The 57,083-nt window shown below is 70.8% G+C and carries 51 protein-coding genes and 2 pseudogenes (2 of these 53 running past the window's edge); 31 read left to right on the top strand and 22 right to left on the bottom strand.

Annotated features, from left to right (window positions below; genetic code table 11):
- From ACIOKD_RS01205 to ACIOKD_RS01175, 7 genes are all read left to right on the top strand, one after another.
- Nucleotides 1-132: the 3' portion of a hypothetical protein gene (locus ACIOKD_RS01205; protein ID WP_402076596.1), read on the top strand. Its footprint begins 120 nt before the window's first position; only the last 132 of its 252 coding nucleotides appear in the window; the start codon falls outside the window, past its left edge; the stop codon is at nt 130-132.
- A 53-nt stretch (nt 133-185) separates the two neighbouring features.
- Nucleotides 186-497, top strand: coding sequence for a helix-turn-helix domain-containing protein (locus tag ACIOKD_RS01200; RefSeq protein ID WP_402077659.1), 312 nt, complete (start codon nt 186-188; stop codon nt 495-497).
- 136 nt (nt 498-633) lie between these two features.
- On the top strand, nt 634-1,155 hold the full coding sequence (gene uraD / locus ACIOKD_RS01195) for a 2-oxo-4-hydroxy-4-carboxy-5-ureidoimidazoline decarboxylase (protein ID WP_402076595.1): 522 nt from the start codon (nt 634-636) through the stop codon (nt 1,153-1,155).
- Nucleotides 1,152-1,580 (top strand): hydroxyisourate hydrolase, encoded by a 429-nt coding sequence (gene uraH, locus ACIOKD_RS01190; protein ID WP_402076594.1) that lies wholly within the window; start codon nt 1,152-1,154, stop codon nt 1,578-1,580. The genes uraD and uraH overlap by 4 nt, the downstream gene beginning before the upstream one ends.
- 5 nt (nt 1,581-1,585) lie before the next feature.
- On the top strand, nt 1,586-2,578 hold the full coding sequence (gene pucL / locus ACIOKD_RS01185; protein WP_402076593.1) for a factor-independent urate hydroxylase: 993 nt from the start codon (nt 1,586-1,588) through the stop codon (nt 2,576-2,578).
- A gap of 66 nt (nt 2,579-2,644) precedes the next feature.
- Nucleotides 2,645-4,024, top strand: coding sequence for an 8-oxoguanine deaminase (locus ACIOKD_RS01180; RefSeq protein WP_402076592.1), 1,380 nt, complete (start codon nt 2,645-2,647; stop codon nt 4,022-4,024).
- A gap of 243 nt (nt 4,025-4,267) precedes the next feature.
- Nucleotides 4,268-5,707, top strand: coding sequence for a nucleobase:cation symporter-2 family protein (locus tag ACIOKD_RS01175; protein WP_402076591.1), 1,440 nt, complete (start codon nt 4,268-4,270; stop codon nt 5,705-5,707).
- A gap of 92 nt (nt 5,708-5,799) precedes the next feature.
- Here ACIOKD_RS01175 and ACIOKD_RS01170 read toward each other — a convergent pair whose 3' ends face one another.
- Both ACIOKD_RS01170 and ACIOKD_RS01165 read right to left on the bottom strand, forming a co-directional pair.
- Nucleotides 5,800-6,570: a chitosanase gene (locus tag ACIOKD_RS01170; RefSeq protein ID WP_402076590.1), complete on the bottom strand. Its 771-nt coding sequence runs from the start codon at nt 6,568-6,570 to the stop codon at nt 5,800-5,802.
- Nucleotides 6,571-6,819: 249 nt separating this feature from the next.
- The gene (locus tag ACIOKD_RS01165) at nt 6,820-8,352 is read right to left on the bottom strand and encodes an MFS transporter (RefSeq protein ID WP_402076589.1); all 1,533 of its coding nucleotides are present in this window, start codon (nt 8,350-8,352) and stop codon (nt 6,820-6,822) included.
- A gap of 72 nt (nt 8,353-8,424) precedes the next feature.
- Between ACIOKD_RS01165 and ACIOKD_RS01160 the strand changes: the two genes are divergently transcribed.
- Nucleotides 8,425-8,814: a winged helix-turn-helix transcriptional regulator gene (locus ACIOKD_RS01160; protein ID WP_402076588.1), complete on the top strand. Its 390-nt coding sequence runs from the start codon at nt 8,425-8,427 to the stop codon at nt 8,812-8,814.
- Between the two features lie 47 nt (nt 8,815-8,861).
- Here the strand turns inward: ACIOKD_RS01160 and ACIOKD_RS01155 are convergent, their stop codons facing one another.
- From ACIOKD_RS01155 to ACIOKD_RS01145, 3 genes are all read right to left on the bottom strand, one after another.
- Nucleotides 8,862-9,284, bottom strand: coding sequence for an acyl-CoA thioesterase (locus ACIOKD_RS01155; RefSeq protein WP_402076587.1), 423 nt, complete (start codon nt 9,282-9,284; stop codon nt 8,862-8,864).
- A gap of 97 nt (nt 9,285-9,381) precedes the next feature.
- Nucleotides 9,382-10,038, bottom strand: coding sequence for a hypothetical protein (locus tag ACIOKD_RS01150; RefSeq protein ID WP_402076586.1), 657 nt, complete (start codon nt 10,036-10,038; stop codon nt 9,382-9,384).
- Between the two features lie 154 nt (nt 10,039-10,192).
- Nucleotides 10,193-11,401 carry a pyridoxal phosphate-dependent aminotransferase gene (locus tag ACIOKD_RS01145; protein ID WP_402076585.1) on the bottom strand — a complete coding sequence of 403 codons (1,209 nt, stop codon included), beginning with the start codon at nt 11,399-11,401 and terminating at the stop codon, nt 10,193-10,195.
- An 86-nt stretch (nt 11,402-11,487) separates the two neighbouring features.
- Between ACIOKD_RS01145 and ACIOKD_RS01140 the strand changes: the two genes are divergently transcribed.
- Nucleotides 11,488-12,120 carry a winged helix-turn-helix transcriptional regulator gene (locus ACIOKD_RS01140; protein ID WP_402076584.1) on the top strand — a complete coding sequence of 211 codons (633 nt, stop codon included), beginning with the start codon at nt 11,488-11,490 and terminating at the stop codon, nt 12,118-12,120.
- A 385-nt stretch (nt 12,121-12,505) separates the two neighbouring features.
- Here the strand turns inward: ACIOKD_RS01140 and ACIOKD_RS01135 are convergent, their stop codons facing one another.
- From ACIOKD_RS01135 to ACIOKD_RS01125, 3 genes are all read right to left on the bottom strand, one after another.
- Complete coding sequence (locus ACIOKD_RS01135; protein WP_402076583.1) at nt 12,506-13,318, bottom strand: hypothetical protein; 813 nt, start codon at nt 13,316-13,318, stop codon at nt 12,506-12,508.
- Nucleotides 13,318-14,595: a VWA domain-containing protein gene (locus tag ACIOKD_RS01130; protein WP_402076582.1), complete on the bottom strand. Its 1,278-nt coding sequence runs from the start codon at nt 14,593-14,595 to the stop codon at nt 13,318-13,320. Before ACIOKD_RS01130 ends, ACIOKD_RS01135 begins: the two co-directional genes overlap by 1 nt.
- A 160-nt stretch (nt 14,596-14,755) precedes the next feature.
- Entirely contained in the window at nt 14,756-16,333 is a 1,578-nt protein-coding gene (locus ACIOKD_RS01125; RefSeq protein ID WP_402076581.1) for an IucA/IucC family protein, read from the bottom strand.
- 47 nt (nt 16,334-16,380) lie between these two features.
- Here ACIOKD_RS01125 and ACIOKD_RS01120 point away from each other — a divergent pair, with 47 nt between their 5' ends.
- Together ACIOKD_RS01120 and ACIOKD_RS01115 are read left to right on the top strand one after the other, a co-directional pair.
- Entirely contained in the window at nt 16,381-18,096 is a 1,716-nt protein-coding gene (locus tag ACIOKD_RS01120) for an IucA/IucC family protein (protein WP_402076580.1), read from the top strand.
- A gap of 157 nt (nt 18,097-18,253) precedes the next feature.
- On the top strand, nt 18,254-18,385 hold the full coding sequence (locus ACIOKD_RS01115; RefSeq protein ID WP_402076579.1) for a hypothetical protein: 132 nt from the start codon (nt 18,254-18,256) through the stop codon (nt 18,383-18,385).
- Nucleotides 18,386-18,561: 176 nt separating this feature from the next.
- Here the strand turns inward: ACIOKD_RS01115 and ACIOKD_RS01110 are convergent, their stop codons facing one another.
- The 3 genes and pseudogenes from ACIOKD_RS01110 to ACIOKD_RS01100 all read right to left on the bottom strand — a co-directional run bounded on the left by ACIOKD_RS01110 (nt 18,562) and on the right by ACIOKD_RS01100 (nt 20,845).
- Entirely contained in the window at nt 18,562-19,053 is a 492-nt protein-coding gene (locus tag ACIOKD_RS01110; protein ID WP_402076578.1) for a GNAT family N-acetyltransferase, read from the bottom strand.
- Nucleotides 19,054-19,279: 226 nt separating this feature from the next.
- Nucleotides 19,280-20,044, bottom strand: coding sequence for a DeoR/GlpR family DNA-binding transcription regulator (locus ACIOKD_RS01105; RefSeq protein WP_402076577.1), 765 nt, complete (start codon nt 20,042-20,044; stop codon nt 19,280-19,282).
- A pseudogene (locus ACIOKD_RS01100) lies at nt 20,041-20,845 on the bottom strand (alpha/beta hydrolase). The gene ACIOKD_RS01105 and the pseudogene ACIOKD_RS01100 overlap by 4 nt, the downstream one beginning before the upstream one ends.
- Nucleotides 20,846-21,243: 398 nt before the next feature.
- On the opposite strand from ACIOKD_RS01100, the gene ACIOKD_RS01095 reads away from it, so the two are divergent.
- A complete protein-coding gene (locus ACIOKD_RS01095; RefSeq protein ID WP_402076576.1) occupies nt 21,244-23,763 on the top strand; it encodes an NB-ARC domain-containing protein in 2,520 nt (839 codons plus the stop codon).
- Nucleotides 23,764-23,770: 7 nt separating this feature from the next.
- On the opposite strand, the gene ACIOKD_RS01090 is transcribed toward ACIOKD_RS01095, so the two are convergent.
- From ACIOKD_RS01090 to ACIOKD_RS01075, 4 genes are all read right to left on the bottom strand, one after another.
- The gene (locus tag ACIOKD_RS01090) at nt 23,771-25,474 is read right to left on the bottom strand and encodes a hypothetical protein (protein WP_402076575.1); all 1,704 of its coding nucleotides are present in this window, start codon (nt 25,472-25,474) and stop codon (nt 23,771-23,773) included.
- A 627-nt stretch (nt 25,475-26,101) separates the two neighbouring features.
- Nucleotides 26,102-26,260, bottom strand: coding sequence for a hypothetical protein (locus ACIOKD_RS01085; protein WP_402076574.1), 159 nt, complete (start codon nt 26,258-26,260; stop codon nt 26,102-26,104).
- Nucleotides 26,248-26,427, bottom strand: coding sequence for a hypothetical protein (locus ACIOKD_RS01080; protein WP_402076573.1), 180 nt, complete (start codon nt 26,425-26,427; stop codon nt 26,248-26,250). The genes ACIOKD_RS01085 and ACIOKD_RS01080 overlap by 13 nt, the downstream gene beginning before the upstream one ends.
- 198 nt (nt 26,428-26,625) lie before the next feature.
- Nucleotides 26,626-28,215, bottom strand: coding sequence for a GMC family oxidoreductase (locus ACIOKD_RS01075; protein ID WP_402076572.1), 1,590 nt, complete (start codon nt 28,213-28,215; stop codon nt 26,626-26,628).
- 118 nt (nt 28,216-28,333) lie between these two features.
- Here ACIOKD_RS01075 and ACIOKD_RS01070 point away from each other — a divergent pair, with 118 nt between their 5' ends.
- The 3 genes from ACIOKD_RS01070 (at nt 28,334) to ACIOKD_RS01060 (ending at nt 32,059) form a co-directional block, all read left to right on the top strand.
- Nucleotides 28,334-28,942: a TetR/AcrR family transcriptional regulator gene (locus tag ACIOKD_RS01070; RefSeq protein ID WP_402076571.1), complete on the top strand. Its 609-nt coding sequence runs from the start codon at nt 28,334-28,336 to the stop codon at nt 28,940-28,942.
- Between the two features lie 82 nt (nt 28,943-29,024).
- Nucleotides 29,025-31,880 (top strand): RHS repeat-associated core domain-containing protein, encoded by a 2,856-nt coding sequence (locus ACIOKD_RS01065; RefSeq protein ID WP_402076570.1) that lies wholly within the window; start codon nt 29,025-29,027, stop codon nt 31,878-31,880.
- The gene (locus ACIOKD_RS01060; protein WP_402076569.1) at nt 31,880-32,059 is read left to right on the top strand and encodes a hypothetical protein; all 180 of its coding nucleotides are present in this window, start codon (nt 31,880-31,882) and stop codon (nt 32,057-32,059) included. The genes ACIOKD_RS01065 and ACIOKD_RS01060 overlap by 1 nt, the downstream gene beginning before the upstream one ends.
- Nucleotides 32,060-32,263: 204 nt before the next feature.
- Here the strand turns inward: ACIOKD_RS01060 and ACIOKD_RS01055 are convergent.
- Nucleotides 32,264-33,159, bottom strand: a pseudogene (locus tag ACIOKD_RS01055) (IS3 family transposase).
- 65 nt (nt 33,160-33,224) lie between these two features.
- Here ACIOKD_RS01055 and ACIOKD_RS01050 point away from each other — a divergent pair.
- The 3 genes from ACIOKD_RS01050 (at nt 33,225) to ACIOKD_RS01040 (ending at nt 34,883) form a co-directional block, all read left to right on the top strand.
- Entirely contained in the window at nt 33,225-33,563 is a 339-nt protein-coding gene (locus tag ACIOKD_RS01050) for a hypothetical protein (protein WP_402076568.1), read from the top strand.
- 76 nt (nt 33,564-33,639) lie between these two features.
- Complete coding sequence (locus ACIOKD_RS01045; protein ID WP_402076567.1) at nt 33,640-34,569, top strand: HipA family kinase; 930 nt, start codon at nt 33,640-33,642, stop codon at nt 34,567-34,569.
- Entirely contained in the window at nt 34,566-34,883 is a 318-nt protein-coding gene (locus tag ACIOKD_RS01040) for a SelT/SelW/SelH family protein (protein WP_402076566.1), read from the top strand. Before ACIOKD_RS01045 ends, ACIOKD_RS01040 begins: the two co-directional genes overlap by 4 nt.
- Before the next feature lie 19 nt (nt 34,884-34,902).
- Here the strand turns inward: ACIOKD_RS01040 and aceB are convergent, their stop codons facing one another.
- Nucleotides 34,903-36,537, bottom strand: coding sequence for a malate synthase A (gene aceB / locus ACIOKD_RS01035; protein WP_402076565.1), 1,635 nt, complete (start codon nt 36,535-36,537; stop codon nt 34,903-34,905).
- A gap of 185 nt (nt 36,538-36,722) precedes the next feature.
- Nucleotides 36,723-37,325: an NTP transferase domain-containing protein gene (locus ACIOKD_RS01030; protein ID WP_402076564.1), complete on the bottom strand. Its 603-nt coding sequence runs from the start codon at nt 37,323-37,325 to the stop codon at nt 36,723-36,725.
- Nucleotides 37,326-37,547: 222 nt separating this feature from the next.
- Here ACIOKD_RS01030 and ACIOKD_RS01025 point away from each other — a divergent pair, with 222 nt between their 5' ends.
- A complete protein-coding gene (locus ACIOKD_RS01025) occupies nt 37,548-37,835 on the top strand; it encodes a DUF5955 family protein (RefSeq protein WP_402076563.1) in 288 nt (95 codons plus the stop codon).
- Nucleotides 37,836-38,029: 194 nt separating this feature from the next.
- Here ACIOKD_RS01025 and ACIOKD_RS01020 read toward each other — a convergent pair whose 3' ends face one another.
- Nucleotides 38,030-38,842, bottom strand: a complete 813-nt coding sequence (locus tag ACIOKD_RS01020) for an IclR family transcriptional regulator (protein WP_402076562.1) — start codon at nt 38,840-38,842, stop codon at nt 38,030-38,032.
- A gap of 265 nt (nt 38,843-39,107) precedes the next feature.
- Here ACIOKD_RS01020 and allB point away from each other — a divergent pair, with 265 nt between their 5' ends.
- Nucleotides 39,108-40,457, top strand: a complete 1,350-nt coding sequence (gene allB / locus ACIOKD_RS01015; RefSeq protein ID WP_402076561.1) for an allantoinase AllB — start codon at nt 39,108-39,110, stop codon at nt 40,455-40,457.
- 68 nt (nt 40,458-40,525) lie between these two features.
- Nucleotides 40,526-41,653 (top strand): allantoicase, encoded by a 1,128-nt coding sequence (alc, locus tag ACIOKD_RS01010; protein ID WP_402076560.1) that lies wholly within the window; start codon nt 40,526-40,528, stop codon nt 41,651-41,653.
- Between the two features lie 544 nt (nt 41,654-42,197).
- Here the strand turns inward: alc and ACIOKD_RS01005 are convergent.
- Together ACIOKD_RS01005 and ACIOKD_RS01000 are read right to left on the bottom strand one after the other, a co-directional pair.
- Nucleotides 42,198-43,019, bottom strand: a complete 822-nt coding sequence (locus ACIOKD_RS01005) for an SDR family oxidoreductase (RefSeq protein ID WP_402076559.1) — start codon at nt 43,017-43,019, stop codon at nt 42,198-42,200.
- A 95-nt stretch (nt 43,020-43,114) separates the two neighbouring features.
- Nucleotides 43,115-43,321: a hypothetical protein gene (locus tag ACIOKD_RS01000; protein WP_402076558.1), complete on the bottom strand. Its 207-nt coding sequence runs from the start codon at nt 43,319-43,321 to the stop codon at nt 43,115-43,117.
- A gap of 178 nt (nt 43,322-43,499) precedes the next feature.
- On the opposite strand from ACIOKD_RS01000, the gene ACIOKD_RS00995 reads away from it, so the two are divergent.
- Complete coding sequence (locus ACIOKD_RS00995) at nt 43,500-44,756, top strand: sensor histidine kinase (RefSeq protein WP_402076557.1); 1,257 nt, start codon at nt 43,500-43,502, stop codon at nt 44,754-44,756.
- 76 nt (nt 44,757-44,832) lie between these two features.
- Complete coding sequence (locus tag ACIOKD_RS00990; RefSeq protein ID WP_402076556.1) at nt 44,833-45,504, top strand: response regulator; 672 nt, start codon at nt 44,833-44,835, stop codon at nt 45,502-45,504.
- A gap of 167 nt (nt 45,505-45,671) precedes the next feature.
- Here the strand turns inward: ACIOKD_RS00990 and ACIOKD_RS00985 are convergent, their stop codons facing one another.
- Nucleotides 45,672-46,685, bottom strand: a complete 1,014-nt coding sequence (locus ACIOKD_RS00985; RefSeq protein WP_402076555.1) for a Gfo/Idh/MocA family oxidoreductase — start codon at nt 46,683-46,685, stop codon at nt 45,672-45,674.
- Between the two features lie 117 nt (nt 46,686-46,802).
- Between ACIOKD_RS00985 and ACIOKD_RS00980 the strand changes: the two genes are divergently transcribed.
- The 8 genes from ACIOKD_RS00980 to ACIOKD_RS00945 form a co-directional block, all read left to right on the top strand.
- Nucleotides 46,803-47,552 carry a GntR family transcriptional regulator gene (locus tag ACIOKD_RS00980; RefSeq protein WP_402077656.1) on the top strand — a complete coding sequence of 250 codons (750 nt, stop codon included), beginning with the start codon at nt 46,803-46,805 and terminating at the stop codon, nt 47,550-47,552.
- A gap of 196 nt (nt 47,553-47,748) precedes the next feature.
- Nucleotides 47,749-48,753 (top strand): sugar ABC transporter substrate-binding protein, encoded by a 1,005-nt coding sequence (locus ACIOKD_RS00975; RefSeq protein WP_402076554.1) that lies wholly within the window; start codon nt 47,749-47,751, stop codon nt 48,751-48,753.
- Nucleotides 48,750-49,823, top strand: coding sequence for an ABC transporter permease (locus tag ACIOKD_RS00970; protein WP_402076553.1), 1,074 nt, complete (start codon nt 48,750-48,752; stop codon nt 49,821-49,823). The genes ACIOKD_RS00975 and ACIOKD_RS00970 overlap by 4 nt, the downstream gene beginning before the upstream one ends.
- A complete protein-coding gene (locus ACIOKD_RS00965) occupies nt 49,820-50,632 on the top strand; it encodes an ATP-binding cassette domain-containing protein (protein ID WP_402076552.1) in 813 nt (270 codons plus the stop codon). Before ACIOKD_RS00970 ends, ACIOKD_RS00965 begins: the two co-directional genes overlap by 4 nt.
- A gap of 266 nt (nt 50,633-50,898) precedes the next feature.
- Complete coding sequence (locus ACIOKD_RS00960; RefSeq protein WP_402076551.1) at nt 50,899-52,083, top strand: ROK family glucokinase; 1,185 nt, start codon at nt 50,899-50,901, stop codon at nt 52,081-52,083.
- Nucleotides 52,080-52,661: a sugar kinase gene (locus tag ACIOKD_RS00955; protein ID WP_402076550.1), complete on the top strand. Its 582-nt coding sequence runs from the start codon at nt 52,080-52,082 to the stop codon at nt 52,659-52,661. The genes ACIOKD_RS00960 and ACIOKD_RS00955 overlap by 4 nt, the downstream gene beginning before the upstream one ends.
- Before the next feature lie 107 nt (nt 52,662-52,768).
- Nucleotides 52,769-55,615 (top strand): DEAD/DEAH box helicase, encoded by a 2,847-nt coding sequence (locus ACIOKD_RS00950; RefSeq protein ID WP_402076549.1) that lies wholly within the window; start codon nt 52,769-52,771, stop codon nt 55,613-55,615.
- 584 nt (nt 55,616-56,199) lie between these two features.
- Nucleotides 56,200-57,083, top strand: partial view of an SWIM zinc finger family protein gene (locus ACIOKD_RS00945; RefSeq protein WP_402076548.1) — the beginning only. The gene runs 1,177 nt beyond the window's last position; only the first 884 of its 2,061 coding nucleotides appear in the window; it begins with the start codon at nt 56,200-56,202; the stop codon falls past the right edge of the window.

Raw genomic sequence — 57,083 nt, 5'->3', positions numbered from 1 at the left:
TTCGGCAACACCGCCGAGGGCGCGGCGGATCCGGTGCTCACGGCGGTCGACGCGCTGCTGCGCAAGGCCCTGGACGCGGGCGCCACCCGGGTCTCGTTGCAGCTCAACGTGATCGAGGAGGAGGGCCGGTGACCCGGTCCGCGGACGACCCCTTCGTGTCGGCCGTCAAGCCGCTCGTCGACGCCATGGGTGCCGAGATGCTGCCTGCCGACCAGGCCGGACCCGACGACGTGGTGCTCTCCTGGGAGGGCGTGGACGTCGTGGCCGTCCGTCTGCCGCAGCTCGCCGACTCGTTGGACCACATCCTGGCCGCCCTGGAGCGCAAGCGCGGCAAGCCCCTCGCGGAGCTGGACCGCAAGGCCAAGCAGGAGGTCGTACGGATACTGGAGGCGCGCGGGGCCTTCTCCGTACGGCATGGAGTGGAGACCGTGGCGGGCGCGCTCGGCGTCTCGCGGTTCACCGTCTACAACTACCTGAACCGCGAGAAGGGCGCCTGAGCCCGATCGCGGCCCCCGGGCGGAGGGCGCGGAGGGCGCCTTCGTTACCTGGATTTTTCAACAAAGTGTTGACGTGGTGTTTTCGAGGGCGTTAGCTGACCGCAGCCCGTCCAGCACAAGGCCACGGAGGCTTCCCGTGACTTCGAGTACGACGACACCCGGCGGCCTCGCCCGGTTCAACACCCTGGAGGAACCCGCGGCCCGCGCCGCCCTCCATGAGCTCTGCGCCTCGGCGACCTGGGCGCACAGGCTGCTCGCCGGCCGCCCGTACGCCACCGAGGACGACCTCTTCGCGCGGAGCGACGCCGCCACGGCCGACCTGACCGACGCCGACCTGGCGGAGGCGATGGCCGGCCACCCGCCGATCGGACGCCCGAAGCCGGGCGACCCGACCTCCTCCCGCGAACAGCGCGGAATGACCGGCGCCTCCGACGAACTCAAGGCGGAGATGCTGGAACTGAACCTGGCGTACCAGGAGAGGTTCGGCCATGTCTTCCTGATCTGCGCGACCGGCCTCACCGGCGAACAGATGCGTGACGCGCTCAAGGAGCGCATCGACAACACGCCCGCACAGGAGCGCGAGATCGTGCGCGCCGAACTGGGCAGGATCAACCGCATCCGGCTCGCCCCACTCGTCGAAGAGGACGCACCCGCATGACCACCGAGACCACCGCTTCCGTCACCGCCGTCGCTTCCGTGTCCACGCACATCCTGGACACCAGCGTCGGCCGCCCCGCCGCGGGAGTCGCCGTCCTGCTCGCGGCCCGTGGCGGCCGTGACGCGAAGTGGCAGGCGCTCGGCGGCTCCGCGACCGACGCGGACGGCCGGTGCAAGGACCTGCCGGCCCTGCCGGAGGGCACCACACACGTACGGCTCGACTTCGCCGTCGAGGCGTACTTCGAGAAGAAGCCCGTGAAAGAACAGGCCGAGGCGCAGCAGGACGCCCCCGCGAACCGGGACAGCGGTGCCGCACAGGTGTTCTTCCCCGAGGTGGCGATCACGTTCGCCGTCGACCCGGGGGAGCACTATCACGTACCGCTGCTGCTCAACCCGTTCGGCTACTCCGTTTACCGAGGGAGCTAGCAGACATGACCACCCAGCCCCGTTCTGCCCGTCCGGCGGTCCTGGCCCAGAACCAGTACGGCAAGGCCGAGAACCGCGTCGTCAGGATCACCCGGGACGGCGCCACCCACCACATCAAGGACCTGAACGTCTCCGTCGCCCTCAGCGGTGACATGGAGGAGGTCCACTACTCGGGCTCCAACGCGAACGTCCTGCCGACGGACACCACCAAGAACACGGTGTACGCCTTCGCCAAGGAGTACGGCATCGAGTCCGCCGAGCAGTTCGGCATCCACCTCGCCCGGCACTTCGTGACCTCGCAGGAGCCGATCCGCACCGCCCGGATCCGCATAGAGGAGTACTCCTGGGAGCGGATCGGGACTCCGGACATCGGGACTCCGGACATCGGGACCTCGGACATCGGGACCTCGGAGGCGGACACCCCGTCCGCCGGCGCCGCAGAGAGAGGACACTCCTTCGCCCGCAAGGGCCAGGAGACCCGCGTCACGCAGATCACGTACGACGGTTCCTCGTGGGAGGTCGTCTCCGGCCTCAAGGACCTGGTCGTACTGAACTCCACGAACTCCGAGTTCTGGGGCTACGTCAAGGACGAGTACACGACGCTGAAAGAGGCGTACGACCGCATCCTCGCCACCGAGGTGTCCGGGCGCTGGCGGTTCAACTGGACCGACGACGAGCAGCCGATGCCCGACTGGGAGGAGTCCTACGCGCAGGTGCGCGGACACATGCTCCAGGCCTTCGCGCAGACGTACTCGCTGTCGCTGCAGCAGACCCTGTACCAGATGGGCGCGCGGATCATCGAGAACCGCGACGAGGTGGCCGAGGTCCGCTTCTCGCTGCCGAACAAGCACCACTTCCTCGTCGACCTGGAGCCGTTCGGCCTCAAGAACGACAACGAGGTGTACTTCGCCGCCGACCGGCCGTACGGCCTGATCGAGGCGACGATCCTGCGGGACGGCTGCGAGGCGCTCATCCCGGTGGACCTCAGCAACCTCTGACGCACCTGCCTTGGTGAGCAACTCCCCTCAGCAGCAACCCTTTTCGGCACGGCAGAAGGACGAACCATGGCAGCAGACCGGCGGATCGTCATCGAGAACTGCTCGATCGCGACCGTGGACGCCGACGACACCGAGTACACGTCGGGCCACCTGGTCCTGGCGGGCGACCGCATCGAGTCGCTGGGCGCGGGCAGGGCCCCCGAGGGGCTGGAGAACGTCGTACGCCGGATCGACGCGACCGGCCACCTCGTCACCCCGGGCCTGGTCAACACCCATCACCACTTCTACCAGTGGATAACCCGCGGCCTCGCCACGGACCACAACCTCTTCGACTGGCTCGTCGCCCTGTACCCGACCTGGGCGCGCATAGACGAGAGCATGACCTACGCGGCGGCCCAGGGCTCCCTCGGCATGATGGTCCGCGGCGGAGTCACCACCGCCATGGACCACCACTATGTGTTCCCCAAGGGGTCCGGCGACCTGTCGGGTTCGATCATCCGTGCCGCACGCGAGATGGGCGTCCGCTTCACCCTGGCCCGCGGCTCCATGGACCGCAGCGAGAAGGACGGCGGGCTGCCGCCGGACTTCGCCGTCGAAACACTCGAAGACGCCCTCGCCGCCACCGAGGCGACCGTCGACGAACACCACGACGCCTCCTTCGGCGCCATGACCCAGGTGGCGGTCGCGCCCTGCTCGCCCTTCTCCGTGTCCACCGAACTCATGCGGCAGGGCGCTGAGTTGGCCCGGCGCAAGGGAGTAAGGCTGCACACCCACGGGTCGGAGACGGTCGAGGAGGAGCAGTTCTGCAAGGAGCTGTTCGGCATGGGCCCGACCGACTACTTCGAGTCGACCGGCTGGCTCGGCGAGGACGTGTGGATGGCGCACTGCGTCCACATGAACGACTCCGACATCGCCGCCTTCGCCCGTACGAGGACGGGGGTGGCCCACTGTCCCTCCTCCAACGCCCGCCTGGCGGCCGGGATCGCGCGGGTCCCCGACATGCTCGCGGCCGGCGTCCCGGTCGGCCTCGGTGTCGACGGCACGGCGTCCAACGAGTCCGGCGAACTGCACACCGAACTGCGCAACGCGCTGCTCATCAACCGCCTCGGTGCCTACCGCGAGGCGGCCCTGAACGCCCGTCAGGCGCTGCGGCTGGGCACGTACGGCGGAGCCCAGGTCCTGGGGCGTGCACCGGAGACAGGTTCCCTTGAGCCGGGCAAGCTCGCCGATCTGGTGCTGTGGAAGCTGGACACCCTGGCCCACGCGTCGATCGCCGACCCGGTCACCGCACTCGTCCTCGGCGCCGCGGCGCCGGTCACCGCCTCCTTCGTGGGCGGTGAGCAGATCGTCGAGAACGGCCGGCTGCTGCACGTCGACGAGGACGCCGTCGCCCGCTCCACGCGGGACGAGGCCCGGCGTCTCGTGCGGATCGCCGCGCGGGCCTGACCTGGTTTCCGCCCAGATCTCCGGCCGAGGGGGACGGCCCTCGGCCGGTGGCCGTGGACCCGAACGGGGTCCGCGGTGACCGTCTCCGGGGCGCGCGCACGAACTGCCCGCGCCCCGGAACGGTCCCCCACCGTCCTGCTGCCCCCGGCACGCCCCCTCCGTGACGGGCACCGTCCCACCAGGAAAAAAGACCTCCCTGACACCCACGTCAATGCCGACGTGTACCCGACCGGAGGAGCCGCCGTGGCTGCCCAGCACGTGCCCAGCAGTACGGACGTAAGCGCGACTGGCCCGGGAAAACACCCGGTTGACGAAAAACTTCCTGCCCTGAAGATGGCGACCAGCGGTCTGCAGCATGTGGCCGCCATGTACGCGGGAGTGGTCGCCCCACCCCTGATCGTCGGCGCGGCCGTGGGCCTGAGCGCGACCGAACTGACCTTCCTCACCGGCGCCTGCCTGTTCACCGCGGGGCTCGCCACCTTCCTGCAGACCCTCGGCATCTGGAAGATCGGTGCCCGCCTGCCCTTCGTCAACGGCGTCACCTTCGCCGGAGTCGCCCCGATGATCGCGGTCGTCAACTCCACGGACGACAAGCGCGACGCCCTGCCGGTCATCTTCGGCGCGGTCATCGTGGCGGGTCTGCTGGGCTTCCTCGCCGCCCCGTTCTTCAGCAAGGCGGTCCGCTTCTTCCCGCCCGTGGTCACCGGCACGGTCATCACCCTCATCGGCATATCCCTGATGCCGGTCGCCTTCGGCTGGGCCCAGGGCCCCGACCCGGCGGCGCACGACTACGGCTCGACCACCAACCTGGGCCTGGCGGGCGCGACCCTTCTCATCGTCCTGCTGCTGCGCCGCTTCACCCGTGGCTTCGTGAAGCAGATCGCCGTACTGCTGGGCCTGGTCGCCGGCACGCTCGTCGCGATCCCGTTCGGCGTCACCGACTTCGCGCCGGTGGCCGACGCGGCGGTCGTCGGCTTCCCCACGCCGTTCCACTTCGGAGCACCGCAGTTCCAGCTCGCGGCGATCGTCTCGCTGTGCGTGGTGATGGTCGTCTCGATGACCGAATCGACCGCGGACATGCTGGCGTTGGGGGAGATCGTCGGCCGGCCGGCCGACGAGAAGACCATCGCGGCGGGCCTGCGCGCCGACACCCTGGGCTCGGCCGTCAGCCCGCTCTTCAACGGTTTCATGTGCAGCGCCTTCGCCCAGAACATCGGCCTGGTCGCGATGACCCGGATCCGCAGCCGGTACGTCGTGGCCACGGGCGGCGGTTTCCTCGTCCTGATGGGCCTGTGTCCCATGGCCGCGTCGCTGATAGCCGTGGTACCGCGTCCCGTGCTCGGCGGGGCGGGCGTGGTGCTGTTCGGTTCTGTGGCCGCGAGCGGTATCCAGACCCTCGTCAAGGCGGGCCTGGAGAAGGACAACAACGTTTTGATCGTGGCGGTCTCGCTGGCCGTCGGCATCATCCCGATCACCGCGCCGGAGTTCTACCACGCGTTCCCGGAGACGGCGAAGATCATCCTGGACTCGGGGATCTCGACCGGGTGCGTCGCGGCCGTCGTCCTGAACCTGGTCTTCAACCACCTGGGCGGGGGCCGTGAGTGCGACGAGGTGACGGCACCGATGGAGCCAGGCCCGGGTGTGGGGCCGAGTTCGGGGCCGGAGCCGGTGGCCGCTCGCTGACAGGCGACGAGCGAACGGCCACCGGCCCGGTCCGGTCCGGTTCCACGGCTCTTCAGGGCCGCGATGCCGCCGGAACCCTGCTGCGTGCGGCCTCAGCCGATGTGGAAGCTGTCCCCGTAGACCTGCCAGTCCAGCGGCGGGTTCAGGTTCAGGTTCCGGTTCCTGAGGAAGACCCGCTGGGCGGTGTCCACGCGGCTGGTGTCCGAGTGCGCCTCCTCCTGCTTCATCGCCCACACGCGGGCGTCGAGGAAGGCATCGAGGTACGTCACCTCGTCGCCGCCCTGGGCCGGGGGCCTGGCCCGGCCCAGCGCCCGGTCGCGGATGCTGCCGAAGCTCGTGCTGTCGCCGCCGTCGCCGTGCATGACGATGGCGTCGTAGTACGTGAACTGGCCGAGCGTGCCGACGCCGTCCGCCTTGCCGCGCTGGACGGCCGGATTGAAGTAGACACGGTCCCGCTCGTCGTTCTGGGCCTGCTCGAAGACCTGGTCCTGGGCCGCCCGGCGCCAGGCGTCCGGGTAGCCGGGGTCCAGGCCCTCGTGCGAGTCGGTGCCGTCGACGCGGCGCAGTGCGGGCAGGTAGCCGGCCAGCGGGTTGCCGGGCTTGCGCCGGGTGTACAGCTCGACGAGGTCGAGCATGTCGTGCGTGCCCGAGCAGAACCCGATGATGCCGGCGGTGTAGCCGCGGCCGTCGCCGATGTCCTCGATGTACTGGTACTGCGCCTTCCAGTCCAGCGAGGAGTTCTCCGCGCTGCAGACCAGCTTCATGGCGATCTCCTTCTTCGCCGGTTGGTCGAGGCCGGGGGCGGCGGCGCCGGCGGGGGTGCCGGCGATGACTGGGCCTGCCACCAGGGATGCTCCGATCATCGCGAGGAGGGTTCGACGCGAGGAGCTTATGGGGGTGTGGGGGGTGTGCACGGGACCTCCAGTGGGGGTGGGAGTCGCTCTCCGTACTGTTAGGAAAGTTTCCTACCAGAGATTGGGAGTGGCGTATACCCGTCGAGAGGTTCTTCGCCCCCTCGCCCCCGCAATCGCGCTGCGCGCTCGTCCTCGAACGCCGGACGGGCTGAAAGATGTCTTTCAGCCCGTCCGGCGTTCGGGGGCAGCGACCCCGCGTCAGTGACGATCGGGGAGGGTAGGGGCGGCGGGGGCGAAAGAAGCCCGAGCCGGTCGCAGGACCGCAGCCGCGACCGCCAGCCCCACCCCGGCGACCCCCGTCGCAACAGTGAACGCCAACCGATACCCGTCCGCGGTGGCCGCCGCGAACGGCTCCCCGCTTTCCAGGAGTCCATCCGTGCGACTCGCCGCGAGGGTCGTGAGAACCGCGAGCCCCAGCGAACCCCCCACCACCTGCGTGGTGTTGAAGAGCCCGGACGCAAGCCCGGCATCCTCCTTCACCACTCCGGACATCGCGAGCCCCGTAACCGCGGGCATCGCAGCCGCGAACCCCGTCGAGAGCAACAGCATCGGAGGCAGCACGTCGACTACGTACGACCCGGAGTCCGGTATCCGGCTCAGCAGGGCCATTCCGGCGACGATGAGCACGAGCCCGGCGAGCAGTACCCGGTACGGCCCGAAACGGCCGATCGTCCGCGCCGACAGGCCCAGCATCAGTACCCCGATCAGCACGGGCGCGGGCACGAGCGCCATTCCCGTCCGCAACTCGCTGTACCCCAACACCCGTTGGATGTAGAGCGCCCCGATGTACTGGAACCCGAACATCGTCGCGATCATCAGGATCTGCACACCGTTGGCGCCGGTGAGCAGCCGTGAGCGGAACAGCCTCAGCCGCAGCAGCGGTCGCTCGGCCCGTGCCTGCCGGACAGTGAAGGCCGCGAACAGCGCGAGCGGGACCGCGGCCAGGATCAGCGTGCCGCCGGCCGGCCGCCCCCCGGCACCGACGATCGCGTACACCGTGAGCATCAGCGCGCCCGTGACCAGTGCGGCCCCGGGATAGTCCGCGCCCCTGCCGAGCCCGGCGCCGCGGTCGGGGGCGAGGACGCGCAGGGCGGCGATCCAGCCCACGATCCCGATCGGCAGGTTGATCAGGAAGATCCAGTGCCAACCGAGCGCCTGGGTGAGCGCCCCGCCCAGGAACGTGCCCAGCGCGCCGCCCGCCGCTCCGACCGCGCTGAACACCGCGATGGCCCCGGCCTGTTCACGCGGTTCGGGAAAGAGCGCGATCAGCATCCCCAGTACGACCGCCGAGGTCATCGCCCCGCCGACGCCCTGCAGTGCCCGTGCCGCGATCAGCATGCCCTGACTCGTGGCGACCCCGCACAGCACGGACGCCACGGTGAACAGGGCGAGCCCCGAGGCGAACATCCGCCGGCGTCCGACCAGATCGCCGAGCCGCCCCACGAGCAGCAACAGACCGCCGAAGGGGATCAGGTACGCGTTCACGATCCAGGCCAGCCCTGAGGACGAGAAGCCGAGATCGCTCTGGATCGCGGGCATCGCCACGGTCACGACGTTGCCGTCGAGGATCGTCATCAGCGTGCCCCCGCACAGCACGACGAGGGACGCTCGACGGGAGTACGTTCGCGAGTACTGCGCGGGTTCTGCGGGGTCCGAGTCTTGGGGGAGCCCCTCCGCGGGAGCTCCGATCCGGGACGACATGGCCACGGCCTCCGTATAAGTGCTGGACATTACATAGGTGCACGACTTGTAACGGAGGACATCGTGAGTGACCATGGCGGCCGGTCGTAAGGAGGCACCTGGATGTCCCAGAGGAACACCCGTGTTACCTCGCAGGTCGTGAACGCGCACGCGTGTCCCGTCCGCGAGGTTCTTGACAGGGTCGCCGGAAAATGGAGTGTCCTGATCATCGTGGCCGCCGCGCACGGGCCGATCCGTTTCACCGAGCTGGAGCGCAGCATCGAGGGCATCAGCCGCCGCATGCTCACGCTGACCCTGCGCAATCTGGAGCGCGACGGGCTCCTCACGCGCACCGTCCACCCGACGGTCCCGCCGAAGGTCGAGTACGAACTCACGCCGGTGGCCCATGAGTTGCACGCCTCGTTGCTGGGGCTGACCGACTGGGCGGAACGGCACCGTGTCACGATCGCCGAGTCACGCGCCGCGTACGACGCCCGCCACCAGCCGGAGTGACCCGGTCGAGGTCTCCAGGGTCGGAGGGCATCGGCGACGGCCCGGCGTCAGAGGCCGAAGAGCAGGCGGTCGGTGGCCAGTGCGCGGAAGTATTCGCGGGGGTCCGCGACGAGCTTCCGTTCCTTGAGGTCCATCAGGCCGCCGACCGCCGTGATCTCGGCCGCGACCGTACCGTCGGTCTTGCGGATGGTCTGCTGTATCCGGAACGTCTTGCCCTCGCCCCAGTCGAAGCCGCAGGTCACCTCGACCTCGTCACCCGCACGCAGTTCCCGCAGATAGCGGACGGTCATCTCCAGCGACACCGGGCCCACGCCCTTCGCGACCAGTCCGGCCTGGGTGATCCCGGCGGCCTGCAGTAACGACCAGCGGGCGTGCTCCGCGTAGTTCACATACACGGCCTGGTTCAGATGCCCCAGGGTGTCGGTCTCGTACCCGCGCACGGTCACCGGGACGGCATACGGTTCGGCCACGACTTCCCCATTTCTGCGGTGAACAGAGTCGGCGTCAGCATACTGAGCGGTCGCTCACCGGTGTCAACCTCCGAACGACGCAGGGCTGTTGCGGGCGTCACGACCGGCGGGGCGAGGCCAGCAGATAGCGCACCCCGGTGCGCGGCTCCGTGTGCTCGCTGACCTGCCATCCGGCCTTCTCCAGCGTCACCGCGCACTCCCTCAGCGCCTCCGCGTCCGGCTCGCGCACGGCGACGGCCTCCGGCTGAGGCGTCGCCCGCACCCGGTACCCCGCGGCGCCCGATCCTGTGCCTGTGTTCGTTCCCGCGGGGCGGAGTCCGGCCTCCTCCAGCGCGAGGGCGGCGGCCTGCACCAGATGCGTACGCTCCCACGCGCACGGCCGGTCCGTGACGCCGCCCGTGTTGGTCATCCGTCGCATCTCCAGCAGCCCCTGCCAGGCGCTGTGCACCTCCCGGGTGCGTGAGGGGCCCACGTCGACGCCCTCCTCGCCACCCACCCGCGCGCTGAACACGCCTGATGCCGAGCCGGCGGGTGCTGAGGTCCCGGCGGGCGCCGCCACCTCGGCGGTCGTCTCCTCGCGTATCCGGTGCCCGGCCGGTGTGAGGAAGTGGTCGTGCGGCGGACGGGGGTGCCGGAAGGCCAACCCCTGTCTCACCAGCGCCGCGAGCCCGCTCGCCGTACCCCTGAGGCGCCCGGTCGCGGGATCGGCGGCGTCGATGACGCGCCGCTGCGCGGCGGTCGGCGGTCGGGTCACGGGGTGCTCCTTCCCCTGCGGTCACGGCGGGTCACGGCGGGGCGCGGCCGTCCCGGTCGACCGGACCGGCGAACCCCTACGAGGACGAAGGCTACGACCCGGGTCTGACATCCCGCCGAGGTCACCGCCGACATCCCCGCCGAGGTCACCGCGTCTACTGCCGATAGCCGCTCAGGAACCGGCCGATCCTGCTGATCGCCGCGTCGAGGTCGTCGGCGTACGGGAGGGTGAGGATGCGGAAGTGGTCGGGGCGCGGCCAGTTGAAACCGGTGCCCTGGACCACCTGGATCTTCTCGCGCAGCAGCAGGTCGAGCACGAACTTCTCGTCGTCGTGGATCTTGTGGACCGAGGGGTCGAGACGTGCGAACGCGTACAGCGCGCCCTTCGGTTTCACACAGGAGACGCCGGGGATCTCGTTCAGCCTCTCCCACGCGATGTCCCGCTGTTCGCGCAACCGGCCACCGGGTGCGGTGAGTTCGTGGATGGACTGACGGCCGCCGAGTGCGGCCTGGATGGCGTACTGCGCCGGGGCGTTGGCGCACAGCCGCATGGAGGCCAGCATGGTCAGGCCCTCCAGATAGCTCTTCGCATGCTGGCGCGGCCCGGTCACGACCAGCCAGCCGGACCGGAAGCCCGCCACGCGGTACGTCTTCGACAGGCCGCAGAAGGTGAGGACCACCAGGTCGGGGGCGAGCGCGGCGGCCGTGTGGTGCACGGCGTCGTCGTACAGGATCTGGTCGTAGATCTCGTCCGCGAACACCATCAGGCCGTGCCGGCGGGCCAGGTCGAGGATGCCCTCGATGATCTCCTTCGGGTAGACCGCGCCGGTGGGGTTGTTCGGGTTGATGATGACGACGGCCTTCGTGCGGTCCGTGATCTTCGACGCCATGTCGTCCAGATCCGGGTACCAGTCGGCCTGTTCGTCGCACAGGTAGTGCACGGCCTTGCCGCCCGAGAGGGTCGTCACCGCGGTCCAGAGCGGGAAGTCCGGGGCGGGGATGAGGACTTCGTCGCCGTTCTCCAGGAGTGCCTGGACGGCCATCGAGACGAGTTCGGAGACGCCGTTGCCCAGGAAGACGTCGTCCACGCCGACTTCGAGGCCCCGCTCCTGGTAGCGCTGTGCCACGGCGCGGCGGGCCGAGAGGATGCCGCGCGAGTCCGTGTAGCCGTGTGCCTGCGGGAGCATCCGGATCATGTCCTGGAGGATCTCCGCCGGGGCCTCGAAGCCGAAGGCCGCGGGGTTGCCCGTGTTGAGGCGCAGCACGCTGTGGCCTGCCTCCTCCAGGGCGTTCGCGTGCTCGATGACCGGGCCCCGGATCTCGTAACAGACCTCGCTGAGCTTGCTCGACTGCCGGAACTCCATGCGGTGCGCACCTCCAGGTTGTGGTGTTGCTTGGTTTTACCAAGTAGTCGCTTGGAAAGTCCAACAAGTTGTCTAGACTGCGTCGCATGTCACCTCGCCGAAGCTACGACCAGTACTGTTCCGCTGCCCGGGCGCTCGACGCCGTCGGTGACCGCTGGACCCTCCTGATCGTCCGCGAGCTGCTTGCCGGTCCGCGCCGTTACACCGACCTGCACGCCGACCTGCCCGGGGTGAGCACGGACGTGCTCGCCTCCCGGCTCAAGGACATGGAGCGGGACGGCCTGACGACGCGTCGGCGGATGCCGCCGCCAGGTGCGGTGTTCGTGTACGAACTCACCGTCCGCGGGCGCCAGTTGCTGCCCGTGCTGCAGGCGCTCGGGGAGTGGGGGGCGCCCCTGCTGGCGGAGCGGCGGCCCACGGACGCGGTGCGCGCGCACTGGTTCGCGCTGCCGTTGTTGCGGGCGTTGGAGGGGTTCGGCGAGGGGGTCGTCCAAGTCCGTCTGGACGAGGGCGAGTTCTACCTCCACGTCGGTGCCGCGGACGCGCCGGTGTACGGGGAGGGGCCCGCGCCCGAGGCGCCCGACGCCCGGCTCTCCCTCGACACGGAGACGTGCGCCTTGCTGGGCCGGGGCGACCTGACACTCCTGGACGCGGTACGCACCCACCGCATCACGGTGACGGGCGAGGGCCCCCTGGCCAAGGCCCTGAGCGAACCCTGACACCCCGGAGCGCCGCCGACTGCGGGTCCCCTGTGGCGGGCCGCGCGGTTCCCCGCGCCCCTGTGCGGGCCCCGGGTCCGTCGTCGGCTGGGGGCCCGTGGTGGCCGGTTGCGCCGTTCCCCGCGCCCTTGGAGGACCGCGGGTTCGTTGTTGGCTGCGGGTCCGCTGTGGCTGGCCGCGCCGTTCCCCGCGCCCCTCAGCAGGCCCTGGCGGGCCTGTGCGGGGCCGGGGTGCGTCGTTGGCTGCGGACCCGCTGTGGTTGGTTGCGCGGTTCCCCGCGCCCCTGAACAGGCCTTCGCGGGGCCCGAGTGTTTTCAGGGGCGCGGGGAACTGCGCAACCGGCCGCGGCACACCCGCAGCCGGTAAACGGCAGCCGCGCGCAGCGCTACGCGCGGGGCCGCCCCGCTCCACGCGTCAGCACGTACCCCCCGATCCCCGCGAGAGCGGCAAGCACACCGCCGATGCCCGTCCACACCCACCGGTCGGACCACCACCCGGAGGCCCACCCGTCATCCGGCTCGATGCTGGACAGCACGGCCGCAGGCGAGTCGGACTCCTCGTCACCGTCACCGTCACCGTCACCGGCCGCCACGGCCACCCCCGGCACCAGCGGCTCGGACAACGAGCCGTCAACCGCCGCCGCCCCGCCGACCTCCTTGGAGTCGACCCGCACCTCGGTGGTCACCGGCAGCCCGAGATCGGCCGCCGTCAGCCCGACCGTGGTCAGCCGGATGTAGTACGTACCCGGCAACGGATCGTCGGCCCACGGCTCCGACCAGGCGCGGACCGTACGCAACGTACAGGACAGCTCCACCGAGCCCGCGTCCTGCGCGGCCGTCCGCGTCTGCGCCCCGTACTGGCACGCCTGGCGGCGCCGCAACCCGTCGTACACGTCGATCTGCCAGGTCGCGGACGCGTGCGAGCCCGGCAGTTTCACCTTCGCCCGCACGGTCGGCCGCTGTCCCGCGTCGGCGGGAAACGACCAGTACAGATAGTCGCCCGTGGACGCGCCGGCGGTCGCGCGCTGTCCCTGGTCGACCTCGGCGGCCGTACGGAAGGACGTCCCCGCGGAGGTGGGCGCGTCGGAGTCGTCCAACGGGCTCGCGGACGGGGAGGAGTCGGCCACCGCCGGAACCGCCGCGACCCCGAGCAACAGCAGCCCCGCACTCGCCGCGCTCAACAAACTCTTCGTACGCATCAGTTGGTCCTCCAGACCGCGACCCGCCAGCGAGACACCCAGCCCCACAGCACACCCGCGAGGAAGCCGGTGAGCACCAGGGCGCCGAGCAGCCACCAGCCGCGGCCGAGGCCGAAGGAGGCCACGTCGCTCGACGCGCCGGGCCCGTCCACGACGTCGATGGTCAGTTCGAGCGGCAGACCGGGGGTGGTCTTCACCCCGGAGGCCGCCGAGAAGGAGTTGGCGACCTGGAGACACACGACCTCCGTCGCGGACCCGGAGTCGTCGTCGGAGTCGTCGCTCTCCGCCTTGGGGTAGCGCAGACCGGCCGACATGACGTCGGTCCGGCCGGTGCCGGTCGTCTCGCCGCGCACGATCTCGCGGCCGTTCGTGGTGACCGCCCGAAGCGACACCCCGTAGTCCCGGTCGACCTGGCGGTCGGCCGCGACGCTCACCGAGGCCCGCAGTTCGGAGCCGGCCGGCAGGTCCACGCGGTACCAGCGGTGCTGCCCGAACTCCTCACGGTCGGTGTACAGCCCCGACTTGACCGCGGGTGCCTTCGCGCACGAGTCGGCGCCTTCGACGGCGACCGGCGTCACCACCGGATCGGCGGCCCGGTCGACCAACTGGTTGACCTTGTCGGTGAGTTCGTCGGTGTGCTCGACCGAGGTGTACGTTCCGCCGGTCGCCTCCGCGATGCAGCTCAACTGCTGCCGCAGCTTGGTGTTCGGCACAAGACCCAGTGTGTCGATGGTGAGGCCGATCCCCTTGGCGGCGATCTCGCGTGCCACCTCGCACGGGTCGAGCGGGGCGCAGGTGTCCTCGCCGTCGCTGATGAGGACGATACGACGGGAGCCCTCACCGCCTTCGAGGTCGCCGGCGGCCTTGAGGAGCGCGGGGCCGATAGGGGTCCAGCCGGTGGGCGACAGGGTCGCGACCGCCGTCTTCGCCTCGGTACGGTCCAACGGACCCACTGGGTAGAGCTGTTCGGTGTCCTTGCAGCCTGTCTTGCGGTCGTCGCCGCGATAGTTGGCGCCGAGTGTCCGTATGCCCAGCTGGACCTCTTCCGGGGTCGCGTCGAGGACCTCGTTGAAGGCCTGCTTCGCTGCCGCCATCCGGGTCTGGCCGTCGATGTCCCGGGCCCGCATGGAGCCGCTGACGTCGAGAAGCAGGTTCACCTTGGGCGCGGCGGTCCCGGAGGGCTCGTCGGCGACGGCGCCGGGCGGGAGCGCGATCCCGGCCGCCAGGGCGGCGAGCAGGGCGCAGGCGCCCGCCGCCAGCCGTTGTCTTGTGATCATCGACGGATCCTATTGATCAAAGGCACCGCGCTTCAAAACGAGCGACCGGGAGACGGGCTGTCGGTCACCTCGGTCGGCCCCCGGTCGGCACTCCGGCCCGCCGCCCGGACGGCGGTTCTGTTGCCCCCTCAGACCCTCGGACTCTCAGACCCTCAGACCCTCAGGTCGACGCGTCGTCCGGGCCGGCGAAGGGGTTGGGCAGACGGGCCCAGCTGTCGCCGGGCCGATCCGGCGACAGCCTCATCAGCGTCAACGCCTTCGCGGGCAGCGGCTCTTCGAGCAGCGCCGTGAGGTCCGGCGTGCGCGGCAGGTCCCGTACGGCCGTGGACAGCGCCTCGCGCAGTGCCGGTGTCGAACCCGCCGTCGCCGCCAGCGTGCCCGCGACGAGTGAGCCGAAGAGTTTGCCGCGCAGCAGGGACTCGTCGTCCGTGACGATACGGCCCGTCAGGTCGGGGACCGGGATGCCGTGGCGGGCCAGCCGGGCCGGGCTGATCCGGATGTCCGCCAGATCGCGGTAGACGAGCCGCACCGGGTCACCGGCGGGGGAGAGCACCACGAGCAGGTTCTGGCCGTGTGCCTCCAGGGCGACGCCCAGTTCGAGCAGCCGCAGCCCCACGGTGAGCGCGAGCCGGCCGAACTCCGCCAGCCAGCGGGGGGACTGGGGCAGGACGCTCGCGGCGAGAGCGGCGAGCGGCACGACCTGCTCGCCCGGCCCCGCGTACAGCTCGGGGGACTCCCGTGAAACGGCCGCCAGATCAGCGGAGTCGGCGGTGACCGCGCCGAGGGTCCGGGTGATGTGCAGCAGCCCGTCCAGACGCCCGGCCATCGACTCCATGAACGCCGACACCGTCGCCGCCGACGTGATCGAGTGGACCGAGATGTCCCGCACGGAGGAGGTCAGCCGGGTGCTGAGCGCGGTCTTGATGTGCGGTCCGCCCGGCACGGCCAGGGTGCGCAGCGACATCAGAGGATGTGCGGCCATCCCGTCCCCGACGGGCGTCTCGTCCTTCAGCACATGCCGGGCCTGCCATGGATGCACGGGGATCAGCATCCGCCCCGCCTCCCGGTACGGCCACTCGCCCGTCGACCGGCAGTCGTCCTCCCGTACGGCGACCAGGCCCAGCCGGACCACCGGCCGGTGCTCGGGGGCGTACGCCAACTGCTCGGCCACCGAGAACCCGGGCCGCGAACGGCAGTTGGGATGGAAGGGATGCCCGTCGACGACCCGCTGCTCCCACTCCCAGAGCGTACGGGGACCGCCCCCTGGAGTCTGGTTGGCGCGTGACAGGGCCAACGAGGCGACGCTGTGCGCGAGTTCGGCGGCGAAGGGTCGGCCGTGCGGCAGCCCGAGCGCGGTCATCAGCTCGGCCGGATGGTCGTACGCCGTCCCGTCCAGCTCGACCTCCGCGACGGACGAGGCCGTCGCGTACGGGTCCGGGTGCGGCCCGTGCAGTCGGCGGCCGTCGGCCGTCCGGAGCGTCAGACCGGCGTACCCGGCCTCGCGGTGCGTGACCCACGCCAGCGGTTCGAGGGCGAGCCCGCGCCACAGCCGGGTCAGTACGGCCGAACGGGCGCCGGGGAGTTCGGCCGCGTAAGGGGAGAGCAGGCCGGGGCGTACCGTGCGCAGCTCGGCGGCGAGAGCGGTCTCGGTCCCGGCCGGGGTGCGGGGAGGATGCACAGGGGCTCCTAGGGTGAGGGGACGCCGTCCGGCCAAGTACGGCGCCGGACATCCGGACATACTCAGCGCAAGTGCACCGTATGCAACGAACGGATCGCGTGGATCACATGCCCCCCGTGCCCCCCGTGCAGCCCTTCTCCCCCGTCTCTCTCATCCCGTCCGTGCCCTCCGCGCAGGCCACCGACGGCGTCGCAGAAGCGGCCGACACGATCGCGGCGGCACCGCTGCTCAACTGCCTGCTGCGGGAGATCGGCGAACCCGAACCCGAACCGGAACCCGTACCCGAACCCGTACCCGAACCGCAAACGGAACCCGAACCCGTACCCGAACCGGAACCCGCGTCCCAACCCGCGTCCGCGTCCGCGTCCGTACCCGCGACGGAGCCCCGGCCCGAGTCGGGTCCGGAGCAGGCGCCCGGCGCTCGGCGCGTGTACCGGCTGCCCGCCGGTAAGCGGCTCCTGCGGGTGCGCGACGGGCGCCGGCCCCGCGACCCGGAGCTGTTCGCCGACGGCACCTGGCAGCGGCTCGACCACGCCGAACTGGTCGAGCTCGCCGCCGAGGAGCTGCGCCTGCACACCGGCCTGAACAACTCCGAACTGCCCGCCGAGATGACCGACAGCCGGGACGCGGTGGCGGCGATCCTGGCGGCCAGGGCGGGCGTGGCCCCGCCCGCCGACCCGTACCGCCGCTCCGAGCAGTCCCTGATCACGGGGCATCCCCACCACCCCGCCCCCAAGGCGCGCGGCGGCGGCCCGGCCACGGCCTGGCTCCCGTACGCCCCCGAGGCGTACGCCGACTTCCCGCTCACGCTGCTTGGCCTGCGCGAGGACGCCTGCGTGCAGGACGGCGACACGAGCGCCCTGGACGCCCTCGGCGAAGCCCCCGACGGCTACCGGCTCCTCCCCGCCCACCCGTGGCAGCTCGACCTCGTCGGCGGCGGCCCGGAGATCCGCGAGGCGTTCGCCGACGGCCGCCTCGTACACCTCGGGTCCTCGCCGTGGTCCGCGTGGCCCACGGCGGCCATCCGCACCCTGTACGTCCCCGACGCCGACCTCTTCGTGAAGTTCAGCCTCGACGTCCGCATCACCAACGACATCCGGCGCCTGTGGCGGCACGACCTGCTGGCGCTGCGGCGTACGGACGCCGCTGTGACGGAGGCCTTCCGTACCCTCCCCGGCGGCGCGGCCTGGCTGAGCGACCGCGGCTACCGCACGGCGGACTTCGCCTTCGAGGAACTGGCCGTTCTCGTGCGTGACGGTCTGGGCGGGCATGTGACCCCCGGTTCGACTCCGCTGCTGGCGGCCGCGCTGACGGAGGGCACGGGTGGCCCGTGCAACCCTCTGGACACCCTCGCCGATCCGGCTGCCTGGTTGACCGCGTATCTGCGCCAAGTCGTGCCGCCCGCACTGGAGTTGTTCACCCGGCACGGGGTCGTACTCGAAGCGCATCTGCAGAACACGGTGGTGGCCGTGGACGCCGGCGGCACGCCGGTGCAGGCGCTGTTCCGGGACGCGGAGGGTGTGAAGCTGGTGCCGGACGTGACGCGGGCGGCGGGGTGGGAGCGGCTGGTGTACTGCCTGGTCGTGAACAACCTGCTGGAGATCGCTGACGCCCTGCGCGAGCGGTATCCGCTGCTGGACCCTTGGGAGCCCGCGCGCCGGGAGCTCGCGCGGTATGCCCGGGAGCTGCCCGAGGTGGCGGACCTCCTGCGGTCCCCGACCCTGCCCGGGAAGACGAACCTGCTGCTGCGCTGGACCGGGGCGGACGGCGCCGCCGCACGCTACCGGCCGGTCCCGAACCCCCTGCGCGCGCCGGACGCCTGACCGGCACCCCGGGCGGCTGAATCACAGTGGCGCGTGTGCTGCGCCAAGTGACCGCCGATCGATACGTGACCCCGCTGCGAGCAGGCGGCTCCGTGCCCAGAGCCATCGATACTCCCCACATTCTCCCCAGAGGCGCCGCTGGGGAGAGCACGGTGACATGGAGAGCTGGTTCGCCTGCGGCTCCAGCGTCGGCACGCTGAGCGACTACCGCTTCATTCGGCCGGTGGACGCGGCAGTCATCGGAACCGATGAGACGCTCCAACCGGAGATGCCGGAGCTCCTGCCATGAGTGGAGATAACCGTCACGGGCGTGCCGCCCCGAGCTGGAGACTCAGGTCCGCGACGGCGGTTGCGTCGGCGTGGCTGCACTACTGCACGGGAGATTCCGCAGAAGGCAGGATGGGACAAGGCCGCACGGGCCCACTTCTCGCTCACACTCGAAGAACCCGTGCGGGCTCGGTCACGTCACGGCCGTAGCAGACGGCCTCGCGTACCGGGTCGTGGCCAACGTGCTACGGCAGGTTCAGGCTCTCGCATCGATGCCGCCCCGGGCGGGCGCACCATGATGACATCGATCGGGTCCTGTGCTTCCACGACGAATCCGTGGCGCTCGTAGAGCCGACGGGCCACACTGCCCCGCAAGACGTTCAGACCCAGAGTCACGCCCTGCGCGTCCGTCCGCTCCAGCAACGTGCGCAAGACGCCGGATCCGAGGCCCTGGCCCTGACAGTGCGGCGCAAGGTAGAAGTGCTCCAGCCACTGCCTGCCCTCGGAGGGCCGGACCGTGACACACCCTACGAGTTCGCCGTCGATCGTGATGATCGACGTGTGCTGCGTGGAGAAAGAATCCCGCAGCCGTTGCCGCACCCGGTGCTCGTCGTAGCGACCAAGGCGTTCCAAGTCTGTACGCATGACCGTGGCACGCAACTCCGCGATCACCTCAACGTCCGTGGCCACTGCGGAACGCAATATCCAGCCCGCACCGTGCGCCGACCTGGTCTGTGCAGGCACCTTCACGTCCGTTCGCTCCCCGCTTCCGTCAACCCGGCATCCATCGCCGGAGTATCTCAGCACGCCCGCTCGGACCAGGCAGACGGGAGGATCTCAAGCCTGGCCGCCCGCTCCCGCTGCAAGCTCAATCGCGGACCGAGTCGTAAGTCCCGGGCGCCGTGGCCGGCCGTCTTCAGGCTGTCTCCCGGGGTGACGGCCGATCCGGTCCGGGCTCCTCCAGGGGATCGGCCAGCACCACCGCAATCCCGCGAGCGGCGAACGGCGCCACGTCGGCCTCCGTCGCCGACGCATCAGTGACCAGGGACCAGCCGGGCGGCAGCGTGGCCCAGGCGTGGAAGGGGGCCCGGCCCAGCTTCGCCGCGTGGGCCAGGACGTACGTGTGAGTGGCGCGGCGGGCCATCAGTTCCTTGAGCCGGGTCTGGCGCAGGTCGGCCTCGCAGATCCCGCCGTCCGCCGTCACACCGTCCGTGGACAGGAAGACCCGATCGAAGGTCATCCGCTCCAGCGCCGCCTCCGTCAGCGGGCCGACGAACGCCTGGCTGAGCGGGCGCAGCGTCCCGCCGAGGCATTCCACGTGCACGCCCTCGACGTCCGCCAGTTCGTGCAGCGCCGTCAGTCCGGTGGTGGCCACCGTCAGATCCTTGGCGGTACGCAGCTCGCGCGCCAGCCCCCCGACCGTCGATCCGGCGTCCAGCAGGACCGTCTCGCCCGGCTGGACCTGCGCCGCCGCCCACCGGGCGATGGCCCGCTTGTGCGCGTACGCCTCCGTGGTGCGCTGGCGCAGGGACGCCTCCGGATGCGCGTTCAGGGCCAACGCCCCGCCGTAGGTGCGGGCGAGCCGCCCGTCGGCGGTGAGCCGGGCGAGGTCGCGGCGGATCGTGGAGGCGGTCACACCGAAGTGCCGGGTCTTGGATTCGATCGACGTGTGGGCGGTCATTCACCGAGCTGCCGCCGCAGCCACTGCCGTCGGACGACTCGGGCGTCCAGGGATGGCGTGGCCTGTGGCGCCAGGTCGCTGGATCCGTGGAAGCCGCCTGGCCAGACGTGTAGTTCGGTACTGCCACCCGCCTGCCAGATGCCGTTGACATAGGCGACGTCCTCGTCGCGGAAGGTTTCCGCCGAGCCCACGTCAACGAAGGCCGGAGGCAGTCCCGACACGTCGGTTGCGCGGGCCGGAGCCGCATACGGCGAGACGTCACCGGTGCCGCGTGCCTCTCCCAGCAGGGCGGTCCAGCCGATCTCATTGGACGTACGATCCCACAGGTCCAAGCCCGTCATCTGATGGGCGGACGGGGTGCCATTGCGGTCGTCGGGCATAGGAGAGACCAGCAGCTGACCGATCGTGCGGGGACCTCTGCGGTCCCGGGCCAGGAGCGTCAGGGCCGCTGCCAGCTCACCATTCGCGCTGCCGCCCACCAGGACGATGCCGGCTCGGGTCACCGCCGATCTGCTCGGCGTGCTCGGCGGTCCACAGCAGCCCGGCGTAGCAGTCCTCGACGAGGGCGCGATGCGGGTGCTTCGGGGCGAGCCGGTACTCCACCGACACCATGACCAGGCCCAGTTCCTGCGCACAGTCGAGAATCGGCTCGATTCCGTACCTGCGGCTGCCCATCACCATGCCACCGCCGTGTGATGCGTGAGGACGCGCCGTGCGCCGTCCTCCTGACAGGTGAACCACACGGTCCCGATGTTCCGTCCCCCGAAAGGGTCGATCGCCGTACGATGTACACGCCGACACCGCCCACGCTGCAAAGAACCAGCGACTGAGCGCTGCAAGCGCATCTTGGCCGCAATTCTCCTCAAACCAATGGAAGGCGGGCGTGTCAAGCCGGCGGATGGGCTGACGCGGCTGCTGGATCAGGTCGGCCTGCTCGCCGTGACGCCGAATGCCCCGCCCGTCCCGGTCAGGAGACGCCCGACGCTGCCGAATCCGCCATCGGTGTTCCGAGGCGCAGCGGCCAGGGGCCGTGTGGGCCCGGTTGCCGCAGGGCCTGTCTTCTCCTCTTCGGCGCTCGGCCGTGTGCTGTGACGTGATCATTTTGGCTGCTCGGTGGGGCGAGCTGTCCAACTCGGCGAGATCGTTCTACCGTGGCCTTTCCTGATCCGCAGGGCAGCAAGTGATGCGAAGGAGGCTTGGTGGAAGCCGAGTTGGCGGCGCTCGCGGCGTCGGGGGCGACGACTCTGGTCGGGTTGATGATCTCCGACTCCTGGTCGAGCGCCAAGGAGAGGCTGACGAGGTTCCTTGCCCAGCGCCGCTCGGCAGGCGAGGCGGAGGAAGAACTCCAGGCAGCCAGCGAGGAGCTGGCCCGTGCCCGGTTGGCAGAGGACACTGCCGCGGAGGAGGAGATCGAGGCGGACTGGCGGCAGCGGCTGCTCGACGTTCTCCGGGAAGAACCCGCCGCCGCAGCCGAGTTGCGCGGCCTGCTGGCCGAGTGGGCGGGCAACGTCTCGCACACCGTCATCAGCGGTGGTGTGAACCATGGCCCCGCCTTCCAGGGTGCGCAGATCCATGGCGGTATCACCTTCAACGTTCCGGCGGCGATGCCAACGGCCGGTGAGACCGCCCGGCCGGACCAGGTTCCGGTGCTCACCGGACCGTTCAGCAACCGCAGGCGCGAGCTCTCCCTGCTGGACGCGATGTGCGGTGCGGCTGCCCGGCGGCAGAGCGGCGTCGACGTCACGGTCGTCGGCGGGCTGCCGGGGGTCGGTAAGAGCGCCATGACGCGGAAATGGGCGAGCATGTCCCGGCAGCTCTTCCCGGACGGGCAGTTGTATGTGGACTTCGCGGCTCTTCGTGGCCAGGCGGCCACCGGTGGGACCGTCGGCGCCGACGTGTCCGAAGCCCTGGCCATGGTCCTCAGATCCCTGAAGGTGAGCGACGCCGGCATGCCTGCGTCGCTCGCGGAGCGGACCAACCTGTTCCGTTCGCGCTCCGCCGGTCAGCGTCTGCTGCTCGTCCTGGACGATGTGAGCCAGCCCGCACAGGTACGCCCGTTGATCCCCAAGGGCCCGGGGAGCGCCGTTCTCGTGACCAGCCACGGCAAGCTGGGTGAACTGGTCCTCGACGGAGCACAGCTGATCTCACTGGAACCCCTGGACGCGGAGGGTGGCCTGGCCCTCCTGGCCGACCGCTGCGGCGAGGAGGCCGTGGCAGCCGAGCGGGCTGCGGCCGAGCGCCTGGTCGAGCTGTGCGGGGGCCTGCCGGTGGCGCTGCAGATAGCGGCGGCCCGCCTGATCACGGACGACGGTTTGACCATGACGTCACTGTCGGAGGAACTGGAGGACGAAGCCGGTCGGCTTGCCGCGCTGGTTCTGCCAGGATTCCAGGGGACTCTCCCCGGGGAGGAGTACTCCGTGTCCGCCTTGCTCGGCTCCTCGTACAGGCTGCTGCCGCCCGACGCCGCTCGGCTTTACCGCCTCCTTGGATGGCTGCCGACTGGGGCCTTCGACGCCGGAGTCGCCGCGGTCGCGGCGGACCTCGACACCCCGAGTGCGAAGCGCCTGCTGCGCACACTGGTGACGGCGAGCTTCGTGGAGGCCGGCCGCGACGGCCGTTACCGCATGCACGACCTCGTACGGCTGCATGCCCGCGAACGCGCTGCGGAGGAGGAGCCGTCGGCGGAGGAGAAGGCGATGACGAGGAGGGTGGCCACCCACTACCTCGTTCTCGCCGCGTTCGCCGACCGGGCGCTGAGGAAGGAGCGGTTGCGGATCGCCGACCTGTCACCGCTGCTGCGCACCGCGGACGATCCCTTCGCGGTCGGCGCGGGACCCTCCCCGCTGGAGTGGCTGGATGCCGAGCGCCACGCCATCCTGGCTGTCTTGCGGGCCGCGAGCCGGCACGGGCTGTACAGCCTTGTCTGGCCACTGGCTGAGGCGTTCACGGCCTTGTTCCTGCGGCACCGTTACCTGGAGGCGTGGAAGGAGTCGCTCGAACTCGGTGTCGCCTCGGCCGTCGCCCTCGCCGAGTCGGCTGAAACCGCGAGCGATATCGCCGAGGCTGCACAAGCCGAGGCGCGGCTGCGCAGCCTGTTGTCCCGTCCACTGATGGATCTCGGCGAGACCGACCGTGCCGGGAGTGAGCTGCGGACCGCTGACGCTCGGGGCGAGGTGACCGGCCACCTCACTCTGCGTGCCTCCGTGCAGGAGTTCCTCGGACGGTATCTGGACCGGGTCGACCCTGCTCAGGCCGCGCCCGCCTACCGGCGGTCGTACGAACTGAACAAGGAGGCGGGACAGAGCCGTGGGGCAGCAATCGCCGCCTACTTCCTCGGCTGCGCGCTGGACGCTCGCGGCGAGTACGCCGAAGCGCTGGAAACCCTGTGCATGGCGCACCACGACCTGCTCGCACGCGAGGAACCCGACCTGCGTATGGCTGCGCGGGCCATGGCCGCTATCGGTGTCGTCCATGACCATCTGGGCGTCACCGAGGAGGCGGTGCGTGCGTTGCGCGAGGCGGTACGTGTCCTGGAAGAGGAGAAAGCGACGCACTACGAGGCTGAGGCCCTCGTCACCCTCGTCGACATCGCGGAGCGGGCCGGAAGCCACCAGGACAGCGTGCGCGGCTGGCTCACCCGGGCTGTCACGCTCCACGAGGCCAACGGCAATCCTGTGGCGGAGGACATGCGACGGCGGCTGGAGAACCTCGGCTGGTGACAGCCAATCACCGCGAGCGGCTCGGTGCGGGAGAAGGGCGCAGCCGCAGGACGACGTCCTCGGTCCGCAGGTCTCCGATCCGCAGGGTGACGAAGACGTCGTCCAGAGGGCGACCCGCGCGCAGGCGCGCGTAGACAACGGCAGCGGGAAGACCCGCGTCCAACTCGGGGCCGGTGACGGCCGCCTCTACGATCCGACCGTCCCTGAGCCCGACCAGGAAGCCCCCATGGCGGACGGCCGACGCAGCGACGAGGCTTCCGGGCAGCCGTTCGAGGGTGCCCTGGATCCACTGCAACGCGCCGACCGCGGTAGGGGCCGGACGGTGGGCCAGGATCACTGAGGCACTCTCGACCAGCCGCCGGTCGCGTTCACCGTCGGAGCACGCGAGATGGGTGCAGAACAGGGGCGAGCCGGTGCCCGTGCCACCGCCTGGGTACACGGCGGCCGGGAAACGGTGCACGACGACAGCCGAGGGCATGTGGTCCTGTTCGATCTCCTCGACCTCTGTGGCCACCTGCCAGGACGTGACCGGAGCGGCCGAGGGGTCAGGCCGGGGCAGCACCATCGCAGACGGTGGCGGGGAAGGCGGCTCCGGTAGCCGCAGCAGCCGGTAGAGGACGGCACGGAGCCGCGGGAGAGCCTGCCCCGGTTCGGCAAAGGCGGACCGTGCGATGGCCGCGTACCGCTCGGGTGTGTGCTCGTGCATGACGTGCTCGACCTGACGGCGCAGGTCTCCACGGAGGTCGAGCCGGGGAGCGACGGCCCCCAGACCGTGGATCGCGGTCCCGGGCACCGCGTCGGCGCCGAACGCCCCCAGCAGGACGGGCGTACCCGCCGAGGCGCCGTACAGCGTCACCGAGCCGTGGTCGCCGACCACGGCGTCCGCCGCCACGAGCGCGGCCCGCCACGCGTGAACAGCGGGCACGAGACGCAGGCCCGCGTCCAAGGCAGCCGCTTGGAGGACCCGGATCTGCCACGCGCCGTGAGCGGCCCACACGTTGGGATGGACTATCGCAGCAACCAGATACTCGTCACAGGGAAGTTCTCCGAGGAGACGCGCGGACAGTTGCGGGTGACGTCCCAGGAGCGACGTGGGCCCCCAGGTCGAACTGACCACGATCAGGCGCCGGCCCGCCGTGACCCCCAGGGCCTCGCGGTACGCCTCCCTGCTCTCCCGGCTGGCCAGGAGTTCGTCGAAGCAGGGATCACCCACCAGCAGGGTACGGCCGGCTGCTTCCGGGTGCGTGGCGAGCAGCTGCTCCTCCTGGGCCGGATGCGATACGGCAAGCCAGGCACGGCCCGACTCCAGCAGGGAGTCCGGCACGGCACCGGAGAGCCGCTCGTGGGGACCGTGCGAGTCCGGAACCAGCTTCTGGAAGCCCACCCCGTGCGGCAACACCAGGACCGGGCAGTGTCCCTCCGGTACGTCGATGTTCTCGCTGGCGGAGAGGATGAGGTCGGGGGCGATGTGCTCCAGTTGCTCCCAGGGCATGACCCGGCAGCCGGCGCCGTGCAGCAGATCGAGGACGCCGGAGCCGAAGGCAGAGCTCGGGTCGTGAGCAAAGACGACGGTCACGCGATCGTCGCCGCGCAGCAGGGCGGGCAGCGTTTCGAGGATACGTACGGCCGACGTGACCGTACGCGTGGCGACGACCAGGGTCCGTTCTCCGCGGAAGGTGCCCCACCGGTGGGCGTCGTGCCCCACGGGCACGCGAAGAGGCTGATCACCGGACAAGGCGGCCGCCTCTAACAAACCTGCGCCTCCAGCGGCTCGCGGCTCGCGGCTCGCGGCTCGCGGCTCGCGGCTCGCGGCTCGCGGCAACGATTCGGTATCACATGCCAAGGTGCCGAGCAACCTTTCGTGTGCGTCTCGCGGGGTCAGGACTGCTACACCGTAACGAACGGGACGGGCAGTGCCAGAGATGGCCGACGCATTCAGAACCGTGATGCCTTCGACCAGTCCTCCTGCAGTTGGAGACCGCGGCTTCCCTCACTGGCCGAAGGCGGGTGCGTCGGGGCGGGTCGGGTCGCCGCCTGTGTGTGGGCAGAGCGGTGCGCCGGCGGAGCTGGCGGAGCGCGGCCGATGAGGTGCTGCTCGGCACCGATAGTGCGTCCACCAGCGAGCCGTGCCCGGGCCGGGATAGGTGACACTGCTCGCGAGGCGCAAGAGACAGCTGTCAACGGCGCCCTCTCGGGTGTCGCGGGACGTACCGGACTGAACCCCCGTCGGGCCAGGAGTCGGTGGGCACCCGCCCGCACCGTGCCGGGGGCGCATTCGGAGGCGGCTCCGCTGTGACGTTCGAGTGCGCCCATGCCGTCTCGTCCTGCTCCGTCATGACTACCTGCCCTTGGCGGGCTGGTCGACGCGGCCGGTGGACAGGCCGAGCCGCTCGGCAACCTTGGCAAGGGTGAGGGTCCGGCGGAGTTCGAGTGCGGCCTGGTGGAGACTCCAGATCTTGACTGTGACCTGGGGTTTCTTGTCGGTCAGGTTCTCCACTGAACCCGGATCGGTTCAATGCCCTGCCAACTCGATTCCAGACTGGTCACATCGGTCTTCAGCTCCGCCAGTTGTCCAGCGATCTCCGTCGCCGTCTTGGACGTGCTGGGGGAAGCGTTGGCCAGGTATTGACCGGAGTAGTCAAACACCACTGCGGCAGTGGTCACGGCAGGTGGGCAGCACCTGAACAGGTTCTGATCACAACAGGTGAGGTGTGCCCGGCCTCCAAGGCCGCCAGACCGATACGGAACACATCCGGCGCCCCCGCGACCAGCCCGAACGCGGTCCGCAGCGCCTCACGGTGCGGAGCGGGCAGCTCAGTCGTGTCAGCTGTCCATATTTCTGCAGCCACGGTTCCGGCCGGGTCAGGCGATGCCGGCGCGTGCGATGCGTGCCGCCGCCCGTTCGGCGATCATGATCGTGGGGGCCTGGGTGTTGCCTCTGGTGATGGTCGGCATGACCGAGGCGTCGGCGACGTACAGCGCTTGTGTTCCGTGTACGGCCATGGTGGCGGGATCGACCACGGCGCTGCTGTCGGTACCCATCCGGCACGTGCCGACCGGGTGCCATTCACTGCCCACGTTGCCGTCGATCCACGAGTCGAGGCCCTCATCGGACCAGTCGTACGGAGTGAGAGCCTCACCACCGGTCGCTTTGGCCAGAGTGGGGGTGTGGAACAGTTCACGTGCGCGCCGGAGACCGGCTCGCAACCGGGCGCGGTCGCGTCCGTCGTCGAGGTAACCGGGGTCGACGAGCGGCTTCTGCGCCGGGTCCGCGTCGGCCAGCCGTACCGTGCCGCGGCTGTCCGGGTCCAGAACGCTGATCGCGCAGGTGACGACCGGATCCTCGATGAGCGTCATCTCGGCGGTCATGCCCAGCAGCGTCAAGGTGAACTGCAGATCGGCCACCGGGCGCGCGGCGTCACTGCGCAGCACGGCCGCGGCCTGTGTGAGCGAGGCCAGCGGGCCGCGCCGCAGGAGCTGGTAGTCGCGTACGTCGCTCTCGGTCAGGGTGTTCCACAGGGGACTGTTGTCGATCACCGGCCACACCGGTGTGACCATCGGGTGGTCCTGCAGATGGGCACCCACTCCCGGCAGGTCGCGCACGAGGGGCACGGCGAGGTCGTGGAGGTGGTCCGCGGGGCCGACGCCGGAGAGCATCAGCAACTGCGGGCTGCGCAGGGCCCCGGCACACAGCACCACCGCCCGCCGGGCGCGGATCTCCGTGTCGCCCACCCGCACGCCGACGGCGCGACTCCCGTTCCACAGGACGGAGGTGACGTGCTGTCCGGTGGCCACGGTGAAGTTCTCCCGGCCGCGGGCCGGCGTCAGGTAGCCGTCCACCACGCTGTGTCGGCGGCCGTCCTGGATGTTGCTCTGGATCAGGCCCACTCCCTCACCGACCGGGCCGTTGAAGTCCTCGATCAGCGGCAGGCCGTGCTCCACACCGGCCGCCACGAAGGTGAGCGGCAGGGGTCCGGCGTCCCGGACCGTGGTGACGGCCATCGGGCCGCCCACCCCGTGCCAGTCGTCCGCGCCGCGGTCACTGTCCTCGATGGCCCGCAGGGTGGGCCGCACATCCGGCCATCCCCAGTTCGCGGCCCCCTGCGCCTGCCACATGTCGTAGTCCTCGGGACGCCCGTGGAACCACGCCATCATGTTCATGCTGCTGCCACCGCCGAGCCCGCGCCCCTGCGCGAGCCCGATCCGGCGTCCGCCGATGGCACGCTGCGGTGCGGTCAGGTCGCCCCAGGAGTGCGGACCGGCCAGGAGCTGGAAGGCGTTTCCCGGGGCGAGGGACTCCGGCTCCTCGCCCGTCGTCGTTCCGGCTTCCAGCAGCAGCACCCGACAGGTCCGGTCCTCGCTCAACCGTGCGGCCACCACGCAGCCGGCCGCACCGGCCCCCACGACCACGAAGTCCGCCTCCACCGGCAGTGAGATCGCTTCCTGTGTCACCGTGATCCACCCATCTCGACGTAACGAGATACGCCTTGCGTATGTTGGCTCATCTTAGCTGAGTCGAACTCAGGTGAAATGACTTTGGCTCCGATGCGCGGCGCTATATCGTGAGGCGGTGAGCACTCGCACCTCCGGCCGTCGCGCCGACTACGCGGAACTGACACGTCGGGCGATCATCGACGCGGCCCGCACGCTGTTCGCCCGACGTGGTTTCTTCGGCGCCAAGATCGATGAGATCGCCGAGCTTGCGAACGTGGCACCCGGCACCGTCTACGCGGTCGGCGGCGGCAAGCAGGGACTCCTTCGGATCCTGATCGACGAGTGGGCCGCCGCACCCGTGCTGAAGGAGAGCCTGGAGCGGCTGCCCGACCTGCGCGACCCCCACGAGGTACTGGCCCTCGTGGCCGCATCGAGCCGAAGGGTTCGCGAAGACCACGGTGACGTCATCCGTGTGCTGCTGAGCGCCGCGCCGCACGACGAGCCCGCCGCCGAGGGATTGCGCGTATCCACCGAGCGCTACCGCGGCACACTGGCCGCGGTGGCGAGGCACCTGCACGAGCTCGGCAGCCTCGCCGAGGGCACGGACGCCCGGCACGCGACCGACGTCCTGTGGTTCTACTTCGGCTACTCCGGCTACCTCACCCTCACCGAGGACAACGGATGGCCGCTCGCGAAGGCGGAACAGTGGCTGTTGACCCAGTGCGAGCGCACGCTCCTGGGCTGACAGTGAACCGCTGCGCCCGGGCGCCGATGGCGCCGTTGGCCGGGTCGACCGCGAGGCAGTCGTCTCGGCCGGCGGCAACCTCATGCTCGCCGCCACCGACTTCCAGATCGCCGGGGTCGACAAGTCGCTGCAGCTCACACGAACGTACAACTCTCTGGATGCACCCTGGGGGAAGGTCTCGCAGCGCTGGTGGCAGGGCTACGAGCGCTACCTGCAGATCGAAACCGACAAGGTGCTCCTCTACGACGCCACCGGCGGCTCGGTCTCCTTCATCAAGAAGACGGACGGCACCTTCACCGCACCCGAGGGCTACCGCCTGGACCTGAAGAAGACGTCCGACGGCGAGTACGTAGTGACCGAGCGTGGCTCGGGTACGAAGGACACCTACAGTGCATCAGGGACGCTGCTGAAGGTGAGCGACCGCAACGGCGGCAACATCACGGTCGAGCAGCAAAGCGTGGGGGCCGAGGCCACCGGCTTCAAGCTCACCGAGTCCCGCTCGGGCCGCTCCATCGACCTGGTGAAAACCAACGCCTCGCAGTGGCAGGCCAAGGACAACAACGGCCGAACGGTCGTCTACGACCTCAACGCGGCCGGGGATCTGACCAAGACGGCCGATGCCGAGGGCAAGGCCACCGTTTTCGGGTATGACGCGGACCGTCGCCTGACGAAGATCACCACGCCCGAGGGCCGGGTGACGGTCTTCACCTACGACAGCCAGAACCGTGTCACCTCGATGAAGCGGGCGACTGCCTTCGACGGGTCCGGCGAGACCGGCCCGACCTACCTCTACGACTACTCGACCGCCACGCCGAATGCGGCGGGCACCACCACCGTCACTGACCCGGTCGGTGACACGACGGCCTACCAGCACGCCGCGGATGGGGAGATCACCAAGGTCACTGACGCCCTGGGACGCTCCCGTGACCGCACCTACGACGCGAACCGGAACGTGGCCACCGCGACGGACGGGACGGGTGTCGGCGGCACGCCGGGCAACGTCACCGCCTATGGCTGGGACGGTCGTTCAAACCCGACGTCCCTGAAGCTGCCGACCGGCGCGACCTCATCACTGACCGCCTACCAGACCATCGCCGGGGCGGACGTACCCGGGAAGGTCACCACCGCTGACGGGGTAGCTGTCAGCTACAGCTACGACTCTTCGGGCAACGCCACCAAGGAGACGGTCGCCGGAACTGAGGGTGGCACCCGCTCGTTCGCCTACAACCCGGCCACAGCCACCTGCGGCGGCTTCGAGGGCCAGCGGTGCGAGGTGAAGGACGCCAACCAGAACACCACCAAGTTCTCCTACGACGCCAAGGGAAACCTGTCCAAGGCCACCCCGCCCAAGCCCCTGGGTGAGACCAGTTACACCTACGACGGCCTGGGGCGGCCGGAGACGTCCACCGACGGCCGCGGCATCAAGACCGTCTACGTCTACGACAACCGCGACCGGATCACAAAGGTCTCCAGCACGAACGCCACCGTGACCTACGCCTACGACGGAGACGGCAACCTCAAGCAACGCTCCGACTCCACCGGAATCACCACATACGACTTCGACCCGCTGAGCCGGGAGACGGTACGCACCCTGCAGGACGGTTCTCAGACCGTGCTCACCTACACGGCCGACGGCAACGTCGAGACGTACAAAGACCCGTCCGGAACGGTCCGCTACACCTACAGCAAGACCAATCAGCTTGAGTCGCTGACCGACCCCTTCGGCCAGAAGACCGGCTACGAGTACAACGCCAACGACGCCCGTAGCAAGGTGAGTTACCCGGGCGGTGCGGTTCAGTCGATCACCCGTGACAAGTCGAATCGAGCCACGGCCATCAAGGCATCCTCGTCCAAGGGCACCCTGATGGACCTCGCCTACAGCTACGCGTACACCAGCGGCAGCACCACCAAGGACGGCACGAAGATCCGCACCAGGACCGACGCCGCGGAAGGGCTGACGCGCACCTACGACTACGACTCTGCCGGACACCTGACCTTCACCAAGGAGACCAAGGGCACGGCGACCAACAACAGCTGGCTCTACTGCTACGACGGAGCAGGCAACCTCACCTCCCAGGGCACCGCGGCCGGCTGCCCGGGTGGCTCCACCTACACCTACAACGCCGCCTCGCAGATCACCGGCAAGAACGGCTCGACGGCGAACTGGTCCCATGACCAGGCCGGCAACGAGACGGCCGCAGCCCCGACCGCGGAAGCAACCCGCACCGGCGGCGAGTGGAGCGACTTCTCTCAGCAGACGTCCATCACCCAGGGCGGGACTGCCTACAAGGGCCGCTACGCCAGCACCGACAACTCCGAGCGCACTCAGTTCGGCAGCACCGCCTTCCACCACGGTCCGCTCGGCCTGTCATCCCAGACCGCCGGCGGCGTAGACACGAACTTCACCCGTGAAGCCGGCGGCAACCTCAACTCGTTCCGTACCCAGGGCAAGACGTACTACTACCTCGCGGACTCCCTCGGAACGGTCGAGGCGGTGGTCAACGCGGACGGGGAGAAGGTCAACACCTACACCTACAGCCCGCGCGGCGTCACCAGCTCCAACGAGACGGTCTCCCAGCCCTACCGCTTCGCCGGCGGCTATCAGGACCCGACCGGGCTGTATCACAACAAGGCCCGCTTCTACGACCCGAACGTCGGCCGCTTCACCCAACCCGATCCCTCCGGCTTGGAAACCAACCCGTACCTCTACGCCTCGGGCGACCCGACCAACCGGATCGACCCCGCAGGGTTGTTCGACTTCGGCAACTTCATGGGGGGACTCGGTTCGGCGGTGGTCGCGGTCGGATCAGGGATCGTGACCGTCAGCACTGCCCCAGCATGCGTGACCGTAGTGGGCTGCGCGCCCGCCATCATCGCGGGCGGCACTACGATCGCTTCGGTCGGAGCCTCATACACGTTCTTCAAGGATGCGTTCTAGTGACCAGCGATTCCAAGAAGCGAGCCGCTGCCGGAGTCGGCATCCTGGTCTTGGCCGGGGTGGCATTGGCCATCGCCGCTCTGACCGGAGGTAGCCCCGGCTACGTCCTCATGGCTGTAGGAGGCACGGCCATCGTGGCCGGACTCGGTATCGCACTCGCAGGTCACCTGCGAAAGTAGCAGTCACCCCGTGCGGCTTTGAGGCCCGCGCCCGTACCTCAGCTACTGAGGTACGGGCGCGGCGATCTCAAATGCTCACTTATAGGGCGTTTGATCGAGTAGAGCTTGGTCAGGTGAACCGTTCCGGGTTCAGTGGAGACTCGATATCTTTGAGAGGATCGAGTTATGGCACGTCCCTGAACCGCGCCGGGTTCGGTAGAGATCTCAGATGATGGTTGTGACCTGGGGTTTCGTGGGTTCCATGTAGTGGTTGGCTTCGTACTCGACGGGCGGAACGTGCCCTATCTCACCGTGGAGTCGGCGGTGGTTGTACCAGTCGACCCATTCTGCGGTGGCCAACTCGACCTGGGAGAGCGACTTCCAGGGCCGTCGTGGCTTGATCAGCTCGGTCTTGAACAGCCCGATCGTGCTCTCCATCAGGGCATTGTCGTAGGCATCGCCGACCGATCCGATCGAGGCGGCGATGCCGGCGGCGTCCAGATGCTCGGCGAGCCGGAAACTCGTATATTGCGACCCGGCATCCGAGTGGCCGGTGATGCCGAGTTCGCGCATGAGGCGCTCGACGGTGCAGCGGGCCACGGCATGTCCCTGCCGGTTCAGTTCGCGCCAGATCTTCCGGGCTCCGTAGACGCGGTAGTTGGACGTGTGGACCTCTTGGATGCGCTCTTTGAGTTCCTCGTCGGGCACGGAACGGGCGGAGGGAGCTTCGAGGCGTTTCTTGTGGGCGTAGTAGGTGGAAGGGGCGATCTTGCAGTCGTGCTTGGTGAGTGTCCTGCAGATCGGCTCGACGCCGCCGAAGCGGTCCCGGTGCTCGTCGATGAACGCTACGAGCGTGTGTGTGGCCGGTCGAGCTCGGCCGCGAAGAAACTCGCCGCGGCCTTCAGGATCTCGTTGGCCCGCTTCAGTTCGGCGTTCTCCTTCTTCAACGCCTTGAGCTGGGCGGACTCCTCCGTCGTCGCCCCCGGACGTGTCCCCGTATCGATCTCGTGCTGCTTCACCCAGTTCCGCAGCGTCTCGCGGGAGCCGATGCCGAGTTTCTCGGACACCGCCTGCAGGGCGGCTGTCTCGTTCGGGTAGCCGTCGCCTACCTCGGCGACCATGCGCACCGCGCGACGGCGGAGCTCAAGCGGGTAACGGGAAGGTCGTGCCGTGACTCGATCTTTTCATGAAATCGAGCCTCCATTCGAACCGGGGTGGTTCAGAGGCCGGCATCATTCCGCCGTGCGGCAAGGAAGCGAAACCCTGGCAGTGGGCGGCGGCCCCGAAGGACGGTTTCCACGTGCTGCGGCACACCTATGCCTCGCTCATGCCGGAAGCCGGCGAGTCCGTCGTGACCTTGGCGCGGTGGCTCGGGCACTCCTCGCCCGCGATCACCCTCGGTTACTATGCTCACTTCATGCCGGAGGCGGGAAGCAAGGGGCGAACCGCCATCGACGGACTGCTCGGGCAGCAGGGAGAACTGCATGCTGGTCGAAACTCCCCAGATTCTCCCCAAGGCCGCTGACGGGCGATTCCCGCTGGAGCGCCGCCTCGGCAGTGTTCGTGGATTTCAAGGCTGAAGAGACAGGTGGCCTGGGAAAATGTTGAGAGAAGTCACCGCAATCCGCTATGTCGAGCCCCTGCGGGCAGGTGGCTCCGTCCCGGGGATCGTGGAAGCGGACGACCTGGGGACGTACGTCGTGAAGTTCACCGGCTCGGCGCAGGGCCGCAAGGCGCTGGTCGCCGAGGTGATCGTGGGTGAACTGGCGCGCGCTCTGGGGCTGCGGTTCCCCGAGCTGGTACTGGTGCACTTCGATCCGGCGATCGGCGCGCACGAACCGCACCAGGAGGTCCAGGACCTGCTGCGGGCCAGCGCCGGGCTCAACCTCGGCATGGACTATCTGTCGGGGGCGCAGGACTTCACACCCGAGGTCGCGCAGGCGTTCGCCGTCGACCCTCTGGAAGCGGGCCGGATCGTCTGGCTGGACGCCCTCACGGTGAACGTGGACCGCACGAGGCACAGCTCGAACCTGATGATCTGGCCCACGCTCGGCGTCGCGCCCCCGAAGCTGTGGCTGATCGACCACGGGGCCGCGCTGGTCTTCCACCACCGCTGGGACGCGTCGTCCCCGGAGCAGACGTCCCCGGAGAAGGCGTACGACTTCCGGCAGCACGCGCTCGGCGGGCACACCCCCGACACCCGTGCGGCGGACGCCGAACTCGCGCCCCGGGTGACGGAGGAACTGCTGCGCGCGATCACGGCCGAGGTGCCCGACGCCTGGCTCGCCGACGAGCCCGGTTTCGCGACGCCCGACGAGGTCCGCGAGGCGTACGTCGGCTATCTCCTCGCCCGGGTCAGGGCCTCCGCGGCCTGGCTTCCCACAGACTTTCCCACCCGGGAACAGCTCGCGGACGACGACGCCCGCCGGGCCGCGAGAACCCGGCAGGGCCGGCCGGACTGGCTCAAGCGGGTCCCCGACCTGCACGGCGAACCGGCGGCGGAACAGGATTGGTCGGTGCACCTCGGATGACCACGGACAACGGCACACCCCCCGCGACCGTGCCCCCGGCCGGGCAGCCGCACCGCGTGCAGATCGAATACTGCACCCAGTGCCGCTGGCTGCCCCGGGCCGCCTGGCTCGCCCAGGAACTCCTCACCACCTTCGAGCAGGAGCTGACCGAGCTGGCGCTCAGGCCCGGCACCGGCGGCGTCTTCGTCGTACGCGTCGACGACGAGGTGGTCTGGGACCGCCGCGAGCAGGGTTTCCCCGAGCCGACGGCCGTGAAGCGCCTGGTACGCGACCGAGTGGCCCCGGGGAGATCCCTGGGCCACTCGGAGAGGTAGTGCCTGCCCTGGACGGCGCTCAGCCGGTCAGCTGCTCGTACGCGGGCAGCGTCAGGAAGTCCGCGTAGTCCTCGTCGAGCGCGACGGTCAGCAGCAGGTCGTGGGCCTGCTGCCAGCGCCCGGCCGCGAAGGCCTCCTCGCCGATCTCGGCGCGGATGTCCGCCAGCTCCCGCGCCGCGATCTCGCGGGCCAGTTCGGGCGTCGCCCGCACGGACTCCCCGGCGTGCTCGAACTCCACGCCCGCGTTGATCCACTGCCAGATCTGCGAGCGCGAGATCTCCGCCGTGGCCGCGTCCTCCATCAGGTTGAAGATGGCGACGGCACCGAGCCCGCGCAGCCAGGCCTCGATGTAACGGATGCCGACCTGGACGGCGTTGACCAGCCCGTCGTACGTGGGACTCGCGTCGAGCGAGTCGACGGCGATCAGGTCGGCGGCCTTCACGTCGACCTCCTCGCGCAGGCGGTCCTTCTGGTTCGGGCGGTCGCCGAGCACGGCGTCGAAGGACGCCATCGCGATCGGAACGAGGTCCGGGTGGGCCACCCACGACCCGTCGAAGCCGTCGCCCGCCTCACGGTCCTTGTCGGCCTTGACCTTCTCGAAGGCGACCTTGTTGACCTCTTCGTCGCGCCGCGAGGGGATGAACGCCGCCATGCCGCCGATCGCGTGCGCCCCGCGCTTGTGGCAGGTGCGGACGAGCAGTTCGGTGTACGCGCGCATGAACGGGGCCGTCATCGTCACCGCGTTGCGGTCCGGCAGGACGAACTTCCGCCCGCCGTCACGGAAGTTCTTGACGATGGAGAAGAGGTAGTCCCAGCGGCCCGCGTTCAACCCCGAGGCGTGGTCGCGCAGTTCGTAGAGGATCTCCTCCATCTCGTACGCCGCCGTGATCGTCTCGATCAGGACGGTCGCGCGGACGGTGCCCTGCGGGATGCCCACGTGGTCCTGGGCGAAGACGAACACCTCGTTCCAGAGGCGGGCCTCCAGGTACGACTCCGTCTTCGGGAGGTAGAAGTACGGGCCCTTGCCGAGGTCGATGAGCCGCTGCGCGTTGTGGAAGAAGTACAGGCCGAAGTCGACGAGCGCGCCCGGGACCGGGGTGCCGTCGGCGTCGACGAGGTGGCGCTCGTCCAGGTGCCAGCCGCGCGGACGCATCACGACCGTCGCCAGCTCCTCCGGCGCCTTGAGGGCGTACGACTTGCCGGTGCGCTCGTCCGTGTAGTCGATGGAGCGGGTGTAGGCGTCGCTCAGGTTGACCTGGCCGAGGACCACGTTCTCCCAGGTCGGCGCGGACGCGTCCTCGAAGTCCGCGAGCCACACCCTGGCTCCCGAGTTGAGGGCGTTGACGGTCATCTTGCGGTCGGTGGGACCGGTGATCTCCACGCGGCGGTCGTTCAGTGCCTCGGGCGTCGGAGCCACCCGCCAGGAGTCGTCCGCGCGGACGGCGGCCGTCTCCGGGAGGAAGTCGAGCGTGGAGGTACGGGCGATCTCGGCGCGGCGCTCGCCGCGGCGGGCGAGGAGCTCGTCACGCCTGGGGGTGAACCGCCGGTGCAACTCGGCGACGAAGGCGAGGGCCTCGTCGGTCAGGACCTCCTCCTGCCGGGGCAGGGGGTCGGCGTCGACGATGGCCAGCGGGGACGGCGCTGGTGCGGACATGAGCTGTCACTCCTTCAGCGAACGTGGCACCGGGTGCCAGTCGACCGGTTACGGCGGTGGACGCCCGTCGAGGGGTCGGGCGCTTCTGATCAGTGGATACTAGTTTCCTCATGGTGGAAGTTCAATGTTCTGTTGACGTCGAGACTCTCCGGATCGAGACAAGGCGGCGCTCAGTGCCACCTCGCTCACTGTAGGTACCGGGCGAGGTCCGCCACCGTGTCGATGTCGTAGGACCGGGCCACGTCCGCGCACTCGACGAGTGTGATCGCGTCCGCGTGGGCCCTCAGATAGGCGCGTGCCCCCTGGTCGCCGGTCGCAGTCGCGGCGACGCCCGTCCAGTGGTCCGCACCGAGCAGGACGGGGTGGCCCCGCTTCCCCTCGTAGGTGGCCGAGGCGAGCGTCGCGGGGGAGCGGTGGGCGGCCAGGAGCCGGGCCGTGGCCTCCGGTCCGATGCCCGGCTGGTCGACCAGCGACACCAGGGCGGCCTGAGCCCCCGTGCCCCGCAGGGACTCCAGTCCGGCCCGCAGCGAGGACCCCATGCCCTCCTCCCACTCCGGGTTGTCCACCAGTACGCATCCGGGGAGGTGGGCCCGCTCCCGTACGGCGTCGGCCCGCGCTCCCAGGACCACATGGACGCGAGTGCAGCCGGCCTCGCGCAGCACCCCGGCCGCGTACTCCACCAGGGGGCGCCCGCGGTGTTCGAGGAGGGCCTTGGGTCGTCCGCCGAGGCGTCGGCCGCCGCCCGCGGCGAGCAGCAGTCCGGCCACCTGGCCGTCGTTGTCCGTCATTCCTCCTGCATACCTGACCCGCGCGTGAGAACAGGATGTCCGGGGTCTGAATTTCGGTCCGTGCGGTGGCGCCCACCGCACCCGGTGGCGTTTACTTGCCCGCGTCCCGGGCGCCCGACCAGCGCCACGGGGCGGTCGGGCGGGGGAAGACGAGGTCGCGCGCCGGGCGGCGGGCGGCGGGCCGGGGGGAGAGCTGTGTTGCGGAGCTCGGGACAGAGGTCAGTGACCGGCAGCGACGAGGATCCGAGAGTGGTGGAACTGCGGACCGCTGTGTCGCGGCTGCGCCGCGAACTCGCCGCGCTGCCGGCCGAGTTCCCCGACCGCGGCATCGCGGAGGACGAACTCGCCGCGCTCGCCGCGATGGCCGTCGGCGGCATCCCGGAGATCCCCTGCCTGCGGCGCTCGCTCCTGCTGGTCGCCGGCTCCATCGGCTCGGTCAGCGCGCTGGCCACCGGGCTCGCCGCGGTGCGCGGCGCGGTCGAGCTCTTCGGAGAGCCGCCGGTCCGGTAATTCCCGTGCGGGGCATGCTGGTTGGGGCTCGCGTGGGCTTGCGTTGTGGGCTGGGGGCTTCGGAGAGCCGCCGGTCCGGTAATTCCCGTGCGGGGCAAGCTGGTTGAGGCTCGCGTGGACTCGGGTCGTGGGCTGGGGGCCGTTGGGCCGGGGTCTGGTCGTCCAGGGGGATCGCGTCGTCGGGCGGGGACCGCTCAGGCCGCCGGGCCCGAGCTGGCCAGTGCCTCCGACAGTTCCACCGCGACCTGCTGCAGTACGGGCACGATCCGCTCGGTGGCCGTGTCCGTGACGCGGCCGGCCGGCCCGGAGATCGAGATCGCCGCGGCGGTGGGGGAGTTGGGCACGGAGACCGCGAGACAGCGGACCCCGATCTCCTGCTCGTTGTCGTCCACCGCGTAGCCGGCGCGGCGCACCTCTTCGAGCGCGCTGAGGAAGCCGTCCGGTGTCGTGATGGTCTTGTCCGTCGCGGCGGGCATGCCCGTACGGGACAGCAGGGCGCGTACCTCGTCGGCCGGGACGTGGGCCAGCAGGGCCTTGCCGACGCCGGTGGAGTGCGGCAGAACCCGGCGGCCCACCTCGGTGAACATCCGCATCGAGTGCTTCGACGGCACCTGTGCCACGTACACGATCTCGTCGCCGTCGAGCAGGGCCATGTTCGCCGTCTCGCCGGTCTCCTCCACCAGGCGGGCCAGATAGGGGCGGGCCCAGGTGCCGAGCAGCCGGGACGCCGACTCGCCGAGCCGGATCAGGCGCGGGCCCAGCGCGTAGCGCCGGTTGGTCTGCTGGCGTACGTATCCGCAGACCACGAGCGTGCGCATGAGGCGGTGGATGGTGGGCAGCGGCAGCCCGCTGCTCGCGGAGAGCTCGCTCAGTCCGACCTCGCCGCCCGCGTCCGCCATCCTCTCCAACAGGTCGAAGGCGCGCTCCAGTGACTGGACGCCACCGCCGGCGGCGGCCGGCTTGGTGGCGACCTCGGCGGAGGCGTCGCTGGCGCTGGACGTCGGCACGGGTGCGGTCCTTTCAGACGGGCAGGCAGGTGGGAAGCCTACCCGGCGGTTGGTTGACTGCACGGCTGCGTGTGCTTAGGTTCTGCTGTACGGAAGTCTATTTCCGCTTTGTGGAAACGTCCAGTGGCTGTCGCGTGCGGGGCACGGTCGAAACCGGCCCTTGACGGCTTGGGGTGCGGAGTGAAGACTCCTTCAACAGAACGTTGAATTCCGTTACGTGGAAGTTAACGGCGGCAGGAGACGTCCGGCATGGAAAGGGGTCCCGGTGTCCGACGACGGCTTGGTCGAACTGGTTCTGCGCTCGACGCGCGTCATCACTCCTGAAGGGACGCGCGCGGCCTCGGTCGCCGTCTCCGCGGGAAGGATCACGGCCGTGCTCGCGCACGACGCCGAGGTGCCGGCCGGGGCCCGGCTGGAGGACTTCGGCGACGACGTCCTGCTGCCCGGACTCGTCGACACCCACGTACACGTCAACGATCCGGGCCGCACCGAGTGGGAGGGCTTCTGGACCGCCACGCGCGCCGCGGCGGCGGGCGGCATCACGACCCTGGTCGACATGCCCCTCAACTCCCTTCCGCCCACCACGACGGTCGACCACCTCCGTACCAAGCAGGACGTCGCCCGCTCCAAGGCACACGTCGACGTCGGGTTCTGGGGCGGCGCCCTGCCCGACAACGTCAAGGACCTGCGGCCACTGCACGACGCGGGCGTCTTCGGCTTCAAGGCGTTCCTGTCGCCCTCCGGAGTCGACGAGTTCCCCGAGCTGGACCAGGACCGACTCGCCCGGTCCCTCGCGGAGATCGCCGGATTCGGCGGACTGCTGATCGTCCACGCCGAGGACCCGCACCACCTGGCGGCGGCCCCGCAGCACAGCGGCCGCAGATACGCCGACTTCCTGGCTTCGCGACCGCGCGGCGCCGAGGACACCGCCATCGCGAACGTCATCGCCCAGGCCAAGCGCCTCGACGCCCGCGTCCACGTACTGCACCTGTCGTCCAGCGACGCGCTGCCGCTGATCGCCGCCGCCAAGCACGAGGGCGTACGGGTCACGGCGGAGACCTGTCCGCACTATCTGACGCTCACGGCCGAGGAAGTCCCGGACGGGGCGAGCGAGTTCAAGTGCTGCCCGCCCATCCGCGAGGCCGCGAACCAGGACCTCCTGTGGCAGGCCCTGGCCGACGGCACGATCGACTGCGTGGTCACCGACCACTCGCCGTCCACGGCCGACCTGAAGACCGACGACTTCGCCACCGCGTGGGGCGGCATCTCCGGGCTCCAGCTCAGCCTGTCGGCCGTCTGGACGGAGGCCCGAAAGCGCGGGCACGGCCTGGAGGACGTGGTCCGCTGGATGTCTTCGGGTACGGCGCGTCTGGTCGGCCTCGACGACCGCAAGGGCGCCATCGAGGCGGGCCGCGACGCCGACTTCGCGGTCCTCGCGCCCGACGAGACGTTCACCGTCGACCCGGCGGCGCTCCAGCACCGCAACCGTGTCACCGCGTACGCGGGCCGGACCCTGCACGGCGTGGTCCGCTCCACCTGGCTGCGCGGCGAACGCGTGATGTCCGAGGGCGAGTTCACCGACCCGACCGGGCAACTCCTGTCCCGCCGGAGGTGAGCACACACCGCAGCCCAAGAACCGCCCCGCACGCGCGGCGGCCGACCCCGGAAGGAAGACCTGATCACGTGACCGAGCAGCAGCCCTCTTCGGCTCGTTTCACCGGCGACGCGAACCCCTACGGAGGCGGTGACCCGTACGCGGACCACCGCACCGCCGACTTCCCCTTCACCCGGTACGCCGACCTCGCGGACCGGCAGCTCGGCGCCGCGGTGATCGCCGCCAACGACGAGTTCTTCGCCCACCGCGAGAACCTGTTGCTGCCCGGGCCGGCCGAGTTCGACCCCGAGCGCTTCGGCCACAAGGGCAAGGTCATGGACGGCTGGGAGACCCGCCGCCGACGCGGTGCCTCCGCCGAGCATCCGTGGCCCTCGGCCGACGACCACGACTGGGCGCTCGTACGCCTGGGCGCCCCCGGAGTCGTACACGGGATCGTCGTCGACACCGCCCACTTCCGCGGCAACTACCCGCAGGCCGTGTCCGTCGAAGGGACTTCGGTGCCCGGCTCGCCGTCCCCCGAGGACCTCCTCGCGGACGACGTCAAGTGGACAACTCTCGTACCGCGTACGGAGGTCGGCGGCCACGCGGCCAACGGGTTCGCCGTCGACGTCGAGCAGCGCATCACCCACCTCCGCGTCAACCAGCACCCGGACGGCGGCATCGCCCGCCTCCGCGTCCACGGCGAAGTCGTCCCGGACCCGCGATGGTTGTCCGTTCTCGGCACCTTCGACGTGGTCGCGCTGGAGAACGGCGGCCACGTGGAGGACGCCTCGAACCGCTTCTACTCGTCCCCCACCAACACCATCCAGCCCGGTCGTTCCCACAAGATGGACGACGGCTGGGAGACGCGGCGGCGGCGCGACCGGGGCAACGACTGGATCCGTTACCAGCTCGTCGCGCGGTCCGAGATCCGCGCGATCGAGATCGACACGGCGTATCTGAAGGGCAACTCCGCGGGCTGGGCGTCGGTCTCCGTCCGCGACGGCTCGGACGGCGACTGGCTCGAAGCCCTGCCCCGGACCCGCCTCCAGCCCGACACGAACCACCGGTTCGTCCTCACCGCCCCGGTCGTCGGCACGCACGCGCGCGTGGACATCTATCCGGACGGCGGGATCTCGCGCCTGCGGCTGTTCGGGGCGCTGACGCAGGAGGGGGCGGCGGCTTTGACGGCTCGCCACCGTGAGCTCGGCGGCTAGCCGGCCGCCCCCGGGGGCCCGCCCCCACCCGAACCCCCGGTCCTCAGACGCCGGGCGGGCTGAGGGGCGGTTGTCCTTGGGTGCCGGACGGGCTGGGGAGGGGCTGTCCTTAGGTGCTGGACGGGCTGTGGAGCCCCGGTCCTGAGACGCTGGACGGGCCGAGAAGGTTGTTGGCCCTTCGGGGTCCGACGGGCTGAGGGGCGCTGGTGCACAAAGGCGGGGCGGGCGGGCGCAGATGCCCGGTCCTCCAACGCCGGACGGGCTGGTGACTTCGGCCGCGGGTCCGGTGGGGGCCGGTCGCGCAATGCCCCGCGCCCCTGGAAAGCGGGGCTGCGCCCCGGCTTCTCGGCCCGGGCGCGGGCTCCATCGGCCAGCCCCGCGTCCTTTTCAGCCCGTCCGGCGTTTGAGGACAAGGCCGTTCAGGCCGATGCCCACCCCCACTCAGCCCGTCCGGCGTTCGAGGACGAGCGCGCAGCGCGACAGGGGGTCTGGGGCGCAGCCCCAGGGCGGGGGCGGCGGCCGAAGGCGGATACCCCCGGCCGCATCAGGCCGAATGCCCCCCGTCCACCGAGAACTCCGCCCCCGTCACATACCCGGCCTCGGCCCCCGCCAGATAGGCAACCGCGGAAGCCACCTCGCCCGCCGTCCCGAACCGCCCCACCGCGGTCATGGCGACCTGCCCCGCCGCATGAGCCCCGTCCGCCGGATTCATGTCCGTGTCCACCGGCCCCGGGTGAACGATGTTCGCCGTGATCCCCCGCTCACCCAACTCCCGAGCGAGCGCCTTGGTCAGCCCGATGAGCGCGGACTTCCCGGTGGCGTACAACGTGCCCCCACTCCCCGGCACCCGCTGCGTCATGCACGACCCGATGGTGATGATCCGCCCGCCACGCCCCATCCGCCCCGCCGCCGCCTGGGAGGCGAGGAAGACACCGCGTACGTTCACGGCGAGCACCCGGTCGACGTCGGCGAGGGAGAGGCTGTCCAGCGGCCCGAGCAACCCGACGCCCGCGTTGTTCACCAGGATGTCGAGGCCGCCGAGCTCCTCCGCGGCACGGTTCACGGCACCCGCCGCCTCTCCCGCGTCGGCGGAATCCGCCCGCAGCGCGAGCGCCCGCCGCCCCAGCGCCCGGATCCGGCCCGCGACCACGTCCGCGGCGTCCTTGCCGCGTACATAAGTGAACGCCACGTCGGCACCCTCCGCGGCGAGCCGCACGGCGGTCGCCGCGCCGATCCCGCGGCTGCCGCCGGTCACCAGGGCCACGGTGTTGTCGAGCGTCGGTCGAGCGGTGGGCCGGGAGGTCGTGGTGGTCCGGGTGGTCCCGGTGGTCGTCTCTGGAGTCTGATCGGTCGTCCGTGAGGTCATGGGTCCATCTCAGCGGCCACGCTCCCGGAACGCTGGCGGCGAACGGACACGGAACTCACCGGCGCACCCGCTGTCACCCCCGGACCAGGGCCCCCTCAGCCGGACTTCCGGCTCTCGGCCGCCGCGAACAGCGCGAACGACAGCACGAGCAGCGCGACACTCCCGTAGATCTCACGGCCGTCGAGGAAGTCGAGCCCCTGTACGAGACCCCAGCCACGCAGCCGGCCGGCGAACTCGTGCACCAGGCCGACCCCGCCCTGCAGGAGGGCGATCACACCGAGGAACTCCAGAACCTGCTTCATGCGAGGATGCTCGCCCCGCGGCTCCGGCGGATCCATCGGCCGCGGGTCGCGCCGCGCACGGCGGAAGTCCCGGAACGGCGCCGGGGACCGCGTCGAAAGTCTGACGTGCGGCCGACTTCGGTAGCAGACCGGGCGACGGGGGCGGCACCGGCGGGCATCGATGCGTAGATTGCCGACCGTGAGTGATATCGCGCCGCTGCCGAAGCCCTCGAACCCCCCGGTGCGCCGGTGGTTTCTGCCGTCGGCCGTCACCTCGGAGCTCGACCCGGAACACACCGACCGCAAGGGACGCCCCCGGCGCACCGCGCGGGACTGGGCCGTCGACTTCGCCTGTTTCCTCATCGCCGTCGGGGTGGGCCTGCTCGGCGCGGACCAGACGGACGGCGACCCGAACATCCCGTACGCGCTGGAGGTCGTCGACCAGTGGCTCGGCGCGGTCGCCTGCGCGGCTGTCTGGCTCCGGCGGCGCTGGCCGGTCGGCCTCGCCATCGCGATGGTGCCGGTCTGCTTCGTCTCCACCACCGCGGGCGGTGCGGGACTGGTCGCCCTGTTCACGCTCGCCGTGCACCGCCCTTTCAAGTACGTCGCCTGGACGGGCGGCGCCCAGCTCGCGCTGCTGCCCTTCTTCTCCTGGTGGCGTCCCGACTCCGACCTCCCGTTCCTCGTGGCCGTGGGTCTCGGTGTGCTGCTGACGGGTGCGGTGGTCGGCTGGGGCATGTTCGCCCGCTCCAAGCGACAGCTCATGCTGAGCCTGCGCGACCGGGCGCGGCGTGCCGAGACCGAGGCCGCGCTGCGCGCCGAGCAGGCGCAGCGGCTGGCCCGGGAGGCGATCGCGCGCGAGATGCACGACGTCCTCGCCCACCGGCTGACCCTTCTCAGCGTGCACGCCGGGGCATTGGAGTTCCGCCCGGACGCCCCCTGGGCGGAGGTCGCGCGGGCCGCCGGAGTGATCCGTGAGAGCGCGCACGAGGCCCTTCAGGACCTGCGCGAGATCATCGGGGTGCTCCGGGCGTCCGGAGACGACACCGACGAGTCCGGGCGGCCGCAGCCGACGTTCGGCGCCCTGGCGGGGCTGGTCGCCGAGAGCCGTGACGCCGATATGAAGGTCACGCTCGACAACCGGGTCGTCGACGCGACGACCGTCCCCGCCTCGGTGGGCCGCACCGCGTACCGCATCGCCCAGGAGTGCCTGACCAACGCCCGGAAGCACGCCCCCGGCGCGGAGGTCACGGTCACCGTGACCGGGGCCCCGGGCCCCGGCCTCACCATCTCCGTACGCAATCCGCCGCCGCCCGGCGACGTTCCTCATGTCCCGGGCTCCGGTCAGGGGCTCATCGGCCTCACCGAGCGGGCCGTGCTCGCGGGCGGACACCTGGAACACGGCCCCGAGAAGGACGGCGGCTTCCTGGTGCACGCGTGGCTGCCCTGGGGATGAGGGGGCGCGGTCCCCGGAGAAGCCGGGAACGGGAAAAGGGGGCGGTCGGACGTGGACGTGTCATTACGGTGGGCGCATGACTTCGATCCGTCTGCTCCTCGTCGACGACGACCCGCTGGTCAGAGCCGGCCTCTCCTTGATGCTGGGCGGCGCCGACGACCTGGAGATCGTGGGCGAGGCCGCCGACGGCAGCGAGGTCGAGGCCCTCGTCGACCGCACGCGCCCCGACGTCGTCCTCATGGACATCAGGATGCCGACGGTGGACGGACTGGTCGCCACGGAACGGCTCAGGGGCCGCGAGGAGGCTCCCCAGGTCATCGTGCTCACCACTTTCCACGCCGACGACCAGGTGCTGCGGGCCCTGCGCGCGGGCGCCGCCGGCTTCGTCCTCAAGGACACCCCGCCCGCGGAGATCCTGCACGCGGTGCGCCGGGTCGCGGCCGGTGATCCCGTGCTGTCGCCCACCGTGACCCGGCAGTTGATGGAACACGCCGCGGGTGCGGCGCCGGACACCCGGCGTGCGAGTGCCCGTACGCGCGTCGGCGCGCTCAACGACCGCGAACGCGAGGTCGCCGTGGCGGTCGGGCGGGGCGGCTCGAACGCGGAGATCGCGGCGGGCCTGTTCATGAGCGTGCCCACGGTCAAGACCCACGTCTCCCGGATCCTCGCGAAGCTGGACCTCAACAACCGCGTCCAGATAGCCCTGCTGACGTACGACGCGGGCCTCCTGGACAACGACGACCACTGACACCGTTCCTTGCAGTCCGTGGCCCGGTAGGGGTGGGCCGCGCAGTTCCCCGCGCCCCTTGGGGGGCGAAAGACTGGGGCGCAGCCACGCCTTTCCGAGGCGCGGGGAACTGCGCGGCCGGCCACGACGGTGCCGCAGCCGACCACGCCCCCTCGGCCGACGGCCAGTCAGTCGCGCCCGCCCGGGATCTCCGACAGAGGGACCGACCGGCGCCCGCGCCGCGACAACTCGCACGCCTCCGCGACCCGCAACGCGTGCAACGCCTCACGCCCGTCGCACGGATTCGCCCGCTCCCCGCGCACCACCTCGACGAACGCGTGCAACTCCGCCTCGTACGCGGGCCCGAACCGCTCCAGGAACCCCGTCCACGGCTTGGTGGCCGCAGGTGGCCCCGCCGGTTCCGTGGAGGCGATCGGCGTACGGTCGTCGAGTCCGACCCCGACCTGGTCCAGCTCCCCGGCCAGCTCCATGCGTACGTCGTAGCCGGCACCGTTCAGCCGCGTCGCCGTAGCCGTCGCGAGCGTGCCGTCGTCCAGCGTGAGGACGGCCGCCGCCGTGTCGATGTCGCCCGCCTCGCGGAACATCGCCGGCCCGGCGTCCGACCCCATCGCGTAGACCTCGGTGATCTCGCGCCCGGTGACCCACCGCAGCATGTCGAAGTCGTGCACGAGCGTGTCCCGGTACAGCCCGCCGGAGAGCGGCAGATGCGCGGCCGGCGGCGGCGACTGGTCGGAGGTCATCGCGCGCACGGTGTGCAGCCGGCCGAGCTGCCCCGACCGCACCACCTCCCGCGCGGCCGCGTAACCGGAGTCGAAGCGCCGCTGGAAGCCCATCTGCAGGATCGTTCCGGCGGCCTCGACCTCCGCGATGGCCGTGAGGGTGCCCGCCAGGTCGAGGGCGATGGGCTTCTCGCAGAACACGGGCAGTCCGGCTCGTGCCGCCCGGCCGATCAGTTCGCCGTGTGCCGAGGTGGCCGCGGTGATGACCACGGCGTCCACACCCCAGGTGAAGATCTCGTCCACGCCGGGTGCCGCGGTGGCACCTAAGCGGTCCGCGAGCCGGCGTGCTCGTGCGGGATCCGCGTCCGTGACGATGAGGGAGCCGCCCACCTCGCGGTGGCGACTGAGGGCGGTCGCATGAAATGTACCGATACGACCCGTCCCGATGAGTCCGATGCGCATGGGACAAAGTTGAGGGCGAATCCTACACCCTGTCAACTCTTTGTCCGGACAATCGAACCTCACAACTTCCCGTCAACATGCACCGAAGCTACGCTCGGGCCCGTGCCCAAACCAGATGTGGACCCGACCGCGCCGCTCCAGCTCAGCGTCGACCGGAACAGCCCGGTGCCGCTGTACTTCCAGCTGGCCCAGCAGCTCGAAGCGGCGATCGAGCGCGGTGCCCTGACCCCGGGCAATCTGCTGGGCAACGAGATCGAGCTCGCCGGACGCCTCGGTCTGTCCCGGCCCACCGTCCGCCAGGCCATCCAGTCACTGGTGGACAAGGGGCTCCTCGTACGCCGCCGGGGTGTCGGCACCCAGGTCGTCCACAGCCAGGTCAAGCGCCCCCTGGAGCTCAGCAGCCTCTATGACGACCTGGAGACGGCCGGCCAGCGTCCGACGACCCGCGTCCTCGTCAACACCGTCGTCCCGGCGACGGCCGAGGTGGCGGCGGCCCTGTCGGTGGCTGAGGGCAGCGACGTACACCGGGTGGAGCGGCTGCGGCTGGCCCACGGCGACCCGATGGCGTACCTCTGCAACCACCTGCCTCCCGGCCTGCTCGACCTCGACAGCGCGCAGCTGGAGGCCACCGGTCTGTACCGGCTGATGCGCGCCGCGGGCATCACGCTGCACAGCGCCCGCCAGTCCGTCGGCGCCCGTGCCGCCGCGGCCGTGGAGGCCGAGCGCCTCGACGAGTCCGCCGGCGCCCCGCTGCTCACCATGCAGCGCACCACCTTCGACGACACGGGCCGCGCCGTCGAGTTCGGCTCCCACACCTACCGCGCCTCGCGCTACTCCTTCGAGTTCCAGCTCCTCGTACGCCCCTGAGCTGGTAAGACTCCACGGACCCCGGCGCCTCCTCCGGGCGCCCCCGCACGCCCTCCGCACGCCCTCCGCACGCCCTCCGCGCGCCTGCCGCACTTGTCGGCGCCACGGCGCCGATGGCCCCGCTGTCCGGAATCCTTCACTCCGTATCTGATACTTGGTTGTTCCATGTATCGGATATCAAGAAGGGCACGGCCTCGTGGCACGGTTTCGGACCTGGGTCAGCATCGCGGTGGCGGGGGCGCTGGGCGCATCCCTGGCCGGGTGCAGCAGCACCGGCGGCAAGCGCGCCGAGGACGCCCGCGAAGCGGCGTCGGCCCAGGGCGGGGGCGCGGTGAGCACGCCCCGCTGGACCGTCGCGATGATCACCCACTCGGGTGACGGCGACACCTTCTGGGACATCGTCCAGAACGGCGCACAGCAGGCCGCCGACAAGGACAACATCAAGTTCCTGTACTCCCACGACGACGAGGGACAGCAGCAGGCGCAGCTCGTGGACGCCGCCGTGGACAAGGGCGTCGACGGCATCGTCGTCACCCTCGCCAAACCGGACGCGATGAAGAGCGCGGTCGCGCGCGCCGTGCGGGCCGGCATCCCCGTGATCACCGTGAACTCGGGGTCCGAGAAGTCCAAGGCGTTCGGCGCGCTCACCCACGTCGGCCAGGACGAGACGATCGCCGGCGAGGCCGTCGGGGACGAGCTGAACAGGCGTGGCCGGAAAACGGCCCTCTGCGTCCTGCACGAACAGGGCAATGTCGGCCATGAGCAGCGCTGCGCGGGTGTGAAGAAGACCTTCGACGGCACCGTACGGAACATCTATGTCGAGGGCACCGACATGTCGGCTGTCCAGTCCTCCATCGGCGCCAAGCTCCAGGCCGACCCGTCGGTCGACGCCGTCGTCACGCTCGGCGCGCCCTACGCGGACACCGCGGTCAAGGCCAGGGAGGACGCGGGCAGCAAGGCCGAGATCGACACCTTCGACCTGAACGCCAAGGTCGCCGCCTCCCTGAAGGACGGCACCCTCGGCTTCGCCGTCGACCAGCAGCCGTACCTCCAGGGGTACGAGGCCGTGGACCTGCTCTGGCTGTACCGGTACAACGCCGACACGCTCGGCGGTGGACGGCCCGTCCTCACCGGGCCGCAGATCATCACCAAGGACCAGGCCGCCGAGCTGAAGAGTTACGCGGAGCGGGGCACCCGATGACGGCGACGACCCCCACGCCTGCGACACCTCCCACGCCGCCCACGGGCCCCGCCGCGGACGACCGGCTGCTGCGGACCTCACCGCTGCGCAGGCTGCTCGGCCGCCCGGAGCTCGGCTCGGTGGTCGGCGCGCTCGCCGTCTTCCTCTTCTTCGCAGTGGTCGCGGACGGCTTCGTACGGGCCGCGGGGCTCACCACCGTGCTGTACGCGGCCTCCACGATCGGGATCATGGCGGTGCCCGTCGCCCTGCTGATGATCGGCGGCGAGTTCGACCTGTCCGCGGGTGTCATGGTGACGTCGTCCGCGCTGATCTCGTCGATGTTCAGCTACCGGATGACCGCGAACGTCTGGGTGGGTGTGGGGGTCTCGCTGCTGGTCACCCTCGCGATCGGCTTCTTCAACGGGTTCATGCTGACCCGCACCAAGCTGCCCAGCTTTATCATCACGCTCGGCACCTTCCTCATGCTGACCGGGATGAACCTCGGCTTCACCAAGCTGATCAGCGGCACCGTCTCCACGAAGTCGATCGCCGACATGGAGGGCTTCGCCTCCGCCAAGGCGCTCTTCGCGTCCGTGCTCACCGTCGGCGGTGTCGACTTCAAGGTCACCATCCTGTGGTGGCTGGGCCTGGTGGCCCTCGCCTCCTGGATCCTGCTGCGCACCCGTGTCGGCAACTGGATCTTCGCGGTCGGTGGCGGAAAAGAAGCGGCCCGAGCGGTGGGTGTGCCCGTCGCCGCGACCAAGATCGGCCTCTACATGGGGGTGTCCTTCGCCGCCTGGATCGCCGGACAGCACCTGCTCTTCTCCTTCGACGCGGTCCAGTCGGGAGAAGGCGTCGGCAAGGAACTGACGTACATCATCGCGGCCGTCATCGGCGGCTGTCTGATCACCGGCGGCTACGGTTCCGCCGTCGGCTCGGCGGTCGGCGCGCTGATCTTCGGCATGACCGACAAGGGCATCGTGTTCGCCGAGTGGAATCCCGACTGGTTCAAGTTCTTCCTGGGAGCGATGCTGCTCCTCGCGACCCTGCTGAACGCCTGGGTCCGCAAGCGCGCGGAGGCCACGGCATGACGCAGCCCGCCCCGACGACGTCCGCCGGGCGCACGCCCCTGGTCGAGCTCGACGACGTCAGTAAGTACTACGGCAACATCCGCGCCCTGGAGGGTGTCTCGCTGGAGGTCCACGCGGGGGAGATCACCTGCGTCCTCGGCGACAACGGCGCCGGCAAGTCGACCCTGATCAAGATCATCGCGGGGCTGCACCAGCACGACGCGGGCACCTTCCGCATCGAGGGTGAGGACGCCCGCCCGGCGTCCCCGCGGGAGGCCCTGGACCGGGGTATCGCCACGGTCTACCAGGATCTCGCCGTGGTCCCCCTGATGCCGGTCTGGCGCAACTTCTTCCTCGGCTCCGAGCCGCGTAAGGGCTTCGGCCCCTTCAAGCGCCTGGACGTCGACCTCATGCGCCGCACGACCCACGCGGAACTCCTGCGCATGGGCATCGACCTGCGCGACGTCGACCAGCCCATCGGCACCCTCTCGGGCGGCGAGCGCCAGTGCGTGGCGATCGCCCGCGCGGTCCACTTCGGCGCCAAGGTCCTCGTCCTCGACGAGCCCACCGCGGCCCTGGGCGTGAAGCAGTCCGGAGTGGTCCTCACATACGTGGCCGCGGCACGGGACGCGGGCCTGGGTGTCGTCCTGATCACCCACAACCCCCACCACGCGTACCTCGTCGGCAACCGCTTCGTCCTCCTCAAGCGCGGCACGATGGTCGGCAACCACCCCCGGCAAGAGATCACCCTGGACGAACTGACCCGCCAGATGGCGGGCGGCAACGAACTGGACGACCTCCGCCACGAACTGGAGAGCGGAGGGTCCTAGTGCCTGCCGGGACAGCCCTTAGTAGGTCCTGTCGTCGCATTCCGTCGTCCGCCCGGCAGACGGAATGCGACGACAGGACCCGGGCGTCCCTGAAGGCGCCCCGTCAGGGGGGCGGGGCTGTGTTGATCTGCGGCTCCGCCGCGCGGGCGCGACCAGCCACGACGTGCCCGCAGCCGACAAACGCACGACGGCCGCCCGGGGCGCCCCGAGCACGGCGAGGGACGCCGCCGTGCGGCCAAACCACCACGTGCGGCAGAATCGGCGCGATGAGCACCTACCGCGACCTCGCCCTGCCCAGGGCGCTCGGCTCCGCCAGAGCCGCGGGCGCCCCCATCGGCTCCCGCCGTGCCACCGCCCTGCGCACCGTGGGCACGCGCGAGCGCCGTTCCCACCTGACGGCGCCGCGCGTCCCCACCGTCGGCATCGACATCGGCGGTACGAAGGTGATGGCGGGTGTCGTCGACGCGGACGGCAACATCCTGGAGAAGGTCCGCACCGAGACTCCCGACAAGTCCAAGAGCCCCAGGGTCGTCGAGGACACCATCGTCGAACTGGTCCTGGACCTCTCCGACCGGCACGACGTGCACGCGGTCGGCATCGGCGCGGCCGGCTGGGTCGACGCGGAACGCAACCGCATCCTGTTCGCACCACATCTCTCCTGGCGCAACGAACCCCTCCGGGACCGCATCTCCAGCCGCCTCGCCGTCCCCGTCCTGGTCGACAACGACGCCAACTCCGCCGCCTGGGCCGAATGGCGCTTCGGCGCGGGCCGCGGCGAGGACCACCTCGTCATGATCACGCTCGGCACCGGCATCGGCGGCGCCATCCTGGAGGACGGGCAGGTCAAGCGCGGCAAGTTCGGTGTGGCGGGCGAGTTCGGCCATATGCAGGTCGTGCCCGGCGGCCACCGCTGCCCCTGTGGCAACCGCGGCTGCTGGGAGCAGTACAGCTCCGGCAACGCCCTGGTCCGCGAGGCCCGTGAACTGGCCGCCGCCGACTCCCCGGTGGCCTACGGCATCATCGAGCACGTCAAGGGCAACATCGCCGAGATCACCGGCCCGATGATCACCGAGCTGGCCCGTGAGGGCGACGCGATGTGCATCGAGCTGCTCCAGGACATCGGCCAGTGGCTGGGCGTCGGCATCGCGAACCTCGCGGCCGCCCTGGACCCCTCCTGCTTCGTCATCGGCGGCGGTGTCAGCGCGGCCGACGACCTCCTGATCGGCCCCGCGCGCGACGCCTTCCGACGCCACCTGACCGGCCGCGGCTACCGCCCCGAGGCCCGGATCGCCCGCGCCCAGCTCGGCCCCGAGGCCGGCATGGTCGGCGCCGCGGACCTGGCCCGGCTGGTGGCCCGCCGCTTCCGGCGCGCCAACCGGCGCCGCGTCGAGCGGTACGAGCGCTACGAGCGGTACGCCGAGTCGCGCCGCGAGGCACAGGAGACGCTGTGACGGCCTCGCTGCCGCGCCAGGCGTCGCCCCCGGACGAACCGCCGCGCCCGCCCGAGGACCCGGGCCACCGGATCCGCCGCCGCGCCCTGACCCTGCTGATCATCGTGCTGCTCATCGGTGTCCCGGCCGGCTATCTGGTGATCTCCGCCAACCAGAGCCGCGACAGCGGCAAGGACAAGGAGGCGAAGTACTCGGCGACCGGGCTCACCCCCGGCTGGCCCTCCCGGGTCCAGCGCCGTCTGTACCAGGTGCCCATTCCGGGCTACTCGGCCGAGGTCGCGTACTACGAGACGAACAACTGGAAGACCAGCCGCCTCTACGTCCAGTTCCTCACCAGCGACGAGGGCCTGGAGAAGTTCCTCAAGACCATCGGCACCAGCCTCGACGCCCTGGAGAAGGACGACATCGTCATCAGCGCCCGCGACCGGCGGGTCGTCGGCTGGGAGTTCACCGGACCCGGCCCCTGGTCGGGCCTGAACCACGAGCGGAAGAACCCCACGCCCACGCACCACATCGTCGTGGACTGGGCGAAGCCCGGCCATCCCATGGTCTACGTGGTCTCCAGAACGACGCCCTGACCACGCCCGACCTCCCTCCCCGCCCCGCCGCCGGACCGCGTTGTCAGACCCGGCCCGTAGAGTCGAAGACGATCGATCCGTCAGTGGCGAGGGAGGTGGCCGGGAGCATGATCGTGGGGGAGACCCGTGCCGACTCCGGCACCGACAGCGCGCCCGAGGTGTCCGTGCGGCTGGCCGCCGTGTTCCTGCCCGCCGCGCTGCCCCGCGGCGGACGCATGGCCTTCTGGGCCCCGGACGGCGAGATCCCGGTCCCCGCGCCGGACACCGAGCTCACGGTCGTACGGCGGCACGGTACGGGGACCCGACGGCACTCGGTCCCCGCGCTCACCATGCCCGTCACCGATGCCCTGCCGCTGCTGGTACGGGCCAGGCGCGACCCCGCCGCCCACCCCGCCACGGCCTGTTGGGGAGCCGCCGCCCTGCACGCGCTGCGACTGGTCGCGCGCGGCCGGCTGCTGCCCGGTCTGACATCCGACGGGTTCGACGCGTGGCGTGCGGGCCCCCTGGACCCGGACGACATCGCCCACCTCAGGGTGATCGCCGCGGCCCTTCCGTACGAGGGACACGCCGTCCCCCTGCCGGGCAGTGGCCCGCTCAGGCTGCCCGAGCCACAAGCGCTGACACGTGCCTTCCTGGACGCGGTCACCGACGCCCTGCCCCGCACCCCGGCCGCTCCGTACGCGGCGGGGAGGCCCTTCGCGGCGAGCGGTGCCCAGCGGCTGCCGGGCGCCCAGGACTGGGCGGCGGAGGTCGCCGCCGGCATGGACGCCGGGGTCCGGATCTCCCTGCGGCTCGACCTGTCCGCGTACGACCTCTTCGACGACAGCGAGGACGCGCGGCGGGCGGGCGCGGCCGTCGTCCAGGTGCACAGCCTCGCCGACCCCACCCTCGTCGTCGACGCGGCGGCCCTGTGGGCGGGCACCGCGGACGCCACGTTCGGCCCGCGCGCCCGGGTCGACGCGGCCCTGGCGGTGCGCCGCGCCGCCCGTGTCTGGCCGCCCCTGGACAGGCTGTCCGCGCAGGACGTGCCGGACGTACTGGCCCTGTCCGAGGACGAGCTGTCGGACCTGCTCGGTGTGGCGGCCACCCGCCTCGGCGCGGCCGGGGTCGCCGTGCACTGGCCGCGCGACCTCGCCCAGGACCTGAGCGCGGCCGCGGTCGTGCGCCCCGCGCCGGGCTCGGCCACGGACGGGACGGGCTTCTTCGAGAGCGAGGAACTGCTCCAGTTCCGCTGGCAGCTGGCCCTGGGCGGCGACCCGCTCAGCGAGGCCGAGATGGACGCCCTCGCCGAGGCGCACCGCCCCGTCGTCCGGCTGCGGGACCAGTGGGTGCTCGTCGACCCGGCCCTCGTCCGCAAGGCCCGCAAGCGCGAACTGGGCCTGCTCGACCCGGTCGACGCCCTCTCGGCGGCGCTCAGCGGCAGCGTGGACGTCGACGGGGAGAGCGTCGAGGCGGTGCCCGTCGGCGCGCTCGCCGCGCTGCGCGACCGACTGACGGCTGGACTGCGGCCCGCCGAACCGCCTCCGGGTCTCAAGGCGACCCTCCGCGACTACCAGCTGCGCGGGCTGGCCTGGCTCGACCTCATGACCTCGCTCGGCCTCGGCGGCTGCCTCGCCGACGACATGGGACTCGGCAAGACCATCACCGTCATCGCCCTCCACCTGAAGCGGGCGCGCACCGAGCCGACCCTGGTGATCTGCCCCGCCTCGCTGCTCGGCAACTGGCAGCGGGAGATCGAGAGGTTCGCCCCCGGCGTGCCCGTGCGCCGCTTCCACGGACCGGACCGCTCCCTGGCGGACCTGGCGGGCGGCTTCGTCCTGACCACCTACGGGACGATGCGGTCGACGGCACCGCTGCTGGCCCAGCAGACCTGGGGCATGGTCGTCGCGGACGAGGCCCAGCACGTCAAGAACCCGTACTCGGCGACGGCCAAGGCCCTGCGGACCATCTCCGCACCGGCCAGGGTCGCCCTCAGTGGCACACCGGTGGAGAACAACCTCTCCGAGCTGTGGGCCCTGCTCGACTGGACAACCCCGGGCCTACTCGGCCCGCTGAAGTCCTTCCGCGCCCGTCACGCGCGCGCCGTGGAGAACGGCGAGGACGAGGAGGCCGTGGCCCGCCTCGCCCGGCTGATCCGGCCCTTCCTCCTCCGGCGCAAGAAGTCCGACCCGGGCATCGTCCCCGAACTGCCTCCCAAGACGGAGACGGACCACCCCGTGCCCCTCAGCCGCGAACAGGCCTCCCTGTACGAGGCCGTGGTCCGCGAGTCGATGCTCACCATCGAGACCACGCAGGGCATCGCCAGACGAGGCCTCGTCCTCAAGCTCCTCACCGCGCTCAAGCAGATCTGCGACCACCCGGCGCTGTACCTCAAGGAGGTACCGGACGGGCTCCCCAGTGGCTCGGGAGCGGCTCGCCAGGCCGCCCGTTCCGGCAAGCTGGCCCTGCTCGACGAGCTGTTGGACACGCTGCTCGCCGAGGACGGCTCGGCCCTCGTCTTCACCCAGTACGTGGGGATGGCCCGGCTGATCACGAACCACCTCACGGCGCGCGCGGTCCCCGTCGAACTGCTCCACGGGGGCACGCCGGTGCCGGAGCGCGAGAAAATGGTGGACCGGTTCCAGAGCGGGGCGACGCCGATCCTGATCCTGTCGCTGAAGGCGGCCGGCACCGGCCTGAACCTCACGCGCGCCGGCCATGTCATCCACTTCGACCGCTGGTGGAACCCGGCCGTCGAGGAACAGGCCACCGACCGCGCCTACCGCATCGGCCAGACCCAGCCCGTCCAGGTGCACCGCCTCATCACCGAGGGCACCGTCGAGGACCGCATCGCCGACATGCTCGCCTCCAAGCGAGCCCTGGCGGACGCGATCCTCGGCTCCGGCGAGGCGTCCCTGACGGAACTGACCGACCGCGACCTGTCCGACCTGGTGTCACTGCGGAGGTCCACGTGATGTCTCCGACGGATCAGCCGGATACGGGCGGCGACGGGCCGGACGAGCGCCCGCCGGCCACCTCGCGTGCGACGGCGGACGAGCAGACGCCGGATGCGTCCCGCACGGAGGACCGGGCCGTGGACGACGAGGCGCCGCAAGCCGACGCCCATGCTCAAATTCAAGCCGGCGCCGACGCGGCGTCTTCCGTGCACAGCGCTCGCCCGGCCGGTGGGACGCGACCTGCCGACGCCGCCCGACGGGCCCTGCGGGAAGCCCGCCGTGCTGAGGCGAACCCGGGGGAGTCCTCCTCGGCTCCACATCCGCCGGGTACGAGTGCGGTCTCGAAGGCGCCCCCGGCGACTGTGGAGCCGAGGCACCGAGCCGCCGAGGGGACCGCGACATCCGGGCCCCGCCCGGGCGACGCCGCGCGCGAGGCACTTCGGCGAACTGTGGGCCGTACCGGCGGTGACGCCGCCACGGGGACCGAGGGCGCAGGAGGCGCACCGGGCTTCGCGGGCGCCGAGCAGCCGGATGGGCGTGGCGTACGCCCGGCCGCCGATGCGACGGTGACGGGGCCGAACGGGAAGGGCTCAGGCGCGACGGTGACGGGGGCACCCGAGACGGGCTGTGACGTGACGGCGGCGGGACTGCCCGACGGGGTCTCCGGTGCGACGGGCTCGGGGCCGCCCGCCGGAGTCTCGGGCGCGACGGTGACGGAACCACCCGACCGGGGCTCCGACGGGGGCTCCGACGCGCGGGTGTCGGGTCGGCCCCGCGCGGCCTCCGGGCCATCGGCGATCGGTCGGCCCGACGAGGTCTCCGAGCCGCCCGCGGCCGACCGGCCCGACGTATTCTCCGCAACCTCGCGCCCCGGCGACGTAGCTCGGGAGGCGCTGCGTGCCGCGCGCATCCAGGCGGATCGGGAGCGAACCGCCGCGCAGGACAAGGGAGTCGGGGCGTCCCGGAAGTGGCGCGAGGGCGCCGAGGTCACCGCCCCCGGCTCTCGTCCCACCAGGTCCAGCCGCGAGGCGGCGGCCCAGGTTCGGGAGCTGGCCGAGATGCTGGGCAACAGTCTCGACCTGTCGTCCCGGCTGGAGAGGGAAGAGCGGGCGGACGAGTCCGACACCGGTCCGGGCACCACGCGTCCGGCGACGACTCCGGCCACGACTCCGGCCACGAGCACGAGCACCGGCACAGACGCGGAAGCCAGTGCCGGTGCCGGTGCCAGTGCCAGTGCTGGTGTCGATGTCGATGTCGATGCCAGTGTCGGCACCACTACCGGTGCCGACACCGAACCCGTGGGCTCTGGAGCCGCCCGTACCCATCCGCACGCCGAGCCCGACGCCGCCTCCGACGACACCCCGGCCCCCGCACAGCGCAGTGCCCCCGCGACCGGTCGTTCCATGGCCGCCCCCGCCCGGGACGGTGAGCTGCGGCGTACGTTCCCGCCGCCGGCGCGGGCGCGGCGCGAGGGCGGGTTCGCCGA

It is taken from the genome of Streptomyces sp. NPDC087844 (genome assembly GCF_044742785.1).
Classification (GTDB): Bacteria; Actinomycetota; Actinomycetes; order Streptomycetales; family Streptomycetaceae; genus Streptomyces.
This window is presented reverse-complemented; position numbering and strand designations above follow the sequence as displayed.

Excerpts from the sequence above, each read along its gene's own strand:
- ACIOKD_RS01200 (WP_402077659.1), top strand. The coding sequence starts at position 186 with ATGGGTGCCGAGATGCTGCCTGCCGACCAGGCCGGACCCGACGACGTG.
- uraH (WP_402076594.1), top strand. The coding sequence starts at position 1,152 with ATGACCACCGAGACCACCGCTTCCGTCACCGCCGTCGCTTCCGTGTCC.
- pucL (WP_402076593.1), top strand. The coding sequence starts at position 1,586 with ATGACCACCCAGCCCCGTTCTGCCCGTCCGGCGGTCCTGGCCCAGAAC.
- ACIOKD_RS01180 (WP_402076592.1), top strand. The coding sequence starts at position 2,645 with ATGGCAGCAGACCGGCGGATCGTCATCGAGAACTGCTCGATCGCGACC.
- ACIOKD_RS01170 (WP_402076590.1), bottom strand. The coding sequence starts at position 6,570 with ATGATCGGAGCATCCCTGGTGGCAGGCCCAGTCATCGCCGGCACCCCC.
- ACIOKD_RS01165 (WP_402076589.1), bottom strand. The coding sequence starts at position 8,352 with ATGTCCAGCACTTATACGGAGGCCGTGGCCATGTCGTCCCGGATCGGA.
- ACIOKD_RS01160 (WP_402076588.1), top strand. The coding sequence starts at position 8,425 with ATGTCCCAGAGGAACACCCGTGTTACCTCGCAGGTCGTGAACGCGCAC.
- ACIOKD_RS01145 (WP_402076585.1), bottom strand. The coding sequence starts at position 11,401 with ATGGAGTTCCGGCAGTCGAGCAAGCTCAGCGAGGTCTGTTACGAGATC.
- ACIOKD_RS01140 (WP_402076584.1), top strand. The coding sequence starts at position 11,488 with ATGTCACCTCGCCGAAGCTACGACCAGTACTGTTCCGCTGCCCGGGCG.
- ACIOKD_RS01135 (WP_402076583.1), bottom strand. The coding sequence starts at position 13,318 with ATGCGTACGAAGAGTTTGTTGAGCGCGGCGAGTGCGGGGCTGCTGTTG.
- ACIOKD_RS01130 (WP_402076582.1), bottom strand. The coding sequence starts at position 14,595 with ATGATCACAAGACAACGGCTGGCGGCGGGCGCCTGCGCCCTGCTCGCC.
- ACIOKD_RS01125 (WP_402076581.1), bottom strand. The coding sequence starts at position 16,333 with ATGTCCGGATGTCCGGCGCCGTACTTGGCCGGACGGCGTCCCCTCACC.
- ACIOKD_RS01120 (WP_402076580.1), top strand. The coding sequence starts at position 16,381 with ATGCCCCCCGTGCCCCCCGTGCAGCCCTTCTCCCCCGTCTCTCTCATC.
- ACIOKD_RS01115 (WP_402076579.1), top strand. The coding sequence starts at position 18,254 with ATGGAGAGCTGGTTCGCCTGCGGCTCCAGCGTCGGCACGCTGAGCGAC.
- ACIOKD_RS01105 (WP_402076577.1), bottom strand. The coding sequence starts at position 20,044 with ATGACCGCCCACACGTCGATCGAATCCAAGACCCGGCACTTCGGTGTG.
- ACIOKD_RS01065 (WP_402076570.1), top strand. The coding sequence starts at position 29,025 with ATGCTCGCCGCCACCGACTTCCAGATCGCCGGGGTCGACAAGTCGCTG.
- ACIOKD_RS01050 (WP_402076568.1), top strand. The coding sequence starts at position 33,225 with ATGAAATCGAGCCTCCATTCGAACCGGGGTGGTTCAGAGGCCGGCATC.
- ACIOKD_RS01045 (WP_402076567.1), top strand. The coding sequence starts at position 33,640 with ATGTTGAGAGAAGTCACCGCAATCCGCTATGTCGAGCCCCTGCGGGCA.
- ACIOKD_RS01040 (WP_402076566.1), top strand. The coding sequence starts at position 34,566 with ATGACCACGGACAACGGCACACCCCCCGCGACCGTGCCCCCGGCCGGG.
- aceB (WP_402076565.1), bottom strand. The coding sequence starts at position 36,537 with ATGTCCGCACCAGCGCCGTCCCCGCTGGCCATCGTCGACGCCGACCCC.
- ACIOKD_RS01030 (WP_402076564.1), bottom strand. The coding sequence starts at position 37,325 with ATGACGGACAACGACGGCCAGGTGGCCGGACTGCTGCTCGCCGCGGGC.
- ACIOKD_RS01005 (WP_402076559.1), bottom strand. The coding sequence starts at position 43,019 with ATGACCTCACGGACGACCGATCAGACTCCAGAGACGACCACCGGGACC.
- ACIOKD_RS01000 (WP_402076558.1), bottom strand. The coding sequence starts at position 43,321 with ATGAAGCAGGTTCTGGAGTTCCTCGGTGTGATCGCCCTCCTGCAGGGC.
- ACIOKD_RS00990 (WP_402076556.1), top strand. The coding sequence starts at position 44,833 with ATGACTTCGATCCGTCTGCTCCTCGTCGACGACGACCCGCTGGTCAGA.
- ACIOKD_RS00985 (WP_402076555.1), bottom strand. The coding sequence starts at position 46,685 with ATGCGCATCGGACTCATCGGGACGGGTCGTATCGGTACATTTCATGCG.
- ACIOKD_RS00970 (WP_402076553.1), top strand. The coding sequence starts at position 48,750 with ATGACGGCGACGACCCCCACGCCTGCGACACCTCCCACGCCGCCCACG.
- ACIOKD_RS00965 (WP_402076552.1), top strand. The coding sequence starts at position 49,820 with ATGACGCAGCCCGCCCCGACGACGTCCGCCGGGCGCACGCCCCTGGTC.
- ACIOKD_RS00960 (WP_402076551.1), top strand. The coding sequence starts at position 50,899 with ATGAGCACCTACCGCGACCTCGCCCTGCCCAGGGCGCTCGGCTCCGCC.
- ACIOKD_RS00950 (WP_402076549.1), top strand. The coding sequence starts at position 52,769 with ATGATCGTGGGGGAGACCCGTGCCGACTCCGGCACCGACAGCGCGCCC.